This window comes from Micromonospora noduli (assembly GCF_003264365.1).
Classification (GTDB): Bacteria; Actinomycetota; Actinomycetes; order Mycobacteriales; family Micromonosporaceae; genus Micromonospora; species Micromonospora noduli.
Window position 1 is genome coordinate 1 of record NZ_PYAK01000049.1, and the last position, 45,306, is coordinate 45,306.

Annotated in this window: 45 protein-coding genes and 1 pseudogene; 18 read left to right on the forward strand and 28 right to left on the reverse strand. The window is 71.4% G+C overall.

Annotated elements, in window-relative coordinates; all coding sequences use genetic code 11:
• Positions 1–1,565 (forward strand): MinD/ParA family ATP-binding protein (locus tag GUI43_RS26175; protein WP_502322464.1); only part of this gene is annotated, 1,565 nt, incomplete at its 5' end.
• A gap of 45 nt (positions 1,566–1,610) precedes the next feature.
• Here the strand turns inward: GUI43_RS26175 and GUI43_RS26180 are convergent.
• Positions 1,611–2,039 (reverse strand): DUF3151 domain-containing protein, encoded by a 429-nt coding sequence (locus GUI43_RS26180; protein WP_091396135.1) that lies wholly within the window; start codon positions 2,037–2,039, stop codon positions 1,611–1,613.
• A 249-nt stretch (positions 2,040–2,288) separates the two neighbouring features.
• On the opposite strand from GUI43_RS26180, the gene GUI43_RS26185 reads away from it, so the two are divergent.
• A complete protein-coding gene (locus GUI43_RS26185) occupies positions 2,289–3,482 on the forward strand; it encodes an LOG family protein (RefSeq protein WP_112700006.1) in 1,194 nt (397 codons plus the stop codon).
• Between the two features lie 51 nt (positions 3,483–3,533).
• On the opposite strand, the gene fbaA is transcribed toward GUI43_RS26185, so the two are convergent.
• Together fbaA and GUI43_RS26195 are read right to left on the reverse strand one after the other, a co-directional pair.
• Positions 3,534–4,559, reverse strand: coding sequence for a class II fructose-bisphosphate aldolase (gene fbaA, locus GUI43_RS26190; RefSeq protein ID WP_088950924.1), 1,026 nt, complete (start codon positions 4,557–4,559; stop codon positions 3,534–3,536).
• A 136-nt stretch (positions 4,560–4,695) separates the two neighbouring features.
• Complete coding sequence (locus GUI43_RS26195; protein ID WP_030491363.1) at positions 4,696–5,079, reverse strand: phage holin family protein; 384 nt, start codon at positions 5,077–5,079, stop codon at positions 4,696–4,698.
• Positions 5,080–5,203: 124 nt separating this feature from the next.
• On the opposite strand from GUI43_RS26195, the gene GUI43_RS26200 reads away from it, so the two are divergent.
• Positions 5,204–5,416 carry a hypothetical protein gene (locus GUI43_RS26200; RefSeq protein WP_091397476.1) on the forward strand — a complete coding sequence of 71 codons (213 nt, stop codon included), beginning with the start codon at positions 5,204–5,206 and terminating at the stop codon, positions 5,414–5,416.
• Between the two features lie 146 nt (positions 5,417–5,562).
• Complete coding sequence (locus tag GUI43_RS26205) at positions 5,563–7,149, forward strand: LPXTG cell wall anchor domain-containing protein (RefSeq protein ID WP_112700007.1); 1,587 nt, start codon at positions 5,563–5,565, stop codon at positions 7,147–7,149.
• Between the two features lie 73 nt (positions 7,150–7,222).
• Here the strand turns inward: GUI43_RS26205 and GUI43_RS26210 are convergent, their stop codons facing one another.
• Both GUI43_RS26210 and GUI43_RS26215 read right to left on the reverse strand, forming a co-directional pair.
• The gene (locus GUI43_RS26210; RefSeq protein WP_112700008.1) at positions 7,223–8,284 is read right to left on the reverse strand and encodes an LCP family protein; all 1,062 of its coding nucleotides are present in this window, start codon (positions 8,282–8,284) and stop codon (positions 7,223–7,225) included.
• A 2-nt stretch (positions 8,285–8,286) separates the two neighbouring features.
• Complete coding sequence (locus GUI43_RS26215) at positions 8,287–8,766, reverse strand: SigE family RNA polymerase sigma factor (protein WP_112586142.1); 480 nt, start codon at positions 8,764–8,766, stop codon at positions 8,287–8,289.
• Positions 8,767–8,947: 181 nt separating this feature from the next.
• Here GUI43_RS26215 and GUI43_RS26220 point away from each other — a divergent pair, with 181 nt between their 5' ends.
• Both GUI43_RS26220 and GUI43_RS26225 read left to right on the forward strand, forming a co-directional pair.
• Entirely contained in the window at positions 8,948–10,525 is a 1,578-nt protein-coding gene (locus tag GUI43_RS26220; protein WP_112700009.1) for an LPXTG cell wall anchor domain-containing protein, read from the forward strand.
• Positions 10,526–10,653: 128 nt separating this feature from the next.
• Positions 10,654–11,475: a DedA family protein gene (locus GUI43_RS26225; RefSeq protein WP_112586138.1), complete on the forward strand. Its 822-nt coding sequence runs from the start codon at positions 10,654–10,656 to the stop codon at positions 11,473–11,475.
• A 166-nt stretch (positions 11,476–11,641) separates the two neighbouring features.
• Here GUI43_RS26225 and GUI43_RS26230 read toward each other — a convergent pair whose 3' ends face one another.
• The 15 genes from GUI43_RS26230 to GUI43_RS26300 all read right to left on the reverse strand — a co-directional run bounded on the left by GUI43_RS26230 (position 11,642) and on the right by GUI43_RS26300 (position 24,443).
• Entirely contained in the window at positions 11,642–12,019 is a 378-nt protein-coding gene (locus GUI43_RS26230; protein WP_030332125.1) for an ArsR/SmtB family transcription factor, read from the reverse strand.
• Between the two features lie 57 nt (positions 12,020–12,076).
• Positions 12,077–12,616, reverse strand: coding sequence for an orotate phosphoribosyltransferase (pyrE, locus tag GUI43_RS26235; protein WP_112586136.1), 540 nt, complete (start codon positions 12,614–12,616; stop codon positions 12,077–12,079).
• Positions 12,617–12,785: 169 nt separating this feature from the next.
• Entirely contained in the window at positions 12,786–13,595 is an 810-nt protein-coding gene (locus GUI43_RS26240; RefSeq protein ID WP_112700010.1) for an SDR family NAD(P)-dependent oxidoreductase, read from the reverse strand.
• A 10-nt stretch (positions 13,596–13,605) separates the two neighbouring features.
• On the reverse strand, positions 13,606–14,262 hold the full coding sequence (locus tag GUI43_RS26245) for a hypothetical protein (protein ID WP_112700011.1): 657 nt from the start codon (positions 14,260–14,262) through the stop codon (positions 13,606–13,608).
• A gap of 72 nt (positions 14,263–14,334) precedes the next feature.
• Positions 14,335–15,102 (reverse strand): hypothetical protein, encoded by a 768-nt coding sequence (locus GUI43_RS26250; RefSeq protein WP_112603357.1) that lies wholly within the window; start codon positions 15,100–15,102, stop codon positions 14,335–14,337.
• Positions 15,103–15,204: 102 nt separating this feature from the next.
• The gene (locus GUI43_RS26255; RefSeq protein ID WP_112586128.1) at positions 15,205–15,783 is read right to left on the reverse strand and encodes a DUF4178 domain-containing protein; all 579 of its coding nucleotides are present in this window, start codon (positions 15,781–15,783) and stop codon (positions 15,205–15,207) included.
• A gap of 82 nt (positions 15,784–15,865) precedes the next feature.
• Complete coding sequence (locus GUI43_RS26260) at positions 15,866–16,720, reverse strand: hypothetical protein (protein WP_112700012.1); 855 nt, start codon at positions 16,718–16,720, stop codon at positions 15,866–15,868.
• A gap of 69 nt (positions 16,721–16,789) precedes the next feature.
• Positions 16,790–17,161 carry a hypothetical protein gene (locus GUI43_RS26265; protein ID WP_249037852.1) on the reverse strand — a complete coding sequence of 124 codons (372 nt, stop codon included), beginning with the start codon at positions 17,159–17,161 and terminating at the stop codon, positions 16,790–16,792.
• 119 nt (positions 17,162–17,280) lie between these two features.
• Entirely contained in the window at positions 17,281–18,873 is a 1,593-nt protein-coding gene (locus GUI43_RS26270) for a polyamine aminopropyltransferase (RefSeq protein ID WP_112700014.1), read from the reverse strand.
• A gap of 52 nt (positions 18,874–18,925) precedes the next feature.
• A complete protein-coding gene (locus GUI43_RS26275) occupies positions 18,926–19,348 on the reverse strand; it encodes a DUF350 domain-containing protein (RefSeq protein ID WP_112700015.1) in 423 nt (140 codons plus the stop codon).
• 34 nt (positions 19,349–19,382) lie between these two features.
• Positions 19,383–19,808 (reverse strand): DUF4247 domain-containing protein, encoded by a 426-nt coding sequence (locus tag GUI43_RS26280; protein ID WP_112586117.1) that lies wholly within the window; start codon positions 19,806–19,808, stop codon positions 19,383–19,385.
• A complete protein-coding gene (locus GUI43_RS26285) occupies positions 19,805–20,317 on the reverse strand; it encodes a DUF2617 family protein (protein ID WP_112603345.1) in 513 nt (170 codons plus the stop codon). Before GUI43_RS26285 ends, GUI43_RS26280 begins: the two co-directional genes overlap by 4 nt.
• A gap of 1 nt (position 20,318) precedes the next feature.
• A complete protein-coding gene (locus tag GUI43_RS26290) occupies positions 20,319–20,945 on the reverse strand; it encodes a DUF4178 domain-containing protein (RefSeq protein WP_112603363.1) in 627 nt (208 codons plus the stop codon).
• Positions 20,946–21,121: 176 nt separating this feature from the next.
• Positions 21,122–23,713: an ATP-dependent chaperone ClpB gene (gene clpB, locus GUI43_RS26295; RefSeq protein WP_112700016.1), complete on the reverse strand. Its 2,592-nt coding sequence runs from the start codon at positions 23,711–23,713 to the stop codon at positions 21,122–21,124.
• A gap of 85 nt (positions 23,714–23,798) precedes the next feature.
• A complete protein-coding gene (locus GUI43_RS26300) occupies positions 23,799–24,443 on the reverse strand; it encodes a TetR/AcrR family transcriptional regulator (protein ID WP_112586113.1) in 645 nt (214 codons plus the stop codon).
• Positions 24,444–24,528: 85 nt separating this feature from the next.
• On the opposite strand from GUI43_RS26300, the gene GUI43_RS26305 reads away from it, so the two are divergent.
• The 3 genes from GUI43_RS26305 (at position 24,529) to GUI43_RS26315 (ending at position 27,544) form a co-directional block, all read left to right on the forward strand.
• Positions 24,529–25,665 carry an epoxide hydrolase family protein gene (locus GUI43_RS26305; RefSeq protein WP_112586111.1) on the forward strand — a complete coding sequence of 379 codons (1,137 nt, stop codon included), beginning with the start codon at positions 24,529–24,531 and terminating at the stop codon, positions 25,663–25,665.
• Between the two features lie 158 nt (positions 25,666–25,823).
• Positions 25,824–26,324: a cation:proton antiporter regulatory subunit gene (locus tag GUI43_RS26310; RefSeq protein WP_030332098.1), complete on the forward strand. Its 501-nt coding sequence runs from the start codon at positions 25,824–25,826 to the stop codon at positions 26,322–26,324.
• Between the two features lie 5 nt (positions 26,325–26,329).
• Positions 26,330–27,544: a cation:proton antiporter gene (locus tag GUI43_RS26315; RefSeq protein WP_112586108.1), complete on the forward strand. Its 1,215-nt coding sequence runs from the start codon at positions 26,330–26,332 to the stop codon at positions 27,542–27,544.
• Here the strand turns inward: GUI43_RS26315 and GUI43_RS26320 are convergent.
• Positions 27,533–27,991, reverse strand: coding sequence for a GNAT family N-acetyltransferase (locus GUI43_RS26320; RefSeq protein ID WP_112586106.1), 459 nt, complete (start codon positions 27,989–27,991; stop codon positions 27,533–27,535). The two genes, GUI43_RS26315 and GUI43_RS26320, sit on opposite strands and share 12 nt — an antisense overlap.
• 172 nt (positions 27,992–28,163) lie before the next feature.
• Between GUI43_RS26320 and GUI43_RS26325 the strand changes: the two genes are divergently transcribed.
• Positions 28,164–28,595 (forward strand): hypothetical protein, encoded by a 432-nt coding sequence (locus tag GUI43_RS26325; protein WP_112586103.1) that lies wholly within the window; start codon positions 28,164–28,166, stop codon positions 28,593–28,595.
• Positions 28,596–28,753: 158 nt separating this feature from the next.
• Here GUI43_RS26325 and GUI43_RS26330 read toward each other — a convergent pair whose 3' ends face one another.
• From GUI43_RS26330 to dnaK, 5 genes are all read right to left on the reverse strand, one after another.
• Positions 28,754–28,948 carry a hypothetical protein gene (locus GUI43_RS26330; protein ID WP_112586102.1) on the reverse strand — a complete coding sequence of 65 codons (195 nt, stop codon included), beginning with the start codon at positions 28,946–28,948 and terminating at the stop codon, positions 28,754–28,756.
• A gap of 137 nt (positions 28,949–29,085) precedes the next feature.
• Complete coding sequence (locus GUI43_RS26335) at positions 29,086–29,526, reverse strand: heat shock protein transcriptional repressor HspR (protein ID WP_030332087.1); 441 nt, start codon at positions 29,524–29,526, stop codon at positions 29,086–29,088.
• A 30-nt stretch (positions 29,527–29,556) separates the two neighbouring features.
• The gene (gene dnaJ / locus GUI43_RS26340) at positions 29,557–30,741 is read right to left on the reverse strand and encodes a molecular chaperone DnaJ (protein ID WP_112586100.1); all 1,185 of its coding nucleotides are present in this window, start codon (positions 30,739–30,741) and stop codon (positions 29,557–29,559) included.
• Between the two features lie 85 nt (positions 30,742–30,826).
• Positions 30,827–31,582: a nucleotide exchange factor GrpE gene (grpE, locus tag GUI43_RS26345; RefSeq protein ID WP_112603339.1), complete on the reverse strand. Its 756-nt coding sequence runs from the start codon at positions 31,580–31,582 to the stop codon at positions 30,827–30,829.
• Positions 31,583–31,630: 48 nt separating this feature from the next.
• Entirely contained in the window at positions 31,631–33,499 is a 1,869-nt protein-coding gene (gene dnaK / locus GUI43_RS26350) for a molecular chaperone DnaK (protein ID WP_112586096.1), read from the reverse strand.
• Positions 33,500–33,719: 220 nt separating this feature from the next.
• On the opposite strand from dnaK, the gene GUI43_RS26355 reads away from it, so the two are divergent.
• The 3 genes from GUI43_RS26355 to GUI43_RS26365 are packed head-to-tail and all read left to right on the forward strand — an operon-like array spanning position 33,720 to position 38,503.
• Positions 33,720–35,540 carry a GTPase domain-containing protein gene (locus GUI43_RS26355; RefSeq protein ID WP_112586094.1) on the forward strand — a complete coding sequence of 607 codons (1,821 nt, stop codon included), beginning with the start codon at positions 33,720–33,722 and terminating at the stop codon, positions 35,538–35,540.
• Entirely contained in the window at positions 35,537–37,222 is a 1,686-nt protein-coding gene (locus tag GUI43_RS26360) for a GTPase (protein WP_112700017.1), read from the forward strand. Before GUI43_RS26355 ends, GUI43_RS26360 begins: the two co-directional genes overlap by 4 nt.
• Positions 37,223–37,279: 57 nt before the next feature.
• Complete coding sequence (locus GUI43_RS26365; RefSeq protein ID WP_112601129.1) at positions 37,280–38,503, forward strand: hypothetical protein; 1,224 nt, start codon at positions 37,280–37,282, stop codon at positions 38,501–38,503.
• Positions 38,504–38,573: 70 nt separating this feature from the next.
• Here the strand turns inward: GUI43_RS26365 and GUI43_RS26370 are convergent, their stop codons facing one another.
• Together GUI43_RS26370 and GUI43_RS34000 are read right to left on the reverse strand one after the other, a co-directional pair.
• A complete protein-coding gene (locus tag GUI43_RS26370) occupies positions 38,574–39,197 on the reverse strand; it encodes a phosphatase PAP2 family protein (protein WP_112586088.1) in 624 nt (207 codons plus the stop codon).
• Between the two features lie 66 nt (positions 39,198–39,263).
• Entirely contained in the window at positions 39,264–40,172 is a 909-nt protein-coding gene (locus GUI43_RS34000; protein WP_170158789.1) for a hypothetical protein, read from the reverse strand.
• A 523-nt stretch (positions 40,173–40,695) separates the two neighbouring features.
• On the opposite strand from GUI43_RS34000, the gene pdhA reads away from it, so the two are divergent.
• The 5 genes and pseudogenes from pdhA to GUI43_RS26395 form a co-directional block, all read left to right on the forward strand.
• Positions 40,696–41,871 (forward strand): pyruvate dehydrogenase (acetyl-transferring) E1 component subunit alpha, encoded by a 1,176-nt coding sequence (gene pdhA, locus GUI43_RS26380; RefSeq protein WP_091396226.1) that lies wholly within the window; start codon positions 40,696–40,698, stop codon positions 41,869–41,871.
• Complete coding sequence (locus tag GUI43_RS26385; RefSeq protein WP_091396229.1) at positions 41,871–42,860, forward strand: alpha-ketoacid dehydrogenase subunit beta; 990 nt, start codon at positions 41,871–41,873, stop codon at positions 42,858–42,860. The genes pdhA and GUI43_RS26385 overlap by 1 nt, the downstream gene beginning before the upstream one ends.
• A gap of 5 nt (positions 42,861–42,865) precedes the next feature.
• A complete protein-coding gene (locus GUI43_RS26390; RefSeq protein ID WP_112586427.1) occupies positions 42,866–44,323 on the forward strand; it encodes a dihydrolipoamide acetyltransferase family protein in 1,458 nt (485 codons plus the stop codon).
• Positions 44,324–44,541: 218 nt separating this feature from the next.
• On the forward strand, positions 44,542–44,679 hold the full coding sequence (locus GUI43_RS34005) for a hypothetical protein (protein WP_165435866.1): 138 nt from the start codon (positions 44,542–44,544) through the stop codon (positions 44,677–44,679).
• A 343-nt stretch (positions 44,680–45,022) separates the two neighbouring features.
• Positions 45,023–45,306 (forward strand): annotated as a pseudogene (locus GUI43_RS26395) (LppU/SCO3897 family protein); the annotation flags it as partial.

The following is a 45,306-nucleotide window of genomic DNA, read 5'->3' on the forward strand; positions in this document are numbered from 1 at the left end:
CGGCACCGCAGCCGGGTGGACCCGTGCCCCAGGCTGGCGGGCCGACACCGCAGGCTGGCCGGCCGACACCGCAAGCTGGTGGGGGGACCGCTGGTGGGCCGGCACCACAGCCCGGCCAGCCGGTGCAGCAGGCTGGTGGGCCCGGTGCGGACGGGTCGGCAGACGGGCCGGCGCGGCCGATTGCCGAGTCGCCGTGGGCGTACCCGCCGCAACGCCCGGCCGGAACGGCCGCGCCCGCTCAGGACGAGGCAGGCGCGACGCCTCCGATTCCGCCTCCGCCGGTCGTCCCGCACGCCGGTCCCGCGCAGGCACACCCCGGGCAGCCGTTCACCCCGACCATCCCCGGCCAGGCCGGCCCGGCGCAGATTCCGCCGCCGCCGGACGTGACGCAGTTCAGCAACCCACCGCACGGCCTTGCCGCACCGCAGCACGCTCCCGGGCAGGCCGGGCCGGCGACCCCACCGCCCGGGCCGTTCCCGCCCTCGCCGGGTTGGTACCCACCACCCTGGCAGCAGGGCTCGCCCGGCGGCACGCCCGGGCAGTCGTACCAGGAGGCCGACGGGGTGACCCGGGTGCCGGCCCCCGCGTACCCGGACGCGTCCGCGTACCCGGACGCGAGCTGGACACCGGACACCACCGCCGCGCCGACCGCCGAGGACTTCGCCCGACGCCGCCAGGTTCGACCCGCCGACCCGGTGGCGACCATGGGTGTACGCGCGGTGGTCAACAAGATGGGCCTGCTCCGGCTCTCTCCGGGGCGGCACGAGCAGGAGCTCAAGCGGGACATCGAGATGGTGCGCCGCAACTTCGGCGGCCTGCGGCAGGTGACCGTGGTCAACCCGAAGGGCGGCGCCGGTAAGACGGTGGCCATTCTGCTGCTCGCGATGACGTTCGGTCAGAAGCGCGGCGGCTACGTGCTGGCCTGGGACAACAACGAGACCCAGGGCACCCTCGGGATGCGCGCCCAGCAGGACTTCCACTCCCGCACGGTGCGGGACATGCTGCGTGACCTCGGGCAGTTCCAGGGCGCGCACGGGCGGGTCGGCGACCTGTCGCAGTACGTCCGCTCGCAGGGCGAGGGGATGTTCGACGTCCTGGCCTCGGACGAGTCGGCCACCGGTGGCGAGATGTTGACGGCTGCCGCGTTCGCCGAGATCCGTGAGGTGGTCAGCCGGTTCTACAAGTTGATCTTCGTGGACACCGGGAACAACGTCCGGGCGCAGAACTGGCAGGCGTCGATGGACGCCACCGACCAGCTCGTGGTCACCATGTCGGCCCGTAACGACTCCGCCGAGACCGCCGCCCGAATGCTCGACCACCTGGAGCAGAGCGGCCGGCAACGGCTGGTCCGTCAGGCCGTGACGGTGGTGTCGATGCCACCGTCCCGCAAGGAGATCGACCTGCCGGCCATCCAGGAGCACTTCGCGGCCCGCACCCGGGCGGTGCTGCTGGCCCCGTACGAGCGGCTCATCGACAGCGGCGAGCCGATCCGGTACGGCGGGCTCTCCTCTGCCACCCGGGACGCCTGGCTGAAGATCGCCGCGGCGGTCGCCGAAGGGTTGTAACCCGCCGACGGCCGGCCCGATGTCGGGCCGGCCGTCGGGGCGGGGTCAGTTGCTCGCCAGCGCGTCCGCCGCTTCCGGGTCGCAGTCGCGCAGGAACTGGGCACAGCGGGCCGCCTCGTCGGCCTCGCCGATCTCGTCCGCGGCGCGGGACAGCACGTAGAGGCAGCGGAGGAAGCCCCGGTTGGGCTCGTGTGACCACGGCACCGGGCCGTGCCCCTTCCAACCACTGCGGCGCAGCTGGTCAAGGCCCCGGTGGTAGCCGGTGCGGGCGTACGCGTACGCCGTCACCACCTGGCCCTGCGCGAACGCCCGCGCCGCGAGCTCCGCCCAGGCCGCGCTGTAGGTCGGGAAGCCGGCCGCCACGTTGGCGTACGCCTCATCGGTGCCGGCCTCGTCGGCGGCAGCCAGGGCGGCGTCGGCCTCGTCGTTCACGGGCAGGCGGGTGGCCGGTGGCTCTGGCAAAAGGTTCTGCATCGCCCCATTCAACCCGCTGGACAGGGCGACACGCGAGCGGGTCGGCCGACGTGTCCCGCTGAACGGCTGAGGAGTTGGTCACGCCTGCGGCCTATGCCGTTGCCTGGTGTTTTCCACTACAACTAATGGTCCGGAGCCTCCCCAGGAACCGGTTATGCAGGAGCCCGGTGGCCACGACCACCGGGCTCCTGTCGGTTCCACCCCTGGCCCGAGGTTTGACCGGCCCCGGCGGAGGGGCAGGATGGCCGGGTGCCGACCCCACCTCCCGCAGACGTCATCGAGCCGCACCTGCACGCCGGTGAGATCCAGACCCGGCCCGAGTTCGACCAACAGCTGATCACCGGTCGGCTGACCGGGCTGACCGTGCAGGGCCTGCGGCTCGACCTCGCGCCGGTGCCCGACCTGACCAGCGTCGACGTCGCCGGCACCCTCTTCGTCGGTTGCCGGTTCGCGTCCCGGGACGTGGGCGCCGACCTGGTCCGGCGTGGCGCGAACGTGGTGCCGCCGTTCTCCGGGTTGCCGTACCCCACCCAGCCGACGCACCTCTACACCCCGGACGAACTGGCCGCCGGGTTCGCCGAGGGCGGGTTCACCGGGATGTACGACACCCGGGTGTACGACCACTACCGGGCGCACGGCGGCGCGTTGCCGGACGTCAAGGAGGCGCTGGGCCAGCGGCTGCACGACCACGGAGTGGACAACGCGCTGGCCGACGCCACCCGGGTCTGGCTGGCCGCACACGGGCCGCAGTCGGTGGTGGGCATCATGGGCGGGCACGCGGTGCGGCGCGGCAGTCCGGCGTACCGGATGGCGGCCGTGCTGGGTTGGGAGCTGGCGCGGGCCGACCGGCTGGTGGTGACCGGCGGCGGCCCGGGTGTGATGGAGGCCGCGAACCTCGGCGCCTACCTGGCGGACCGGCCGGCGACCGATGTGACGGCCGCGATCGACCTGCTGGCCACCGCCCCCGACTTCACCGACCACCACCGGTACACGGCCACGGCGCTGACGGTCCGGCAGCGGTACGCGGGGGTGCCCCGGCAACGTGGCGACGACCTGGGCTGGGCGCGTGCGGGTGGTCTGGCCATTCCGACCTGGCTGTACGGGCACGAGCCGGCGAACCTGTTCGCCGGGCGGATCGCGAAGTATTTCTCGAACGCGATCCGGGAGGACACCATCCTGCGCCTCGCCCGGGGCGGCATCGTCTTCGCGCCGGGGCGGGCGGGCACGGTGCAGGAGGTGTTCCAGGCGGCCACCAAGACCTACTACGGCACCGACGGCGCCAGCGGGGCGTACATCTTCCTGGACCGCGCCTACTGGACCGTCGAGCTGCCGGTGGAGGCGCTGTTGCGTCCGCTGCTGGCCGCGTCCCCGTTCGGTGATTTGTCGTCGACGATCCACCTCACCGACGACGTTCGCGAGGCGGTACGCCTGCTGACGACCTGACGACGACGGCCGACCCCCCGTGCGGGGAGCCGGCCGTCGGGTGGGACGTCCTTACTTGGTCATCGTGGTGCCGGTCGAGCGCAGGTGCTCGCACGCCTCGACGACCCGGGCGGCCAGACCGGCCTCGGCGGCCTTGCCCCAGGCGCGCGGGTCGTACTGCTTCTTGTTGCCGACCTCGCCGTCGATCTTCAGCACGCCGTCGTAGTTGCGGAGCATGTGGTCCACGACGGGGCGGGTGAAGGCGTACTGGGTGTCGGTGTCGATGTTCATCTTCACCACGCCGTAGTCCAGAGCCTCGCGGATCTCGCTCAGCAGGGAGCCCGAGCCGCCGTGGAAGACCAGGCTGAGCGGCTTGTCCTTGCCGTACTTGGCGCCGACGGCGTCCTGGATCTGCTTGAGGATCTCCGGACGCAGCTTGACGTTGCCCGGCTTGTAGACGCCGTGCACGTTGCCGAAGGTCAGCGCCGCCATGTAGCGGCCCTTCTCGCCGAGGCCGAGCGCCTCGACCATGGCCAGGCCGTCATCGGTGGTGGTGTAGAGCTTGTCGTTGATGGCGTTCTCGACGCCGTCCTCCTCGCCACCGACGACGCCGACCTCGATCTCAAGGACGATCTTGGCCTTGGCGGCCTCGTCGAGCAGCTGCGCGGCGATCTCAAGGTTCTCCGCTACCGGCACGGCCGAGCCGTCCCACATGTGCGACTGGTACAGCGGCTCCTCGCCGCGCTTCACGCGCTCCTGCGAGATGCCCATCAGCGGACGCACGAACCCGTCCAGCTTGTCCTTCGGGCAGTGGTCGGTGTGCAGGGCGATGTTCACCGAGTACTTCTTGGCGACCTCGTGCGCGTACGCGGCGAACGCCACCGCGCCGGTGACCATGTCCTTGATCGAGGGGCCGGAGAGGTATTCGGCGCCACCGGTGGAGACCTGGATGATGCCGTCGCTCTCCGCGTCGGCGAAGCCCTTGAGCGCCGCGTTCAGCGTCTGGGAGGAGGTCACGTTGATCGCGGGGTACGCGTACCGGCCAGCCTTGGCGCGGTCCAGCATCTCCGCGTAAGCCTCGGGGGAAGCGATGGGCATGTGATGCGCTCCTTACTTACCACTCTCGGCCGTGCTGGCCGCTGTTCTTCATTTGTGCGCCGGACCGCGCTGTCCTCCGCCCGGAAGTATCCCGTAGGTGAGGTGCGCCGGAACAACCGACCCGGGTGCTAGCCGTTCACCGGCGGTCCAGGTTGTCCGGCACGATGACGCTGATCAACCAGGTCACCACGGTCATCACGATGGCTCCCCAGAACGCCGGCCAGAATCCGTCCACCTGGAACGGCAGGTCGAGCCCGCGGGCGATCCGGTCGGTGAGCAGGAACAGCAACGCGTTGACCACCAGCGCGAACAGGCCCAGGGTCAGCAGGTAGAACACACAACCGACGACCCGGATCACCGGCTTGAGCACCGCGTTGATCACGCCGAAGATCAGGGCTACCACGATCAGGGTGAGGACGGTGTTGCCACCCGAGCGACCGTGCACGTCGACACCGGGGACGATCAGCGTGGTTATCCACAACGCGACCGCGGTGATCGCCAGTCTGATGAGGAAGCCCACGGCACCATCCTGGCACCGGGTCGCGTCGCCGAGGGCTGATTCCGCCTACTCCGCTTCCGGGCGGCGCGCCGGCCCAACCCGTACGGTGGGTGGAAACCGTGCCCCGAGACCCCCGGGAGGGATGATGGGTCAGCCCGACGAGGACTTCACCCCCGGCGACCACCTCGCGCCCGACGAACGCGACCCCGAGGCCGACCCGGCCGACGCGGTCGAGCAGGCCACTGTCGCCGGCCCGGCCGACGTCGACAGTGAGCCGCACCGCGGCCTGGAGGTCGACGACTGGGACGCGATGGAGCAGGCCCGGGTGGTCACCGGGGACGAGGACGACTACCGCTGATTCCGTCGCGGGGTCGGCTGCCCGTTGCGACAGGGGTGCTCAGCCGTTCGGGTCATTAGACAAATATCGATCCGAAGGGGGTTACCGGGGGAGTCTGGGCGTCCCTAGGTTGGACGAGCGCCACCTGTACCCCACGGGAGGACCCCATGCTCAAGCACTCGCTCCGCTGGCTGACCGGGCTCGGCGCCGCAGGCGCGTTGATCGCCGCCTCCGCCACCCCCGCCGTCGCCGCACCCACGATCGAGCCCTACTTCCAGGACGCCACCCTGGCCGTCGGCTCGGAGGCGACCATCCGCGGCCTGTTGCTGTACGCCGACGAGCCGACGGTCCTCAGCGACGTCTCAGTGCGGTACGACTACCGCTCCCTGGCCAACAAGGTCACTGTGACTCCTGCCGACGGCCAGGAGTGCACCGCGCCGGAGCCGGGCGTTCTCGTCTGCACGGAACCCTCCGATGTCGTCCTGTACGAGATGCCGCCGCTCGGCAGCGGGATCTACCGCAACGGTGCCAAGCGGGTGCACCTCGGCCTCACCGAAGACGCGCAGCTCGGCGACTCCGGCGACGTCGCGGTCAGCTTCCAGGCGGCCGGCGGGCGGCGCGGCAGCCACACCTCCCGGGTCCGGGTCGGCGAGGGGGTCGACCTGGCCGGCGGGCCGTTCACCAGCCTCTCCGCCAAGCCGGGTGGGAAGTTCACGGTGCCGCTGGTCGTGGCGAACGCCGGCGACAAGACCGTCACCGGATTCGTCGCGGTCTTCGACCTCCCCTACTCGATCCGAACCAAGGACCGGTTCAGCAACTGCCGCTACTCCGACGACCACCTCGTCTCCTGCCAGTTCGAGGAGGACATTCCGGTGGGCACCGGGCTGGCCACCACGCTGAACCTCGAACTCGCCAAGGACACCTACGCGCCGGCCAACCACTCCGGCTACGCCCAGTTCATGACCACTGCCGACTTCGAGGACCTGACCCGGGTGCGGGCGGCCGTCGGCGCACGGGCGGCCGCCCCCGGCAGCGGCCCGAAACTGGCGCTGGCCGAGGCGCCCGGCAGGGTGCGGCAGGCCGACCAGACCGACGTCGGCCCGGGTTACGACTACACCGGGTGGACCATCAAGGCCACCGGCAAGAACGGCACCGACCTCGCGGCGATCGGCGCCACGCTCAAGGGCACGGCCGGCACCGTCGTCACGGCGACCGTCGGCTTCCGGAACAACGGCCCGGCGACGCTCGACCGAACGAACGGAGACTTCGAGGCTGCCACCCACACCGACGTCGAGCTACCGCCGGGCACCACCGCCGTCGAGGTTCCCGACAACTGCTGGTTGCGGCAGGACACCACCCGCACGTACCTGTGCGCCTCGGAGATGCTCCTGGTGGCCGGGCAGACCTACACCACGAAGTTCCGGCTGCGAATCGACAAGGTCATCCCCAACGCCCGGGGCGCGGTGCGGGTCAACGCGCCGTGCGAGTGCCCCGCCGGCGGCGGCTTCCAGGACGACATCAAACCGGCCAACGACAGGGCCACCATCGTGGTCAACGCGGCCCAGGGCGGCGGTGGCCAGGGCGATGGTGATGGTGATGGTGATGGAGACGGTGGCGGTGGCGGTGGCGGCGGTTCGCTGCCCATCACCGGCGCCCCCACCAACCTGATCGCCGGCATCGGCGCCCTGCTACTCGTCACCGGTGTGGGCTGCTACCTGCTCGCCCGACGCCACGGCAGCCGCTTCACCGCCTGACCCACCCCGACCCGACCGACGCCCCGCCGGCCCGTACCGGGCCCGCGGGGCGTCGTCGTGAACTCCCCCTCCGTCAGCGGACGGAATTGACCTGCTCCGGGTGCTGCGCCACCCACTGCGCCAACCGATCCTCGCGCAGCGCGGCGAGGAACTCCGGGCCCTGCTTCGGGTCCAGCGGCAGCCGTGAAGCGTTGCCCACCGGGGTACCGACCGGCAGGCTGAGCCCCACCGGGTCGACGTTCTTCAGCTCGGGTAGTACCGCCATCAGCCTGGTCAGCGGCAGGCCGTCGTCATCGACCGCAAGACCCTTGCCGGCGGCCGACAGCAGCGCGGCGAGCCGTACCGGATTGGTCAGCACATCCTGCGCGGCCGCCCGCCGGACCAGCCCGGCGACGTAGCGCTGGGCGTTGCGGTCCCGGTCCAACGTGCCGTCGGGCAGATAGCGCCGTTGCCGCAGCAGGTCGACGGAGGCAGCCCCGTCGAGCCGCTGACAGCCTGCCGGGAAGGTCCGGCGGGTGTGCCAGGACCGAACCTCCTTGGGTAGGCACACCTCCACACCGTCGACCGCCTCGGTGATCCGGCGCAGTCCGGCGAAGGTCAGCACCGCGCCGGCGTCGACGCGTACCCCGGTCAGGTCGGCGACCACCCGTCGGGTCAGGTCGTAGCCGGCGTCCAGGTCGGGGCGGGGCTCGCCGGCACCGCTGTAGAACGCGCTGTTGAGCTTCTCGACCCCCCGGCCGGGGATCGAGACCTCCAGGTCGCGCGGCAACGAGATGAGGTACGGCTGGCTCCGGTCGGCCGGAATGTGCACCAGCAGGACGGAGTCCGCCAACCGGTAGGACGGTTGCTCGCCGAATCCGTCCACCCCGAGCAGCAGGACGTTCAACGCCCCGGACTGCCCCCCAGCCGGTTGACCGGACAACGACGGGCCCTCCGCCGGCCGATCGGGGCGCAGTTGCGGCACCCCGACTCCGAGCGCGCCGAGCAGGGCGAGCGTGACGCCAGCGGCCTGGAACCGCTGCCGGCGGCGACGGCGGACGGCGGCGAGCCGATCGATCGCGACCCGCAGCGGGCCGGTCGACGGGGTCAACGTCTCGCGCCGGGCGAACGCGGCACGCAGGTCATCCTCGATCATGTTCACGCCTCCACGTACTCGGCCCGGAGCGTGGCCAGGGCCCGGGAGATGGACGAACGGACGGTCCCGACGGCGCAGCCGAGAATGTCGGCGATCTCGACGTCGGGCAGGTCCTCGTAGTAGCGCAGCACCAGAGCGGCCCGCTGCCGACGCGGCAGCCGGGACAGCCAGGACCAGACCTGGTCCCGGTCCACGGCGGACTGGGCATGATCGGTGGGCACCGGCACCGACGCGTCGGGCTCCCCGCGCAGCAGCACCCGGCGCACCCACGAGCCGCGCCGCCAGTCGACGTACTGGTTGGTGAGCATCCGGCGTACGTATCGCTCGGGCGAGTCCGCGCGGGCGACCCGACGCCAGTTGAGCTGGACCCGGACCATGGTCTCCTGGACCAGATCCTGGGCCTGGTGTGGTTCGCCGGTCAGCATCACCGCGTACCGCAGTAGCGGGGCCAGCCGCGTGTCCGCGAACTCCTCGTACGTCACTGCACCTCCCGGGGGTTCCTGCCTCAGATGACGGAAGCGGACCGACCGAACATTGCGGTGACTCTGATCAACCTTTTGGTTCGTCTTGCCCAGCCGGCGGCTTTGGGGGCTGCCGTCAGCCTTAGCAATTCCTTAAGATCCGCAGGCTCCACCTGATCCCCCAACTGGAGGAATCCCCCTCATGCTCACCCACTCCACCCGGCGTTGGCTCGCCGGACTGGGCGTAGCAGGCGCGTTCGTCGCCGCCGCCGCCAGCCCGGCCGTCGCCGCCCCGGAGGCGCCCATCGAACTGGGCGTCTATTTCAGCGACACCACGATCGCCGCGGGGTCCGAAGGCAAGATCGACTCCCCCCTCCTGTTCGCCTCCGAGCCGGTGGTGGTCGAAGGCCTCACCGTCACCTACGACTACCGGGACCTGAACGGTGTCGTCCAGGTCAAGCCCGAATCGTCGAGCTTCGACTGCAAGTCGCCGGAGGCCGGCGTTCTGGTCTGCACCGACCCCTTCGAGATCGGTCTCGAGGAGTGGGCCTTCGGCGGCCTCTTCGAGGTGGCCCTGACGCCGGCCGCGAAGGCTGCCGACGGCGACACCGGCAACCTCAAGGTCACGGTCAGCGCCGAGGGTCTCGCTCCGGCCAGCCACACCGCCAAGCTGCGGATCGGCGAGGGCGTCGACCTGGCCGCCCCGGGCGAGGAGACCAACATCTCGTCCGCTCCTGGCGGCACGTTCAGCGCTCCGCTGACGCTCAGCAACGCTGGCAAGACCGCCGCCAAGGGAGCGGCCGTGGTCTTCGACCTGGACTACGCGATCCGCCCGGAGAAGCAGTACAGCAACTGCACCTACGAGGACGGTCACCTGCGGACCTGCGCCTTCGACGAGGTGACCGCCGCCGGAGCGGCCCGCTCGGTTTCGCTGTCCTACGTGCTCGGCAAGGACACCTACGCGCCGGGCAGCGAGTACGGCTACTACAACTGGATGACGATCGCCGAGTTCGAGGACTTCAACGCCTACCTCCAGGCCGGGGGCATCTCGGTTGGGAAGCCCGGCAACGGTCCGGTCCTGAGCCTTCCGGAGGTCCCGTCCAAGATGGGGGCGCGCGGCTTCCAGGCTGACACCGACCCCATGAACAACTGGTCCGGCATGACCGTCAAGGTCACCGGCAAGAACGGCACGGACCTGGTGGCGGTCGGCGGCCAGCTGACCGGCAAGGCCGGCGACGTGGTCACGGCCTCCGTCGGAGTCCGCAACGACGGACCGGCCGCGCTGGACTTCGGTCGCTCGGGCTCGCCAGTCACCAAGATCGACATCGCTGTTCCGGAGGGCACCACCGCGGTCGAGGTTCCCGAGTTCTGCGCGCCGCTCGACGGCGACCAGCAGGACTGGGAGAACGCCGGCAAGCCGGGCGCGAAGCTCTACCGCTGCTACCCGGACATCTTCATCGGTGTCGGCGAGAAGCAGCTGGTCGACATCGGCCTCCGGATCGACAAGGTGATCGAGAACGCGGCGGGCACCGTCACCATCAACGCCAAGTGCGAGTGCGAGGGCTTCACCGAGGACCTGAAGCCGGCCAACGACGTCGCCAAGATCCTGGTCAACGCGGCCGGCGGCACGGGCGGTGGCGACGGCGACGGTGACGGCGGCTCGCTGCCGATCACCGGTCAGTCCACCGGCTTGATCGCCGGCCTCGGCGCGCTGCTGCTCGCCGCGGGCGTCGGCGGCTACCTGGTGGCCAAGCGCCGCCGGACCCGCTTCGTCGCCTGACCCACCCGCACCACCGGTGCCCCGCCGACCACCACGGTCGGCGGGGCACCGTCGTTGGAGCCCACGGCGCGGGCGGGTGGTGACGGGCCGGTCCGGCGCGGCCGGGGCCTTGGGCTTCGGTACCCTTTGTGGCCGTGGACACAGCTGAGAAGACCCGCGCTCTCGTGGAGAGCGTCGCCCTGAACCCGCTCGATCCCAAGGATCTGTTGCAGACCTTCGGGCTGATCGGCGTGTGGGTGATCCTCTTCGCCGAGACCGGCCTGCTGGTGGGCTTCTTCTTCCCGGGTGACTCGCTGCTGTTCCTCGCCGGGGTCGCCTCGTCACCGGTGGCGGACGCGATCTTCGGCGACGGCACCCGCCTCTCCCTTGCCGGCCTGCTGATCGGTGGGCCGATCTGCGCGATCGTCGGCGCACAGCTGGGGCACTGGCTCGGCGCGCGGTACGGCCGGCCGATGTTCGAGCGGCCGAACTCCCGGCTCTTCAAGAAGGAGTACGTGGAGAAGGCCGAGTACTACTTCCAGAAGTTCGGCCCGGCGAAGGCCGTCGTGCTGGCGCGCTTCATTCCGATCGTCCGGACGTTCCTCAACCCGGTCGCGGGCGCGCTCGGCATGCCGGCCAAGAAGTTCCTGCTCTGGAACATCGTGGGCGCGGTGCTCTGGGTGGACGGCATCCTGCTGATCGGCTACCTGCTGGCCGAGCAGATCTACCAGGCCATCGGCGACAAGATCGACCACTACATCCTGCCGGTGGTGGCCCTGATCATTCTGATCTCGGTGCTGCCGATCTTCTTCGAGTTCCTGCGCGACAGGCGGGCTCGTAAGCGCGGCGAGGCGGTCGCTGTGGTCGCGGCGGCCAGTGCCGCCGGCGCCGTGGAGGCAGCCCGCGAGGCGTTCGACCACGACGGGCACCAGCACGGCCATCAGCGCCCGGAGCACGGTCAGGACCGTTGAGCGGTACGACGACGGCCGGCCCCCTGGTGAGGGGGTCGGCCGTCGGCATGTCGAACCCGGCCTCCGGTGGTGCGACCGGGGACGAGCAGGTGTCAACCACCGGTGGCGCCACCCCTGGCTCGCCACCGGACGCCGCCCCGGCTCGGGACGGCGTGTAGTGCCTACGTCAGCGGGCCTTCTTGGTGGCCCGCTTACGCGGCGGGGTCAGCAGGTCGGCGATCGTCGCGATCGCACTCGGGACCAGGCTGTAGTACGCCCAGACACCGCGCTTCTCCCGCTGCAACAAGCCAGCCTCGGTGAGGATACGCAGGTGATGACTGACCGTCGGCTGAGAGAGGCCGAGCGGCGCCGTCAGGTCACAGACGCACGCCTCGCCCTCGGGGGCCGACTGGATCAGGCTGAGCAGCCGCAACCGAGCAGGATCAGCAAGGGCCTTGAGGACCCCGGCGAGACGCTCGGCATCGGCACGTTCGATCGGCTCGCCGTTTAGCGGCGAGATCTGAGGCATAGTCATTTCGGCCAACGCAGTTCCCACGTATTCCATCCTTCCACCAGCAGCATCGATCCGCCTGCATATCAGCAGATCCGAATCGGCAGACTTTTACGCCACAAGGCCGAGGTCAGCCAACGTATAGGCCGCCCGGTACGGCAATCCGGCGGCTCGCACCGCGTCGCCGGCGCCTCGATCAACAATAACCACCACGCCCACGACTTCCGCCCCGGCCTCGCGAAGCGCCTCGACAGCGGTCAAAACACTTCCGCCCGTCGTGGATGTGTCCTCCACCGCCAACACTCGGCGGCCAGCCACCTCCGGTCCCTCGATCCGCCGCTGAAGACCGTGGGCCTTGCCCGCCTTGCGCACCACAAAGGCGTCCAGGGCCCGGCCGGTCGGAGCGGCGGCGTGCAGCATCGAGAGCGCGACAGGGTCCGCGCCCAGGGTGAGGCCCCCAACGGCGTCGAACTCCCAGTCGGCGGTGAGGTCGAGCAACACCCGGCCGACCAGAGGAGCGGCCCGGTGATGGAGCGTGACGCGCCGCAGATCCACGTACCAGTCTGCCTCGCGCCCCGACGAGAGCACGACCCGCCCGTGGACCACAGCCAGGTCGGTAATGAATTTACGCAGGTCGTCGTGGTCCCCCATGGCGATAGAGGTTACTGCGCAACTCTGAACGCCGCGTGCGGGGTCCACCCTGATCAGCCCCGGGGGGAACCGATGACTGGCGATGTTCGACTACGCTCAGCAACTGGCCCGACAGCGGCGCGCCAACGCCGTCCCATCACTCGCCGGGGGTCGACGGGCCGGTCGAAGCTCAGCGCTCGTCGCGACCGATCCGGCCGCGGGTGTCCCGCGCGACCGCCTGGAGCAGCCGCCGCGGCGCGTGTCGCATGCCGGCGACGACCACCTTGTACTTCCACGCCGGGATGCTGACCATCTTGCCTTTGCGCAGGTCACGCAGGGCTTCGTCCACGACATCCTCGGCTCGCAGCCACAGCCACTCGGGCGTCTTGGACATGTTGATGCCGGCCCGCTGATGGAATTCGGTGCGGGTGTAGCCGGGGCAGAGGGCCATCACCCGAACGCCGAACGGCCGCGCCGACTGCCCGACGGACTCACTGAAGTTGGTGACCCACGCCTTGCTGGCGGAGTACGTCGATCCGGGCATCGCCGTACCGAAACCGGCGACCGAAGAGACATTTATCACTGCCCCATTTCGCCGTTCAGTCATCGGTCGGAGCGCCGCCAGGGTCAACCGCATGACCGCATGCACGTTGAGTCGCAACAGTCGCGCCTCGTCCTCCGCAGTCGAGCGCAGGAACGGTTTGTTCAGGCTGATCCCCGCATTGTTGACCAGCAGGTGCACCGGGCTGCCGTCGGCGAGCCGCTGCTCCACGATGGCGCAGCCGTCGTCGGTGGACAGATCCGCCGGGATCGTCTCCACCTCGCGTCCGAACGTGGAACCCAGCTCGGTGGCCAACTCGGTCAGCCGCGCCGCGTCGCGGGCAACGAGCACCAGGTGCCAGCCGTCGGCGGCCAGTCGTCGCGTGAACGCCGCGCCGATGCCGGCGGTGGCCCCGGTGATCAGGGCTCGGCGCTCGGCAGTCGTGGGGTCGAGCGTCACGGAGTGGTCCTCACCTGGGCGGGTACGGGGGCGTATGCGGCGCCGACTGGGGCTGGTGCGTGGCTGGCGTGAACACGGGCGGTGCGGTTGGCGCGGTCGAGCGGTGGCGGCCGAACCAGCTGTTCGCCGTCGGCAGCGCCAGCAGCGTAGCTACTACAAGGTAACCGAGCGCCTGTGCGACGGAAAGCCCGGCGTTGAGTGGGATCCACCAGGACGGGTAGGCGCCGCCGATCAGACCCAGCAACTCGGCGAGAGCCTGCTCGCCGGAGCCCAGTTGCAGTGGCGCGGACCGTTCGCCGACGACCACCGCCACGCTGCAGCAGCCGGCGAGCAGGCCGAGCCCGCTGACCACCCAGGTCGCCACCCGGACGCCGTTACGACCGGTCAACAGCCCCAGGGCCAGGCCGGCGAGCAACGGCGCGGAGAGCACCGCCACCACCGCCGACAGCACCGCAGAAGCGCGGAGCAGAGTCACCACGTCGTCGATCTGCTCCGGGCTCGCCGAGGTGTCGCGGGCGGCGGAGCGGAACGCGTCGACCGTCCCGCCCAGCACCACCAGGTCGACCACGGCGTACGCGAGCGCCGCGACCGCCATCACCAACAGCACGGCAGTGGCCGACAGGACGGCGGCGGGCCGACGGGCCGGTGCCGATTCCGGGTACGACACGACGAATCCCTCCGGTAGGCGTCGGGTTGCAACCTACTCGGAGGGATCGTCGGCGTCGTGCTTATCGAGCCGTCAGCTGGTCGGCGGCGGGGTTGACCCGGGCCGATCCGTGGGCGGCGTGTCGTCCGGCCGGTTCGCGGCCGGTGGCGGCGGGTAGCTCGGCTCCCCACTCGACGGATAACCCGGCTCACCCGATGCCTGCGGGTAGCCCGGCTGGCCGGGCGCCTGCGGGTTACCCGGGTAGCTGGCGCCCGGGGTCGGCGGCTCCCAGCCGGCGGTCTGCTTGCGGAAGAACGGGTTGGCCTTCGGCAGAGCCAGCAGGACGAGCGCCGCGATCAGCGCGATCAGGCTGAGCACGCCGAGCAGGAGGCTGACCGGGGTGACCCAGGAGGGCAGGGCCTCCTCCAGGCGACGCTGGATCTCCTCGGGGCTCGGCCCGCCGTCGGGCGTCCCGCCACCGGTGTTGAAGCCGCCGGCCGCGTTGCTGAGCAGGCCACCGCCCACGCAGCAGACCATGATGCCGCCGACGATCCAGGTGGTGATCCGGGCGCCGTTGCGGCCCTGGTTGTTGAACAGGGCCAGCACGCCCAGCACGACCGCGAGCAGCAGCAGGACGATGCTCCCGCCGATGCCAATGACGGCGAAGACGTCGGCCACCTGCTCACCGTCGGTGGCGCTGCCCTCGTACGCCGCACGGAGCGCGTCCCGCGTCTTGCCGAAGGTGCTGAGCGTGATGATCAGACTGATCACCTGAAGTGCCAGGAACAGGAAGAGCAGGTAACTGGAAATCGACACAATGGATGGCCGCTGACGGGCCGGCGTGCTCTGGGAATCGACCACGATTCTCCTTCCCTAAGATCGCGCCCACACCGTATCGACAACCGGCCAGTTCGGCATGCCGTGACGAGCCCGGCGCGTCCGTCCGGTCCGGCTCAGCGAGCCTCAGGCACGGGGCGGGCGGATCGTCAGGTCGGCGGGGTCGAGCAGGTCACCGCGGGCGACCCGCCAACCCTCTTCGCCGTACGCCTCGAAGGAGAGCCGCGCGGCGCCACCGGACTGGTAGTCGTGGTAGCGCATCGTCCCGGCCGACGGCAACTCGGTCTCGCCGGTGGCGGTGTAACGCGCCTGCCCGGTCTCGGCCCAGGTGTAGCGCCGCCCGCCGAGTTCGATGGTCGGGGCGCCCGGGGTGACGGTGGCGCCCGGTTCGGCGGTCCAGAACACCAGCTCGAGCTCGGGGCCGTCCTCCACGGAGAGCCGGTGACGGGTGCCGGAGTCGTCGTCGAGGAGGTGCTGAACCCAACTCCAGTCGCCCTCGACCAGGCGGATCGTGGCACTCACCGCGTACTCCCGCTCGCGGATCCGCACGCGGTCGCCAGGAGTCAGGCGGAGCGGGCCGCCGCGCGGTGGCTCCGCCGGCTGGCCGTCGGGCCGGCCCGTCGGCCGTCGGCGTGCCCGCACTACGACCACTACCACCGCGAGTACGGCAACAGCCGCCACCAGGCACGTCACCAGCGCGTCCACCCGACCACCTCCCCAGGTACGTCGGCGCAGACGGTAACAACCCTCGGCACCAGGAAGGCCCGCGCTGTGGCCGACAGCTCAGCTAGCGAAGGTGGTCGGGTGGGTCCTTCGGAGGCGCCGGCGGCGGTTCGGTCGGCCCTGGTGAGGTGCCCGACGCGCCCGGCGTCAGGTGCGCGGCCGGGTCGGGGCAGATCAGGTAGCCGGGTGGAAGTGGCTGGTTCGGCGGCAGGAAGCCCGGCACGAGCGGAGCTGTCGGATATCCGTAACCGGTCGGGGTGTAGGCAGGAACGGGCATCGCCCAGGCCGGGCCGGGCAAGGCGTCGTTCGCGGTACGCGGCACGAACCAGCGGTTCGCCGGCGGCAGCGCGAGCAGCAGGACCACGGCTGCGGAGAGGGCCAGAACGGTGAGCACACCCAGCCCTGCCGCGGGGAAGAACAGGTCGTCCCAGGGATCGGTGCCGGCGTAGAGCGTGTCGAAGAACGTCGAGGTCTCCCACTCGTCGTCCCAATCCGGTGGCGGCTCCGCCGCGATCTCCGGCATGGCCAGCAGCGGCACGAGAAACCCTCCGGAACAGCACTGCGCGAAACAGACCAGCAGCTGTGCGCCACTGGCCACGAAGACCAGGATCCGCGCGACGTTGCCGCCCCGCCGGACCGGGACGACCGTGGCGGCCAGCCAGACCGCGAGCAGCACCGCCGGCACGCCGAAGATCAGCGCCGTCGCGACGTTGCCCTGCCGCTCGCCTGTCACCTCGTCCGGGTCGGCGTCCGGCACCAGTCGTACCGCGCGGTCGATCTGGCCGTCGAAGTGCACCGCCTGGGCCACCGTCAGCGCGGCCAGGCCGAGCAGCACCAGCACCACGGCCAGTTGCAACCAGAAGGCGATGGTCACGGTGGCCGGGCGGGGCGGACGCGGCGCGGTGGCGGGCGGGCTCATGGCTCGCAACGTACGGCGCGGCGTCGGCGACCGGCAGAACCAATCGGGCAGCACCGACCGGCGAATGGATCATGCTGCGGCGAGCCGCCGACTGGCGTACGTGCCGAGGGTTTCGCGGTCCATCACGCAGCCGACGAAGGTGGTGAACTCGCTCGGGTCATCCCGCAGCGACGTCCAGGCCGCTCGGGCCGCCTCCGGGTCGACCCGCTCCAACAACGTGGCCGCGTACGCCCGGCCGGCGGGTGTGCCGTCGGCCAGCACCCGGTCGAGCTGGCGGCGTACCTCCTCAGAGTGGTCGCTGAGGGCGGCCTCGACCCGGTGGTACGCCTCCGTCACCGGCAACAGCGTGCCCGCGATCCCCACCCCACCAAAGGCGAGCGTGTCAGCCGCCACCAACTCGTCGACGGCGGCGCTCAATTCGCGCTCCCAAGCCTTCCGCATCCCAAACATGCCTCCACCCTTTCCCCGTCCACCCCCACTCCATCCCGTTAATCAAGAGGTTTGCGCCATGAGCGGACTCTTCTGACACAGCCGCCGTGTTCAGGCGTCAACTGGTGGGGTCAGTAGCCGCGCCACTCCGTGCGGGCGTAGTCGAGAACCCTCGGTTGGAGGAGGGTGCTGGGGGGCACGTTCAGGCGGGCGCGGTCGGGCGGAAAGGCCGCCGCCGCCCGCAGCACGTCCGGGTCGAGGAAACGCAGCCTGGGCGCGTCGGCCGGCAGTTCCAGCACCGGCGGGACGGTTCCCGCCGTGGCCAGCAGGAAACCCCAGTCGCCGAAGGACGGCACGTCGACGTGGTACGGCACTGTGGCGAAGCCGGCTTCCCGCACCGACGCATCGATCGACCAGTATGAGCGGGGCGCGAAGTACGGCGAGCCGGACTGCACCACCAGCCGTCCCTGCTCGGCGAGCACCGACCTGATCAGCGCGTAGAACTCGACGGTGTAGAGCTTGGCGGTGGCCGTCTCGTCCGGGTCGGGCAAATCGGCGACCACCACGTCGAAGCGCTCGGCGGCGGTACGCAGCCAGCCGAACGCGTCAGTGTTCAGCACCCGTACGCGGGGGTCGTCGAGCGAGCCGCCGTTGAGCGCCCGCAGTTGCGGCACGGTGCTGGCCAGCGCCACCACCGCCGGGTCGAGGTCGACAACTGTCACCCGGCGGACGTCCGGGTACCGCAGGATCTCCCGGACGGCGAGGCCGTCGCCGGCACCGAGAACCAGGACGTCGCCGCGCGGGCCGCGCATCGCCGGATGCACCAGCGCCTCGTGGTAGCGGTACTCGTCGACCGAACTGAACTGGAGATCACCGTTGAGGAACAACCGCAGGTCGGTGTCGGCGTGGCCGACCTCCCGCACCGACCGGGTCAGCACGATCTCCTGGTAACGGGAGCGTTCGGCGTACACCACGGGGTCCCGGTAGAGCTGCTGCCGGGCGGTCACCTCGAAGTCGGCGGCGGTCACCCAGGCGTACCCCAGGCAGAGCGCGACCACGACAGAGCCGGCGCCGAGGACGAGCCGGGCCCGGCGGCTCAGCTCCCTCCGGAACACCGTGCAGACCAGGGCGAGACCGGCCACCGCGTTCACCGCGCCGACCACAAGGGCACCCTTGAGCTGGCCGAAGACGGGGATCAACAGGAACGGAAAGGCGAGCCCGCCGAGCAGCGCGCCGACGTAGTCGGCGGCGAACAGGTCGGCCACCGCACTGCCGGCGGCCTGCTCCCGGATGCGCTGCAGCATCACCATCAGCAGCGGAATCTCCGCGCCGATCAGCAGGCCCAGCACGAAGGCGGTGCCGACCAGCGCCGGGCCGTACAGGTCGAGCCAGGCGAAGGCGGCGTAGAGGCCGAGCACGGACAGACCACCGAGCAGGGCCAGGGTCAGTTCGATCACCGCGAACGCAGCGGCGGCCCGGGACTGCAACGGCTTCGCGACCAGCGCGCCGACCCCCATCGCGAAGACCATCACGCCGAGCACGATCGACGCCTGCCCGACGGTGTCGCCGATCAGGTAGCTGCCGAGCGCCACCAGGGCCAGCTCGTAGACCAGCCCGCAGGCGGCGCAGACGAAGACCGCGACCAGCACCGCCGCGCGGGCCAGCCGCCAGTGCGGCCGGGCCTCGGTGCCGCCGTCGACCACCGGCGGCGCCCCGGTGCTCATGACCGCCCCGGGTACGGCCGGCCGGCACCGCCCGGTCGCGGTCCCCCGGTCATCAGAGGATCGCGGCGGCGATGATCGCGCCGGTGGCCACGTGCACCACGGCCGACACCCACACTGCGGGGTGCGGCTCCGGGTCGACCAGCAGCTTGCCGAGCCGGCCCGGGGTCACCGCGTCGAGCAGCAGGAACGCGGCGGCCATGATGACCAGGCCGACGATCCCGTACGCCGCCGCGCCGACCAGCCCCAGGGCGAAGTCGTCGTCGCTGGCGACGATCGCCGCGACCACGATGGTGCCGACGCCGAGCAGGTTGGACGCGAGCAGCAGCGCCGCGTTGCGGTTGCGCTCGGTCCAGATCAGTTCGTGAAGCTTGCCAGGAGTGGTCAGGTCGACCAGCGCGTAGCCGACGCCCATGAGGACGACGCCGACCGCGCCGAAGGCGAGGGTGGCCAGCAGATCGGTGACGAGGTTCTGCACGGAAGGGCTCCAGGTGAAGGGGTCGGGCGTCGGGCTACTTGCCGGCGCCGGGGCCGCCGCCCCGAACGCTGCTGCCGCGTCCCCAGCCCCAGTACGACCCGACGGTCGAGTGGTAGCGGGGGTGAGCGGTGTCCATGTCCTCAAGCAGGATCACCGAGCCGGTGGCGATCGGCAGGATCACCACCGAGTCGTCGTCGTAGCGCAGGTAGACGCCGCTGCTGTCGGCGTACCGGTCGGACGGCTTCCACGCGTCGGTCAGTTCCTTGGCGACACTGGTCGGTGACTTGGACGAGGTGTACGCGGTCGCTTCCCGGCCGACGTCCCGGCTGGCCGCTCGCGAGTACCTGTCCTGCACGTAGGCGCGCGGGGAGAAGGTGCCGTTGACGAGCGCGAAGGCCGCGACCAGCACGCCGACCACGGCCGTCGCCGCGCCCACCACGAACCAGCGTCGGTATGTCATGGCAGTGCCACCACCGTCTCGGTCAGGACCAGCTCATTGGTCTGGGGGTACGCGTGCCAGGTACGCCAGCCGACCGACCGGTACGGCAGGTCGGTGCGCACTGCCAGCGCGGTGACCGCGTCCGGGTCACCGGGAAAGACTCCGACCAGGGCGTACGGGTCGTCGGCCAGGTCGGCGCGGAGCCCGGCGATCCGGGTGTGCAACTCACCGTCGGCGGGGCGCAGCACGCTGGCGGTGAAGCGGTAGCCGCCCGCCTCGTCGTGCAGGGCGCCGGGCAGGTGCGGCGGCCGACCAGGCAGGCAGGCGACCGTCTCGGTGAGTGCGGCCGCACCGCCGGGTTCGGCCAGCACGACCTGGTGGGACGCGCCGAGCAGGCGCAGCCGCAGCCGGACGTCCCCGGGCAGCGTGAGGTCGCGGACGTGCAACGCGGGCCGCTCCGGGCCGCCGAGTGCCAGGCTCAGGTCGGCGGCGCAGGTGTCGACGTACGGGGCGTGGAGGCTCACCAACACGTCAGCTGGCCTCCGGCCCGGCCTGCGGGTACACCATCACGTCGGCGCGGTGCAACTGCTCGCCCCGGGCGACCTCCCAGCCGGCCTGGCCGTACGCCTCGAAGGAGAGCCGTTCGCCGCCCTGGGCCCGGTAGTCGTGGTACCGGAGGGTGCCACTGGGGTCGAGGCCGGTGCTGCCGGTGGCCGTGAAGCGGGCCTGACCGGACTCCTCCGAGGCGTAGCGGCGGCCGGCGAAGTCGAGGGTGGACGCACCCGGGGTGATCGTGGCGGCCGGCTCGGCGGTCCACAGCACCAGCTCCAGGTCCGGGTCCTCCTCCACGGAGAGCCAGCGCTTGTCGCCCTCGACGGTGTCCAGCAGGTGCTCGGCCCAGCTCCAGCCGCCCTCATTCAGATGCACCGAGCCCCGGACCGCGTACGACACCCGGCGGATCTCGACGATGTCGCCGGGCTTGAGCCTGCGCGGGTCGCCGCGGAGCGCGTCACTGTCGGTGTCCCTGAACGGGTCCACGGGTGCCGCCGGTCGGGCGGCCTTGCGGCCCTTGCGCACCGCCACCACCGCCACCACGACCCCGGCGACTCCGATCAGACACCCCAGCGTCGTCACCAGGTAAGCCACGGGACCGTTCATGCCGACCACCTCCCCAAGTGCGTCGGCCGGAACGGTAACAACCCCGCGCACCTGGAGAAACACATCATTGTCTGGTGATACGGCAGCTACGGAGCGTCCCGGCGGGGCGCCGGTGGGGCGCAGAACGGGTCGGGCCGACCCCGCCTGCGAGGCGGGATCGGCCCGGGTGCGACGGATCAGGCGGCGGTGACGGAGAGGGTGTTGGTATCGGTGGCGCGGTCCACCTTCACCGTTTCGCCGTCGCGGATCTGGCCGGACAGGAGGGCCTTCGCCAGTTGATCTCCGATTGCGGTCTGGACCAGCCGGCGGAGCGGGCGGGCGCCGTAGATCGGGTCGTAGCCGTGCTCGGCCAGCCACTGACCGGCGGACTCGGTGACGTCCAGTGCCAATCGGCGGTCCGCAAGACGGTTTCGCATCCGGTTCAACTGGATGTCGACGATGGAGCGCAGGTCGTCCCCGCGCAGCGAGGCGAAGACCACTATGTCGTCCAGCCGGTTGAGGAACTCCGGCTTGAAGTGCGACCGGACCACTGCCAGCACGCCCTCCCGGCGCTGCTCGTCGGCGAGCGTCAGGTCGCTGATCACCGACGACCCGAGGTTGGACGTGAGGATCAGGATCGCGTTGCGGAAGTCCACAGTGCGGCCCTGGCCGTCGGTGAGCCGGCCGTCGTCGAGCACCTGGAGCAGCACGTCGAAGACGTCCGGGTGGGCCTTCTCCACCTCGTCCAGCAGCACCACCGAGTACGGCCGTCGGCGCACCGCCTCGGTGAGCTGACCACCCTCGTTGTAACCGACGTAGCCGGGCGGGGCACCGACCAGGCGAGCGACCGAGTGCTTCTCGCCGTACTCGCTCATGTCGATGCGGACCATGGCCCGCTCGTCGTCGAAGAGGAACTCGGCGAGCGCCTTGGCCAGCTCGGTCTTGCCGACACCGGTGGGGCCGAGGAAGAGGAAGCTGCCGGTCGGGCGATCCGGGTCGGCGATACCGGCCCGGGCACGGCGTACCGCGTCGGAGACCGCGCCGACCGCCTCGGTCTGGCCGACCACCCGGCCGCCCAGCGACTCCTCCATCCGCAGCAGCTTGGCCGTCTCACCCTCCAGCAGGCGGCCGGCGGGGATGCCGGTCCAGGAGGCGACCACCGCGGCGATGTCGTCCGCGCCGACCTCCTCCTTGAGCATCGCGCCGTCGGCCTGGAGCTGGGCCAGCTCCTCTGCGGCCTGCTTCAGCTCGACCTTCAGGGCGGGGATCCGGCCGTAGCGCAGCTCGGCGGCGCGTTCCAGCTCGCCGTCCCGCTCGGCCCGCTCGGCCTCACCGCCGAGGCGTTCCAACTCCTCCTTGGCGGTGGAGAGCTTGGTGATGTGGCTCTTCTCCGTCTGCCAGCGCTCGGAGAGCACTGTGAGCTGCTCGCGCTTGTCGGCCAACTCCTTGCGGAGCCGCTCCAACCGCTCGGCCGAGGCGGCGTCCGGCTCCTTGGCCAGGGCCATCTCCTCGATCTCCAACCGGCGGACCGCCCGCTCGATCTCGTCCACCTCGACCGGACGCGAGTCGATCTCCATTCGGAGCCGGGACGCGGACTCGTCGACCAGGTCGATCGCCTTGTCCGGCAGGAACCGGTCGGTGATGTAACGGTCGGACAGCGTCGCGGCGGCCACCAGCGCGGCGTCGGTGATCCGTACGCCGTGGTGCACCTCGTAGCGCTCCTTGAGCCCGCGCAGGATGCCGATGGTGTCCTCGATGGTCGGCTCACCGACCAGCACCGGCTGGAAACGGCGCTCCAGCGCCGGGTCCTTCTCGATGTGCTCGCGGTACTCGTCCAGCGTGGTGGCGCCCACCATCCGCAGCTCACCACGGGCCAGCATCGGCTTGAGCATGTTGCCGGCATCCATCGAGCCCTCGCCCTTGCCGGCGCCGACGACGGTGTGCAGCTCGTCGAGGAAGGTGATGACCTGCCCGTTGGAGTTCTTGATTTCCTCCAGGACGGACTTCAGCCGCTCCTCGAACTGACCCCGGTACTGCGCGCCGGCGACCATCGCGCCGAGGTCCAGCGAGATCAGCTTCTTGTCGCGCAGGGACTCGGGCACGTCGCCCGTGACGATCCGCTGGGCCAGGCCCTCAACGATTGCGGTCTTGCCGACGCCGGGCTCACCGATCAACACCGGGTTGTTCTTGGTACGCCGGGAGAGCACCTGGATGACCCGACGGATCTCGGAGTCCCGGCCGATGACCGGGTCGATCTTGCCGTCCCGGGCGCTGGCGGTGAGGTCGACGCCGTACTTGGTCAGGGCCTGGTAGGTCTGCTCGGGGTCGGCTGTGGTGACCCGACGGTCCCCACCGCGGACGGTCGGGAAGGCGGCGACCAGGGCCTCCTCGGTGGCACCGGCGGTCTTCAGAGCGCCGGACACCGCTCCGCCCACCCGGGCCAGGCCGGCGAGCAGGTGCTCGGTGGAGGTGTACTCGTCGCCCAGCGGCCGGGCGATCTGCTCGGCGGCGCCGATGGCGTTGACGAACTCCCGAGCCAACGTCGGCTCGGCGATGCTGGAGCCGCGCGCCGCCGGCAGGTTGTCGACAGCGCGCTGGGCGGCCTGGCGCAGCTCGGCCGGGTCGGCCCCGACGGCGCGCAGCAGACCGGTGGCGGTCGAGCCGTCGGTGTCCAGGAGTGACAGGAGCAGGTGCCAGGGCTCCACTGTGGCGTGGCCACGCTGGTTGGCCAGCGCGACAGCGCCCGTGATGGTTTCGCGGCTCTTGGTGGTGAGTCTTTCGGTGTTCATGGGCTCCCCCGGATCGGCGTTGTCCATTGGGTTGGACACAACCAGAGTTGAGCGTATTCCGCTCAACCTTAGCGCGTGACGCCCATCACTCCCGGCGCCGCCACCGCCAGTCGAACTCGCCGGCCGCCGGGGGCGGGCCGGGCAGCGGGTCCGCGTCCGGCACCGACGACAGGCCGGCCAGCAGGACCGCGAGCTGCCGGCGGCGCAGTTGGCGGGTCCGCTCCGGATCGGGTACGCGGACCGCGGCGCACGCCTCCAACAACAACCCCAGATCGTGTACGACGGCGTCGGGGCGCAGCCGCCCGCTGGCGTGGGCCCGGTCGACCAGGGCTGTGGCCAACTCGCCGGCGCGCATCGCGTCCCTGCCCATCTCCTCGGTCGGGGTGAAGGTGCCGGCCAGGTGGACGGTGAGCGAGTGCACGTCGGCGTCGACCACCCGGGCCAGGAAGCCGGTGAACGCGGCCCAGTCGTCCGGCTCGTCGAGGGCGGTCTCGGCCTCCGCGACGTAGCGGCGCAGCCCGTCGTGGCAGAGCTGACGCAGCAGGTCCTCCTTGCCCGCGTAGCGCCGATAGAGGGCGCTGATGCCGACGCCCGCGCGCTCCGCGACGGCGGCGATCGGGGCCTTCGGGTCGTCGAGGAAGACGGCGCGGGCGGCTTCGAGGATGACCTCGTCGTTGCGGGCGGCCTGGGCGCGGCGACCGCCCAGCGTCTTGCCGGAAGTCGTTGACATGCGCCCAGCCTAACAGTGGAACGGATTGTTCCGCTCTGCTATGGTGATTGCAGAACGAAACATTCCGTTCCGAAGGAGTTCCAGCATGAGCGACATCGCGATCCGCCCGTTCCGCGCCGAGATCCCGCAGACCGCCCTCGACGACCTGGCCGCCCGGCTGGACCGCACCCTCTGGCCCGCCGACCTGCCCGGCGCCGGCGACTCGTACGGGATGAGCAACGACCGGGTGCGCGACCTCGTCGACCGGTGGCGAGGCGGGTTCGACTGGCGTGCCGTCGAGGCCCGCCTGAACGCTCACCCGCAGTTCGTTACCGAGATCGACGGCGAGCAGATCCACTTCCTGCATGTCCGGTCGTCCCGGCCGGACGCCACGGCGCTGGTGCTCACCCACGGCTGGCCCGGTTCGGTGCTGGAGTACCTCGATGTGATCGCCCCGCTCACCGAGCCGACCGACCCGGACGCGCCGGCCTTCCACGTGGTCGTCCCGTCACTGCCGGGCTTCGGCTTCTCCGGCCCGACCCGCAGCGCCGGCTGGAACCGGTACCGCATCGCCCGCGCCTGGGCCGAGCTGATGGACCGACTGGGGTACGACAGCTACGGCGCGGTCGGCAACGACGCCGGCTCGATGATCGCGCCGGAGCTGGGCCGGGTCGATCCGGAGCGGGTGCTCGGCGTTCACGTCACCCAACTCTTCTCGTTCCCCTCGGGCGACCCGGCCGAGTTCGCCGGCCTCTCCGAGGCCGACCAGGCGGCGCTCGGGCACCTCCAGTGGTTCTACGAGAACAAGTTCTCCTTCAACCAGGTGCACAGTCAGCAGCCGCAGACCCTGGCGTTCGCGCTGGCCGACTCGCCGGTGGGGCTGCTCGCCTGGAACGCCCAACTCTTCGACGAGAGCCTGGACGCCGACTTCATCCTGGCCAACGTGGCGCTCTACTGGTTCACCGGCACGGCCGCCTCGGCGATCCGGCTCTACTGGGAGGACGCACACGCCGGCGAGCCGCCGACCGATCCGACCACCGCCCCGACCGCGCTGGCCATGTTCCCCGGCGACTTCCAGTCCATCCGCCGCTTCGCCGATCGGGACCACGCGAACATCGTCCGGTGGACGGCGTACGAGACCGATGTCGACGGCCGGGGCGACGTCGGCGGCCACTACGCGGCCCACCAGGCCACCGAGGTGCTGGTCGCCGACATCCGCGAGTTCTTCGCCAGCCTCCGCTGACCCGAAATTGATCGGTGCCCGCTCCGCTCGACCGGGGCGGGCGCCAGCCGCTTGATCCACTCGGCTTTCAGAAAGTCGCGGTATCCGGACCGGGCAGGCCAGGGGAGGGCTGTTCCTCCAAGATCTGCGCTCTGTTCACGAAGCGGTAGCCTTGGAGGGTGCGAGTACGTGTCGAGCAGACCGCCTTACCCGGGATCGGGGTACGTCACGATCTGGTGACGGAGTCCGGACGTCGCCTGGGCGTCGTTTCCCACCGCAATGGCCGCCGTGATCTCGTTCTCTACGATCCCGATGACCCCGACGCCTGCCAGTCGGACATTCCGCTGACCGATGACGAGGCCGAGGCTCTGGCCGACATCCTCGGCGCGTCGCTGATGCTCGGCCAGCTCTCCGGGCTCCGCGAGCAGGCCGCCGGTCTGCTCACCGAGCAGATCGCCATCACGGCCGGGTCCCCGTACGTCAACCGGAAGCTCGGGGACACCAAGGCGCGTACCCGCACCAGCGCCTCCATCGTGGCTGTACTGCGTGAAGGCGAAGTGATCGTCTCGCCACTCCCCTCCTTCCGCTTCGCGGCCGGCGATGTGGTGGTCGTTGTCGGGACCCGTAGAGGTCTCGACGGCGTGTCCGCCATCCTCGCCGACAGTGACCCGGACGGCTGAGGCGGATGCACGATTCCACCACTCTGCTCGTCGAAGTCGGCGCGCTGCTGTTGCTGCTTGGCGTCCTCGGTCGGCTGAGCCGCCGGGTAGGCCTGTCACCCATCCCCCTCTACCTGCTCGCCGGGCTGGCCTTCGGGCACGGTGGGCTACTTCCGCTCGCCGCCAGCGAGGAGTTCTTCGCGGTGGGCGCCGAGATCGGCGTCATCCTGCTGCTGGTGATGCTCGGCCTGGAGTACTCGGCCAACGAACTGGTCGGCAACCTCCGGTCGGCGGCCCCGGCCGGGCTGATCGACGGCGTGTTCAACGCGCTGCCCGGCGCGGCCTTCGCCCTGCTGCTCGGCTGGGACTGGGTCGCCGCCCTGGTGCTCGGCGGCATCACCTGGGTCTCCTCCTCCGGCGTGATCGCCAAGGTCCTCGCCGACCTGGGACGACTCGGTAACCGGGAAACCCCGGTGATCCTGTCGGTCCTCGTGATCGAGGACCTGGCGATGGCGCTCTACCTGCCGCTGGTCACTGCCGTGCTGGCCGGCACCGGCCTGCTCGGTGGCGGCATCGCACTCGCCGTCGCGGTGGGCACTGTGCTGCTCGTGCTGGTCGTCGCCATCCGGTACGGCCACCTCATCTCCTCCGCCCTGTCGGCGAAGGACCCGGAGGCGCTGCTGCTCGGCGTACTCGGTCTGACTCTGCTGATCGCCGGGCTCGCGGCGAAGCTCCAGGTGTCGGCGGCGGTCGGCGCGTTCCTGGTCGGCATCGCGCTCTCCGGCCCGGTGGCTCACCACGCGACCGAGTTGCTCTCGCCGCTGCGGGACCTGTTCGCGGCGGTGTTCTTCGTCTTCTTCGGCCTGGTCACCGATCCACGGGACATCCCGCCGGTGCTGCTGCCGGCGCTCGGGTTGGCCGTGGTCACCATGGCGACGAAGACGCTCACCGGCTACCTTGCCGCCCGCCGGGTCGGCATCGCGGAACCCGGTCGTTGGCGTGCCGGCCTGGCACTCGTACCCCGAGGTGAGTTCTCCATCGTCATCGCCGGTCTCGCGGTGGCTGCCGGGAGCGTCGAGCCGCGGTTGGCAGCGCTGGCCGCGACGTACGTCCTGATCACCGTGGTGACCGGGCCGATCCTGGCTCGGCTGCCCGATTTCCCGTGGTTCAAGCGGTGGCTGCGCAACCGCGCGGCGGCCCAACGGCGGGAGCCGATCCCGGTCGTCGACTCACCGCACTGAGCTCCACCTGAATGCCGCGGCGGCGTGGGTCGCACCCTCGCGGAGGTAGAAGCGGTGCGCCTCGGCCCGGGCGAGGCCGGACTCCAGGAAGACGTAGTCGGCACCCTGCTCGCGCGCCCACGCCCTGACCGCTGCCAGGAGGCTGGAGCCGACACCCCGGGAGCGCCACTCGGGGTGCACGGCGAGATCCTCGATCGAAGCCCGACGGCCGAAGCGCACCGAGAGGATGTCCACGTAGACGCTGGCCACACCGACCAACTGATCTTTATCGGATCGCGCGGCGAAGAGTGCGACGTCCTCGTGGGCGAGCAATTGGGCGGTCCGCTCGACGGCGCGGTCGCGGTCCCAATCTTCGGGACGGCTGCCGGGAGGGGCGAAAAGCCACTCCAGTCCCGAGACGAACTGGGCCTCGGCGCCCCGCCGGAACCGTCGAACATGGATCGTCATAGGGGCATCATCGGCTGCCCCGTCGATGCGGTGGAACCGCCCATGCCAACGGTTGCGGAATTGCTCCCGACGGGGACTACCGCAGCACCCGGCGGCGGGTTACCGTTTCGCCCCAGCAGCCACGATCCGCAGGCAGCGTTGCCAGACGCGGGCGAGAGCGGAAGGTTGGCCGGTGAGCGTGCAGGAGTCGACGTTCCACGGCTTCGCCAACCCCGTCGATCCGACTCCGGCGGAGTTGCGAGCTTGGGCGTACAAGCCCGATTCGGTGCCGTTGGCCTCGATGCCACCCGACTGGGACCTGCTGGTCTCCGGCGACCGGCTGGTGTTGACACTCTTCGACTTAGCGATGGATCCAACCTGCCCGGCCCGACGTTTCGCGCTGCACTGCCTCTACATCTACGCGGCCGACGGCATCCGGACCAACTTCCGCGCCCACCCCAAGCGGCGCTTCCGCAAGCTCGTCGAACAGGCCGAGCGTGACGGCGACGAGCTGATGAGGGTCTGGGCGCACAACGGCCGGGTGCTGTTGGCCCGACCGGAGCTCTTCGTCTACCGGGACTGGTGCGAGGGCGGCCTGGTCCGCGAAAACCGCCGCCTCGGCTGAGACGGCTCAGGGTGGCCGGCTTCCTTGCCCGCGGCGGCGGGGTGTTGTTGCTGTGTGCGGCCCTTTGGAGCTGATGTCGCAAACGATTCACGCCCGCACTTCCGACGGCGAACGGGCCGGGACCCCCCGTGGGTCCCGGCCCGCACGTCGGTCACCGGTCAGTCCTGCTTGCGTTCCGTCTCGGCTCGGCCCCGTTCGCCGGTATGGTCGCCGTCTTCGGCGAACCGGCCCGCGATGATCCGGTCCCGGTAGGTCCCGTCGGTCACCTTGTCGAACTTCTTGCGGACGGTCTCGGCCAGGTTCTCCAACCGGTCCTCGGTCTGCTGGGCCACCTTCTTCGCCGGTTCCGCCATCGCTCCCCCATCGCCATGCCGGTAGGTCCGAATTGAGCCGATTGGACCCTTGTCGACAGGCTAACCGAAGCGGCCCGGACCGCGCCGGGAATCCGGCACGGTCCGGGCCGAGAAGACGGATCCGGGTGAGCGGCAGGTCAGCGATCGGGCGTCCGGCGGGGGCGCCACACCACCAGGGCGGTGGACGTGCGGTTGGTCGGCACCAGATCCCGGCCTGGGAAGCGGGCCAGCGACTCCAGCTCCGCCACCCGGCGGTACGCGGCGTCCAGCTCCGCCTCCAGCCGGGCCACCCGCTGCTGCGCCTGCTCCAGCAGCCGCTCCAGCCCGATGATCCGCTTGACGCCGGCCAGGTTGATCCCGTCGTCCTGGCTGAGCCGCTGCACCTCGCGCAGCAGCACCACGTCCCGGACGCTGTAGCGACGCCCGCCACCAGCGGCCCGGCCGGGCTGCACCAGCCCCAGTCGGTCGTACTGGCGCAGGGTCTGCGGGTGCATCCCCGCCATCCGTGCCGCTACCGAGATCATCAGCACCTTGGCCTCGTAGGCAGGGTCGCCCGAACCGAGGAACTCGCCCGACATCCCGCTCACCTCCGCGTCCATTCCACCGGACTAACTGACTCGACGCACCCGTGCGTCGAGATGTTCCCGGGCCGCCGGCGGGGTCTGCTCGGCGAACGACTCCAGCGCCGTGCGCGCCTCGTCCGACAACCGGGCCGGCACCACCACGTCCAGCGTGACCAGCAGGTCACCGGCCTGCCCGTCGCGGCGGACCACACCCTTGCCCCGGGCCCGCAGCACCCGCCCGCTCGGCGTCCCCGGCGGCACCCGCAGGGTCACCGCGCCGTCGAGCGTGGGCACCCGCAGGTCCGTGCCGAGCACAGCCTCCGCGAAGGTGACCGGCACGGTCAGCGTCAGGTCGTCTCCAGTACGCCCGAACAGCTCGTCCGGCCGAACCTTGACGTGCACGAAGAGGTCGCCGGCTGGGCCACCGCGCTCGCCCGGCTCGCCACGCCCGGCCAGCCGGATGCGTTGACCGTCGGCCACACCGGCTGGGAAGCGCACGTTCATGGTGCGGGTCTTGGTGACACCGCCGCTGCCGTGGCACTCCGGGCACTTCTCCTCGACCACGGTGCCGACGCCCTGGCAGTTGCGGCACGGCTCGGAGAAGCTGAACGACCCCTGGTTGCGGGTCGTGACGCCGGCACCATGACAGACCGGGCAGGTACGCGGCTGGGTGCCGGGCTTGGCCCCGTTGCCGTGGCAGGTGTCACAGACTCCCGGCGCGCGCAGCGTCAGGGGCAGCGTCACTCCACGCACCGCGTCGCCGAAGTCCAGCGCCACCTCGGTCTCCACGTCCCGACCACGGGCCGGACCGTGTGGTGCGGCCTGCCCACCGGCCTGACCGCCACTGAAGATCGAGCTGAAGAGGTCCTGGAAGCCGGCGCCGCCGAAGCGACGATCGCCGCCACCGCCTCCGCCGCCGAACATGTCGGAGACGTCGAACGGCATGCCGCCCGGCTGACCCCCACCCCGGGCGTTGCGCCGGAACGCGCCCGAGCCGAACAGCGAACGCATCTCGTCGTACTCGCGACGGCGGCCGCTGTCCGACAGCACGTTGTACGCCTCGGACGCGGCCTTGAACCGCTCCTCGGCCTTCGGGTCGCCCGGGTTGTGGTCCGGGTGCGACTCCCGGGCCACCTTGCGGTACGCCTTCTTGATGTCATCCGCGGAGGCGGCCTTGTCCACGCCGAGCACGGCGTAGAAGTCCTTCTCGATCCAGTCCTTCGAACTCACCGGTCCACCTCCTTCCGACCCTGGTGGCCCGGCCGTCCCGCCCACCGCTGAGCGGTGGGCGGGACGGCCCGGTCACTGTCTGGCACTATTCCGGATCCGCGACCGCGACCAGCGCGGGGCGCAGCAGCCGCTCACCGAGCTGGTAGCCGCGTCGCATGACCTGTATGCAGGTCGGCTCGCTGACGTCGGCCGAGGTCTGGTGCGCGACCGCCTCGTGCCGGGTCGGGTCGAACGGGTCGCCCTGCTCGCCGAAGGCGTTCAGGCCGAACTTGCCCAGCGCGGTGGTGAGTTGTTCCGCCACCGTGCCGAACGGCCCGACCAGGTCGCCGTGTTCCCGGGCCCGGTCCAGGTCGTCCAGGATCGGCAGCAGCGCGGCCAGCACCGAGCCGGTCGCCTGCTCCTGTACGAGGCTGCGGTCGCGGTCGACCCGCTTGCGGTAGTTGGCGTACTCGGCCGACACCCGCTGCAGATCCCGGGTCCGCTCGTCGAGGTCGGCCCGGAGCGCCTCCAGCTCGGCGCCGAGCGAGGTGCCCGTGCCGCCGCCGTCCACCGGCTGCGCCGGGGCGTCCACCACCGGCGGACCGGACGGCTCCGGCCCGTCGGTGGAGTTGACCTCGACCTCGATCTCGTCGACCACGACCTCGGCGTCCTCGACCAGACCCTCGGCCGGCACACCGGTCTCCGCGTCGGCGGCGGTCCCCTCCGGCTCGGCGGTGTCGACGAGCTTGCGGTTGTTGCGGATGACGACCCGCTCCCCGTCGCCGGTCGGCTCCGTGGTCGCGGAGCCACCCGGCGTCGACCCGGTGTCGCCCGGGTCGGCGGCTCGTGGCTTCTGCGTCATGCGGCTACCTCATCCCCTTCGCGGTGGAAACGTGGCGGAGGCCGACGGTCACTTCTTGCCGTCCTCGTCCACGATTTCCGCGTCGACCACGTCGTCGGCGCCGCCGGCCTGCGCGCCGGTCGCACCGGTCGCGCCGGTCGCACCCGGGCCGGGCTCGCCACCCGGCTGCTGACCCTGCTCGGCCTGCTGCGAGTAGAGCAGCGAACCGGCCTGCTGGGAGACCTGAGCCAGCTTCTCGTGCGCCGACTTGATCTTTTCGATGTCCTGACCGCCGAGGGCGCCACGCAGCTCGCCGAGCGCCTCGTTGAGCTGCTCGCGGTTCTCACCGGGCAGCTTGTCGCCGCTCTCGGCGAGGAACTTCTCGGTCTGCCACTGGAGCGCCTCGGCCACGTTGCGGGTCTCGGCGTCGTCGCGGCGGCGCTTGTCCTCCTCCGCGTGCTCCTCGGCGTCCCGGCGCATCCGCTCGATGTCGTCCTTCGGCAGCGAGGAGCCACCGGTGATCGTCATCTTCTGTTCCTTGCCGGTGCCCAGGTCCTTGGCGTGCACGTTGACGATGCCGTTGGCGTCGATGTCGAAGGCGACCTCGATCTGCGGCACGCCGCGCGGCGCCGGCGGGAGGCCGGTCAGCTCGAAGGTGCCGAGCTTCTTGTTGTACGCCGCGATCTCCCGCTCACCCTGGAACACCTGGATCAGCACCGACGGCTGGTTGTCGTCCGCCGTGGTGAAGACCTCGGAACGCTTGGTCGGGATGGTGGTGTTGCGCTCGATCAGCTTGGTGAAGATGCCGCCCTTGGTCTCGATGCCCAGGCTCAGCGGGGTCACGTCGAGCAGCAGGACGTCCTTGACCTCACCCTTGAGCACACCGGCCTGGAGGGCGGCGCCGACGGCGACCACCTCGTCCGGGTTGACGCCCTTGTTGGGGTCGCGACCGGTGAGCTGCTTGACCAGGTCGGTCACGGCGGGCATCCGGGTCGAGCCGCCGACCAGGATGACGTGCTCGACGTCGGAGATCTTGATCCCGGCGTCCTTCACGGCCTGCTCGAACGGGCCCTTGCACCGGTCCAGCAGGTCCTGCGTCATCCGCTGGAACTCGGCGCGGCTGAGCGTCACGTCGAGGTGCAGCGGGCCGGCCGCGCCGGCGGTGATGTACGGCAGGTTGATGTTGGTGGTGGTGGCGGCGGACAGCTCGATCTTGGCCTTCTCGGCTGCCTCGCGGAGCCGCTGGAGGGCCATCTTGTCCTGAGCCAGGTCGATGCCGTGCTCACCGCGGAACGTCTTGACCAGGTGGTCGATGATCCGCTGGTCCCAGTCGTCGCCACCGAGCTGGTTGTCACCGCTTGTCGACTTGACCTCGACGACGCCCTCGGCCAGCTCCAGCAGCGACACGTCGAAGGTGCCGCCGCCGAGGTCGAAGACCAGGACGGTCTGCTCCTTGGAGCCCTTGTCCAGCCCGTACGCCAGGGCGGCCGCGGTCGGCTCGTTGACGATCCGCAGCACGTTGAAGCCGGCGATCTCACCGGCCTCCTTGGTGGCCTGGCGCTGGCTGTCGTTGAAGTAGGCCGGAACGGTGATCACCGCGTCGGTGATCTGCTCACCCAGGTACGCCTCGGCGTCCCGCTTGAGCTTCATCAGCGTCCGGGCCGAGATCTCCTGCGGGGTGTACTTCTTGCCGTCGATGTCGACGGACCAGTTCGTGCCGACCTCGCGCTTGACCGACCGGATCGTCCGGTCCGGGTTGGTCACCGCTTGGCGCTTGGCGACCTCACCGACGAGCACCTCGCCGTTGCGGGCGAACGCGACGATCGAAGGAGTCGTCCGCGACCCCTCAGCGTTGGCGATGACGGTGGGCTCACCGCCCTCGAGAACGCTGACGCAGGAGTTCGTCGTGCCGAGGTCGATACCGACCGCACGTGCCATCTTCGCTTCCTCGCTTCGTAAGGTTGTGCAGGTGACGGGCATCGCCCGTGGGCTGCTGGCGAGCACCGCCCGCAGCGGGCCCCACCACAAGTTGAGTGAACTTGACTCAATAGTGCCACGCGTTGGCCAATCGTCAAGTTGACTTGAGTCAACCCGACGCAACCCAGCCGTTATTACCGTCCGGTTGTCTTCCCTTGCATCGGTCGGGCACGCTTTAGCGGTGACGACGCACGGCGATCCCGCCACCCGTTCCGGTGCGCCCGCCGTCGCAGCCCGCACCGACCCGCCGGACGCCGCGGAGGAGCCGCCCGCCACCACCGGGGACGACAGCCTCCCCGGCGCACTGTCGGGCCTCCGGGAGGCGATCGGCGCGACCCGGTATCCCCTCGCGCTGCCCTCCGCCAACTCTGCCCGGCACAGCGCCACAGCACTCACCGACCAACTCGACGACTACCTGCTGCCCCGGCTCGCCCGGTTGGACGCCCCACTGCTCGTGGTGGTCGGCGGCTCCACCGGCGCGGGTAAGTCGACCCTGGTCAACAGCCTGGTCAAGGCCCGGGTCAGCGCCGCCGGCGTGCTCCGGCCGACCACCCGCTCACCGGTGCTGGTCTGCAACCCCTCCGACGCGGCGTGGTTCCGGCAGGGTGACCTCCTGCCCGGGCTGACCCGCACCACCGAGCCGAGCGACGATCCGCGCGCCCTGCACCTCGTCACCGCCCCGGCCCTGCCCGCCGGGCTGGCCTTCCTCGACGCGCCCGACATCGACTCGGTCGTCGACGCCAACCGGGCGCTCGCCACCCAGCTGCTGGCCGCCGCCGATCTGTGGCTCTTCGTCACCACCGCCGCCCGGTACGCCGACGCGGTGCCCTGGGAGCTGCTGCGCAGTGCCCGGACGCGCGGCGCGGTGATCGCCATGGTGCTGGACCGGGTGCCCGCCGAGGCCACCGACGAGATCGCCGCGCATCTGACCGAGATGCTCGCCGAGCAGGACCTCGGGCGTGCGCCGCTGTTCGTGTTGCCCGAGACCTGGGTCGACGGTCAGGGGCTGCTGCCCGAGGGAGTCACCGCCCCACTGGCCGACTGGTTCGCCCGATTGGCCGCCGACGTGGACGCGCGGGCGGCGGTGGTCCGCCAGACCCTCGACGGGGCGCTGGCGGCACTCCACCCCGCCGTGGAGGATCTGGCCGACGCCGCCGACGAGCAGCTCGCCGCCGCCGACGGGCTGGACGAACGGGTCCGGGCCGCGTACCGGGGTGCCGAGCGCACCGTCGAGCAGGGGCTCCAGGACGGCCGGCTGCTCCGGGGTGAGGTGCTCGCCCGCTGGCAGGAGTTCGTCGGCACCGGCGAGCTGTTCCGCACGCTGGAGGCACGGATCGGCCGCCTCCGGGACCGGGTCGTGGCCGCCGTCACCGGTCGGCCGGCGCCCGCCGCCGAGCTGCGCAACGCCATCGAGTCCCAACTGGTGACGCTGCTGCGCGGAGTGGCCTCGGAGGCCGCCGAGTCCGCGTACACCGGGTGGAAGGCACACCCGGCCGGCGCCGGGCTGCTCGACCCGGCGCTCGCCCACCCGAGCGACGACCTGCCCGAGCGCGCCGAGCGCATGGTCCGCGACTGGCAGCGCGGAGTGCTGGAACTGGTCCGGGTCGAGGGCGGTGACAAGCGGTTCGTGGCCCGCACCGCCGCGTACGCGGTGAACGCCACCGGGCTGGCCGTGATGATCGCCGTCTTCGCCTCCACCGCGTTCATCCCGACCGGGCTGGAGCTGGCCACCGGGGCCGGTACCACTGTCGCCGCGCAGGCCGTCCTCCAGGCGATCTTCGGCGACCAGGCGGTGCGTACCCTCGCCGCCAAGGCCCGCACCGACCTGCTGGACCGGGTGCGGACGCTGCTCGACGCGGAGGCCGACCGCTTTTTGAGCCGCACCGCCGACGCCCGCCCCGCCGAGGACGCCGGGGACGGGCTGCGCCGGGCCGCCGGCCGGGTCGAGCTGGCCCGGCACCGCAGCGGCCTGTCCGCCGCCGACGAGGAGGGTTCCCGGTGAGCAATATCGCCGGCCGGGTACGCGAGGTGTTCCGCGGGGACCAGCGGGTCGACGCCGACGCGCTGATCGCCCGCCTGGACGCGGTACGCCGGTTCCTGACCGCCGTGGACGGTCTGCTGCCGGACGCCGACCTGGTGCCCGCGCACACAGTGGTCGAACGGGCCGGCACCCGGCTCGCGCTGTCCCGGGACCACACAGTGGTCGCCCTGGCCGGTGCCACGGGCAGCGGCAAGTCCAGCCTCTTCAACGCGTTGGCCCAACTGGAACTCTCGCCGGTCGGGGTCCGCCGGCCGACCACCGGCGTCACCCACGCCTGCGTGTGGGGGCCGCTGGAGGGCGCCAACCATCTGCTCGACTGGATCGGCGTACTGCCCCGACACCGCTTCGTCCGGGAGAGCGCCCTGGACGCGGACGACGAGACGGCCCTGCACGGGCTGATCCTGCTCGACCTGCCCGACTTCGACTCGGTGCAGCGATCGCACCGGCTCGAGGTGGACCGACTCCTGGGCCTGGTCGACCAGGTGGTCTGGGTGGTCGACCCGCAGAAGTACGCCGACCGGGTCATCCACGACAGCTACCTGCGCGAGTTCCACCGGCACCGCGAGGTCACAGTGGTCGTGCTCAACCAGGCCGACCGGCTGCCCCCGGCCGAGGTGCCCCGGGTCCTGGACGACCTGCGTCGGCTGCTCGACACCGACGGGCTGACCGGGGTGCCCCTGCTGGCCACCACCGCCATCGATCCGGCCGGGATGGTCGGGCTGCGCAACGCGCTGGAGCGCACGGTCGCCGAGCGGCAGGCCGCGTTGCGTCGGCTCGCGGGTGACGTCGACACGGTCGTCGCCGGCCTGGACGAGCTGGTCGGTTCGGCCCGGCCGGCGGGCGGGCCGGACGACACCGCCGTCAACGGGCTGAACCGGGCGCTGGCCGGGGCGGCCGGGGTGCCGGCGGTGACCGAGGCCGTGGAGCGGGCGTACCGGCACCGGGCCGGCGCAGCCACCGGCTGGCCCGTGGTGCGGGGCTGGCGGCGGTTGCGGCCCGACCCGCTGCGTCGGCTGCACCTGCCCGGCCCGACCGGCGACCAGGCCGACCCGGCGGAGAGCCTGGTGGCGGCCACCTCGGTACCGGACCCGACGGCCGCCCAGCGCTCGGCGCTCGGTCTCGCCATCCGCGCGGTGGCCGACCGGGCCGCCGCCGACCTGCCCGCCGCCTGGCCCGGCGCGGTGACCTCCGCCGCCCGGTCCCGCCTCGGCGACCTACCGGACGCCCTGGATCGCACGATCGCCGGCACCGACCTCGGCCTCGACCGTCGCCCGCTGTGGTGGCGGGTCGTCGGCGGTGTGCAGTGGTTGGTCACCCTCGCCGCCGTGGTCGGGCTGGGCTGGCTGGTGCTCGGCTACGCGCTGCGGGCGCTCGGCCTGCCCGCGCTGGACAACCCGATGGTCGGCCAGGTGCCGCTGCCGACCGTGCTGCTGCTCGGCGGCCTGCTGGCCGGGCTGCTGGTGGCGGCGTTGACCCGGCCGGTGGTGCGCTGGGCCGCCCTGCGCGCCCGGGCCCGGGCCGACCAGCGGCTGACGGCGCGGGTCGCGCAGGTGGGCGACGAGTACGTGCTGACACCGGTACGGATCGTGCTCGGCTCGTACGCGCAGGCACGCGACGCGCTGCGGGACGCCGCACGCCGCTGACGCTCCGCGCGGCTCGCTACCGCTCTGCGTACGCCTCAGGCGGCGTAGGGTCGGAGCATGGCCACGCCTCAGACCCCCTACGACGCGGTGCTGCACGCCGCACGCGACGTGACCAAGCTGGAGTCCGCTCTCGACGCCGAGATGCTCGGCAGCGCCCTGCTGGGCAGTGTCTACGCGATCGCGGAGACCGACCGCGACGCCGCCGTACGGGAGTTCGTCACCGGCTTCCTCGCCGCCACCGCCCGCCGCAGGGTCGCAGCGGCGACCACCATCCGGCAGGTCTTCGCCACGCTCGTCCCGACTGCCGAGGGCACCGATCGGGTGCGCCCGGGCAGCCAGGCGCCCACCTGGACGGCCCAGCTCGGCCGGGTGCACCTCACCGGCACCTGGGCGTACGGAGACGTGTACGGCGACCAGACCTCCTACCTCGCGACCTTCGCCTACGACGACGAGTCGGGCGGCTCGGAGCACGCGCTGGTGGCCCTGGTGGACCACAACATTGGGATCACCAAGGACATCTTCGTGGGCGGGCCGGCCGAACGGATCCTGGACCAGGTCCGGCAGATGTGCGCCGACGACGAGCTGACCTGGTTCCGTACCGAAGATCCAGCCCGGTTCCGGGGCGAGGTGGCTCGCCATCTGGCGGTCACCGACGACCTGGGCGAGTTGCCCGGCGAGGGGTCACTCGCCACCGACCGAGCGTTGGTCGGGGCCCGGTTGGCGATGCTGCCCACCGCGGCCGAGCCGACCGGTCCGGCGGAGGTCGAGCCGCTCTCCGCGGCCGAGCGCACCGACCTGGTCCGGCGGTTCCTTGCCGCGCCGGAGGCTGCCCGCTTCGGGCTGGACGCCGTCGACGGCCCGGAGTTGGCCTCCCTGCACTTCTGCCTGAGCCTGCTGCTGGACCACTCGGCGAGCTTCCCGGATGCCGATCCGATGCGCTGGAGTCCCGCGGTGTCCGGGCTCTTCCTGCTCGACTGGGTGCACCGCCGGGCTGTGCTGGACATGGACGACGCGGCGATGCTCCCCCGGGTGCTGCGGGCGTGGGCGCGGTACGCGTCGCGCCAGCGCGGGCTGCCCGAGGCGGCGGCGACGCGCACCGACGAGGCGATCGAGGAGATGGTGCCGGAGTTCGCCCGCCTCTACTCGACCGGTGAGCGGCGCAGCGCGGCCACCGCCGCGGTGGCGCAGCTGATGGCCGACGGGGTTGACCCGGACGACCCGGCCGCGCTGGACGCGTGGATCGAGGCGAACCGCCACCGCCTCGCCGACGACGGCGCCTGACGGCGTCGGAGGGTGGGCGGCTATGCGCCGCCCGCCCGGGGCGGGTCAGCACGGCGGACCCTGGATCGGGCTAGCGCAGCAGGCCGAAGATCACCGCGGCGATCAGGGCGCCGAGCGCACCTCCGGTCAGCACCTGCGCCACCGTGTGGTCCCGCAGCCGTACCCGGGACCAGCCGACCACCGCCAGCAGCGGTACGGCGACGACCAGCCGCGTCCCGAAGGTCAGCATCAGGATGACCAGCGTGCCGGCGGCCACCGCCGAGTGGATCGACATCTTCCACCAGTGGCTGACCGACACGGCGACGACGAGGCCGACGAGGCCGGACACCGCCAGTGCCAGCACCGGGCGGGGCGCGCCGAGCACGGCGAGCAGGGCGAGCCCCGCCGCGACCGAACCGAGGCCGACCAGCAGCGGCGCCCGGCGCTGCTCCCGGCGGCCGACGTGGTGGTCGGTGAGCCGGCCACGGCGTACCCCGCCGACGATGTAGGCGAACGGAATGCCGGTGACGAAGAGAGTGGCGAGCAGACCCCAGACGAGGCCCTGACCGGGGCGGCTGGCGCTGTGCCAGCTCACCGTGATGATCAGCAGCGACACGAGCACCGCCGGGGCGGTCACCTCGGTGACCAGCCGGGCGATCCGCAACCCCGGGCCGGGCCTGGTGGTGACCGGGCGGGGTTCCGCACCGCCGCCCACGCCACCCCCTCCGGTACGCGCCTTACCGCCGGACGCCGCCGTCGCCGGACGGGCCGCGCCTGATCGTCACCGTACCGTCGGCGACACCGCCGGGTACGTCGGTCCGGCCAGTGGCACCGGGCTGACGCGGGGCTTCGAGGCGACGGCCGACGGCGACGGGATCGCCGGGCTGGGTCGGCGGGTCGGTATCGCGGGCGGCGTGGGTGTGGGGGCCGGGACGGACCGGGTGCTGGTCGGCACGGCGGTCGCGGTCGCGTCGTCGGTCGGCGTGGGTGTCGGCCCCAGCGTCGGGTCCAGTGTGGGCGTCGGGTCCACCGTCAGGGTCGGGGTCGGATCGGGATCGGCCGGGTCGGTGGGGTCCGGGTCGGTGGGGTCCGGGCCCGGCGAGTAGGTCGGGTCGGGGTCGGTCGGGTCCGGGTCCGGCGGATCGGTCGGGTCCGGGTCGGTCGGGTCCGGGCCCGGCGGATCGGTCGGGTCGGGGTCGACCGGCGGTGGCGGAGCGACGGGCGGGGGTACCGGTGGCGAGGTGCTCCGTGTCGGTCCAGGTGCGACCGGCGGGGCGGTCGTCCACCGGACGGGCCCGGGATCGGCGGCGGCGGGCCCTTCCCGTGGACGCGACGGAGCGGCCGGCAGCCAGCCGCTGGTCGGGCCGACGCTGGGTGTGCCGAGCGGGGGAAGCGGTGGTTGGCTGGTCACCGGCATTGGGATCACCACCGGCCCGACGGACGGGGTGGGCATGAACGGGGTGCTGCTGTCCGGTAGGGCGGTGCTGCCCGGGGTGGCCGAGCCCGCGCTGATCGCGGCGAGGATGGGCATCGACGCCGTGCCGGCCAGCAGCGCGACAGTGAGCAGGTAACCGCGGGAGGGGCCACCGGCGCCGGCGGCCCGGTGGACACCGACCATCCGGCGATAGCCGCCAGCCGACCGGTGCCGACCAAGCGCTGGTGTGCCGGGACCGTCACCTGGCTCGTACACCGCACACTCCTAGTCGTCGGCCGTCGGAGGACATGAATGGACGCCGCCGGGGCAAAAACCCGACAAATAACCCGATAGGCGCGATCCTGCGGGAATCAGCCTTGCGCAGTCACAGTGGGTCAGCCAACCTCCACCGCGTGTCGACACGCGGTGCTGCCCGAACGGTGACGAATCGTGCCGCAACGCATGGGAAACGCGGGCCGGCATGATGGCGACAAACGGCGTCAAAGCATGGGCGGTGGGATTGCGGAGGCAGGCGTACTGTGGGCGCGCTCACCTGCTCTGCGAATATGGAGCACGACGGCAACGCAGCCGTGACCTCCGCGCACCCTCGCGGCAGGCGCGGTTGAGCGCCGGCGCTCCCGATCCGGGTTCGGCCAGAACCCGGATCACGCCGTGCGGCAACCCCCACCGGGGCTAGGCGCGGCCGCCAGGAACCGGTCCGGCAGCAGCCGGGCAGGCGCACGAGTTGCGCGGCCGGGTGACCCCCCGGTGCCGACGCAGACACGACAGGGAGAGACCGATGGCAAAGGGCGACCCCGGGGGCACCACCCGCAGCAGGCGGGCTGCATCCCGCTCCAGGAAGGGCGCGGCCGGCGACCCCGCGCTGGTGCAGCTACTCACCCCCGAAGGCGAGCGGATCGACAGCGCCACCGGGCCGGACGGCACCGAGTACCGCGTCGACTTCACCGACGAGGAATACCGCGGTCTCTACCGCGACCTGGTGCTGGTCCGGAAGCTGGACGCCGAGGCGACCGCTCTCCAGCGTCAGGGCGAGCTGGGCCTCTGGGCCAGCCTGCTGGGCCAGGAGGCCGCCCAGGTCGGCTCCGGGCGGGCGCTGCGTACCCAGGACATGGCCTTCCCGACCTACCGTGAGCACGGCGTCCTCTACTGCCGGGGCATCGACCCGATCATGCCGCTCGGCCTGTTCCGCGGCGTCGACCAGGGCGGCTGGGACCCGAACGAGTTCAAGTTCAACATGTACACCATCGTCATCGGCGCGCAGACCCTGCACGCGACCGGCTACGCGATGGGAATCACCATCGACGGCAAGACCGGCACCGACGACGGCGAGGCGGCGATCGCCTACTTCGGCGACGGCGCCACCAGCCAGGGCGACGTGAACGAGGCGTTCGTCTGGGCCAGCGTCTTCAACGCGCCGCTGGTCTTCTTCTGCCAGAACAACCAGTACGCGATCTCCGAGCCGCTGGAGCGCCAGACCCGTGTCCCGCTCTACCAGCGGGCCGCCGGCTTCGGCTTCCCCGGCGTACGGGTGGACGGCAACGACGTGCTCGCCACGTACGCGGTCACCCGCACCGCGCTGGACAACGCCCGCCTCGGGCAGGGCCCGAGCCTGATCGAGGCGTACACCTACCGGATGGGCGCGCACACCACCTCCGACGACCCGACCCGCTACCGCATCGCCAGCGAGGTCGAGGCGTGGCAGGCCAAGGACCCGATCGCCCGGGTCAAGGCCTTCCTGGAGAAGCAGCAGATCGCCGACGCGGACTTCTTCGCCGAGGTCGACGAGCAGGCCCGCCGCGAGTCGGTGCACCTGCGCGAGCGGGTGCTCGAGATGCCCAACCCGGAGCCGGTGACGATGTTCGACCACGTCTACCCCAACGGGTCTCCGCTGCTCGACGAGCAGCGCGCGAAGTTCAGCCGCTACATGGAGTCGTTCGAGGGGAGCGCCCACTGATGGCCACGGAGACGCTCACCATCGGCAAGGCCCTCAACACCGGTCTGCGCCGCGCCCTGGAGAACGACCCCAAGGTCGTCATCATGGGCGAGGACGTCGGCAAGCTCGGCGGCGTCTTCCGGATCACCGATGGTCTCCAGAAGGACTTCGGCGACCAGCGGGTGATCGACACCCCGTTGGCCGAGTCCGGCATCATCGGCACCGCGGTCGGTCTGGCCATCCGTGGCTACCGGCCGGTCTGCGAGATCCAGTTCGACGGCTTCGTCTACCCCGCGTACGACCAGATCGTGTCGCAGGTGGCGAAGATGCACTACCGCTCGGGCGGCAGGCTCAGCATCCCCATGGTGATCCGGATCCCGTTCGGCGGCGGCATCGGCGCGGTCGAGCACCACTCCGAGTCGCCGGAGGCGTACTTCGCGCACACCGCCGGCCTGAAGGTGGTGACCTGCTCCAACCCGCAGGACGCGTACGTGATGATCCAGCAGGCCATCGCCTCGGACGACCCGATCGTCTTCCTGGAGCCCAAGCGGCGCTACTGGGAAAAGGGCCAGGTCGACCTGGATGCACCGCTGTCCGACGCGTACCCCCTGCACTCGGCCCGGGTCGTGCGGCCCGGCACCGACGTCACCGTGCTGGCCTACGGCCCGATGGTGCGGACCTGTCTGGATGCGGCGACCGCCGCCGCCGAGGACGGCCGGGAGCTGGAGGTCATCGACCTGCGCTCGCTCTCGCCGCTGGACCTGACCGCGGCGTACGAGTCGGTGAAGCGCACCGGCCGTGTGGTCGTGGTGCACGAGGCGCCGTCCAACATCGGCCTCGGCGCCGAGTTGGCCGCCCGGATCACCGAGGAGTGCTTCTACTCCCTGGAGTCGCCAGTGCTGCGGGTGACCGGCTTCGACACCCCCTACCCGGCCGCCCGGGTGGAGGAGGAGTACCTGCCCGACCTCGACCGGGTGCTCGACGCTGTCGACCGCACCTTCGGCTGGTGAGCGACATGTCCCGGATCAAGACGTTCAACCTGCCCGACCTGGGCGAGGGGCTGACCGAGGGCGAGATCCTGGCCTGGCTGGTCAAGGTCGGCGACACCATCGAGCTGAACCAGCCGATCGTCGAGGTGGAGACGGCGAAGGCGGCAGTGGAGATCCCGGCGAAGTGGGCCGGGCAGGTGCAGGCGATCCACCACCCGGAGGGCACCACGGTCGAGGTCGGTACGCCGATCATCGCGATCGACACCGACCCGGGTGCCGGGCCGCTGGAGGCGCCGTCGACCACGGCCACGCCCAGCGGTGACCTGCCCACCCCGTCGGCGGCCTCGCTGGCGGCGGTGGAGGTGGCACCGGCCGAGGGCATGATCGAGCCCGGCCTGATCGGCGGTGCGGCCCCTGGCGGGCGGACGGCGGTGCTGGTCGGCTACGGCCCACGGACGACAGCCGCGAAGCGTCGCCCCCGCAAGGGCGCGGTCCCGGCACAGGCCGTGGCGGCTCCCGCACCGACCGCGCCGACTCCACCACCGGTGGTCACGCCGGTAGCGGCGCCGGCTCAGAACGGGCGGGCCGCGACGGCCACTGGCGGCGTGCTGGCCAAGCCGCCGGTGCGCAAGCTCGCCAAGGATCTCGGGGTCGACCTTGGCACGTTGACCGGGTCCGGGCCGCTTGGCTCGATCACCCGGGAGGACGTGCAGCAGGCGGCGAGCGGTGCGAGCGTGGTGGTTGCCGAGCCGATCGCGGCGACGACCGCGCCCAGCTTCGGCGCGGACCGGGAGCAGCGCATCCCGGTCAAGGGCGTCCGCAAGCTGACCGCCGAGAACATGTCCCGCTCGGCGTTCACCGCCCCGCACGTGACGGAGTTCCTGACCGTCGACGTGACCCGGGCGATGAAGGCCCTGGACCGGCTGCGCGGTCGACGGGAGTGGCGCGACGTACGGGTCTCGCCGCTGCTGCTGGTGGCGAAGGCGGTGCTGCTGGCGGTACAACGGCACCCGATGGTCAACTCGACCTGGGCGGGCGACGAGATCGTGGTCAAGGAGTACGTCAACCTCGGCATCGCGGCGGCCACCGAGCGCGGTCTGATCGTGCCCAACGTCAAGGACGCCGGCCGACTCTCGCTGCGGGAGTTGGCGGACGCGCTGACCGACCTGGTGCAGACGGCGAAGTCCGGCCGCACCTCGCCGGCGGCCATGTCCGGCGGCACCCTGACCATCACCAACGTCGGCGTGTTCGGGGTGGACACCGGCACACCGATCCTGCCGCCGGGTGAGTCCGCGATCCTGGCCTTCGGCGCGGTGCGGGAGATGCCCTGGGTGCACAAGGGCAAGGTCAAGGTTCGCCAGGTCACCACGCTGGGGCTGAGCTTCGACCACCGGATCATCGACGGTGAGCTGGGCTCGAAGTTCCTGCGGGACGTCGGCGACTTCCTCACGGATCCGGAGGCGGCGCTGCTCGCCTGGACCTGATCGTTTCGAACGCCAGCCACGGCCGGTGTGCCACGGGTTAACGCCCGGCACACCGGCCGTGTCCGTTGGGCGACGAAACCATCGGCCAGATGGCCTGTTGACCTTTGATTGTTAGGCAGGTGTCTCAGCTCACCTAATAATCGATGGAAATTCGGCGGCTCCTGCTGTTGAATAGAGGCATCAGGGGCTGACAACCGAATAGCTAGGGGGACCCACCAATGAGCATGATCGAGCGAATCCGCAACCACCGCGACGCGACCCGCCGCGCCCGTGCCATCGAGCACGCGCTGCGCTCGGCGAACTCGCCGGCGGTTCGCGAGGAGATCCTCGTCATCGCCCAGCGTCACATGAGCTGACGCTCCACGACATTCCTCACCTCCTCCAGATCGATGGCCCACCCGGCCCACCGGGTGGGCCATCGGCGTTTCCCAACCACCACCACCGGGATTCCGCCCTGCCGCAGCGCCCGGTACGGTGGGCTTCGGTCGCCGCCCGCCGACCCGGCAGAGGCCGAGCCGACAAAAACTGCTCGACATCAACCGGCCACGGTGAGTGACGACCAGTGCTCCTTGGACGTGTCGTGCCACCACCCGATACCGTGCGGGGAGCCGGCACAGCGGTACGCCGGTGACGCCGGCAGCCACGCCGAGGAGACCGATCGGCACCGGCGAGCCGACATGTGATGGAGGAGGCGCACCCATGACGTCCGAGGGCCCGCACCGACCCGGCCAAGAGCCGGACGAGGTGTCACCGGGCGCCGGCGGACCGGCGCCGTACGGCGACCGCCCGGCGCAGCCGGACAACGGCCAGAACGCCGCCGGCCCCGACCTGGGCTGGGCACCCCCGCCCCCGACACGGCCCAGCCCGTCGGCGCCGGCATGGGCGACCCAGTCCGAGCAGCCGCCGGCCCCCGCCTGGGGTGCCGCCGCCGCTGCGCAGCCCAACGACCCGGCGCAGCCCGCCTGGGCCGCCGGCGGTGGCGC

Excerpts from the sequence above, each read along its gene's own strand:
- GUI43_RS26180 (WP_091396135.1), bottom strand. The coding sequence starts at position 2,039 with ATGCAGAACCTTTTGCCAGAGCCACCGGCCACCCGCCTGCCCGTGAAC.
- GUI43_RS26205 (WP_112700007.1), top strand. The coding sequence starts at position 5,563 with ATGCTCAAGCACTCGCTCCGCTGGCTGACCGGGCTCGGCGCCGCAGGC.
- GUI43_RS26200 (WP_091397476.1), top strand. The coding sequence starts at position 5,204 with ATGGGTCAGCCCGACGAGGACTTCACCCCCGGCGACCACCTCGCGCCC.
- GUI43_RS26315 (WP_112586108.1), top strand. The coding sequence starts at position 26,330 with ATGCACGATTCCACCACTCTGCTCGTCGAAGTCGGCGCGCTGCTGTTG.
- GUI43_RS26385 (WP_091396229.1), top strand. The coding sequence starts at position 41,871 with ATGGCCACGGAGACGCTCACCATCGGCAAGGCCCTCAACACCGGTCTG.
- pyrE (WP_112586136.1), bottom strand. The coding sequence starts at position 12,616 with ATGGGGGACCACGACGACCTGCGTAAATTCATTACCGACCTGGCTGTG.
- GUI43_RS26220 (WP_112700009.1), top strand. The coding sequence starts at position 8,948 with ATGCTCACCCACTCCACCCGGCGTTGGCTCGCCGGACTGGGCGTAGCA.
- GUI43_RS26265 (WP_249037852.1), bottom strand. The coding sequence starts at position 17,161 with ATGCGGAAGGCTTGGGAGCGCGAATTGAGCGCCGCCGTCGACGAGTTG.
- GUI43_RS26305 (WP_112586111.1), top strand. The coding sequence starts at position 24,529 with ATGAGCGACATCGCGATCCGCCCGTTCCGCGCCGAGATCCCGCAGACC.
- fbaA (WP_088950924.1), bottom strand. The coding sequence starts at position 4,559 with ATGCCCATCGCTTCCCCCGAGGCTTACGCGGAGATGCTGGACCGCGCC.
- GUI43_RS26335 (WP_030332087.1), bottom strand. The coding sequence starts at position 29,526 with ATGTCGGGCGAGTTCCTCGGTTCGGGCGACCCTGCCTACGAGGCCAAG.
- GUI43_RS34005 (WP_165435866.1), top strand. The coding sequence starts at position 44,542 with ATGAGCATGATCGAGCGAATCCGCAACCACCGCGACGCGACCCGCCGC.
- GUI43_RS26300 (WP_112586113.1), bottom strand. The coding sequence starts at position 24,443 with ATGTCAACGACTTCCGGCAAGACGCTGGGCGGTCGCCGCGCCCAGGCC.
- GUI43_RS26290 (WP_112603363.1), bottom strand. The coding sequence starts at position 20,945 with ATGAACGGTCCCGTGGCTTACCTGGTGACGACGCTGGGGTGTCTGATC.
- GUI43_RS26365 (WP_112601129.1), top strand. The coding sequence starts at position 37,280 with ATGGCCACGCCTCAGACCCCCTACGACGCGGTGCTGCACGCCGCACGC.
- GUI43_RS26270 (WP_112700014.1), bottom strand. The coding sequence starts at position 18,873 with ATGAGCACCGGGGCGCCGCCGGTGGTCGACGGCGGCACCGAGGCCCGG.
- clpB (WP_112700016.1), bottom strand. The coding sequence starts at position 23,713 with ATGAACACCGAAAGACTCACCACCAAGAGCCGCGAAACCATCACGGGC.
- pdhA (WP_091396226.1), top strand. The coding sequence starts at position 40,696 with ATGGCAAAGGGCGACCCCGGGGGCACCACCCGCAGCAGGCGGGCTGCA.
- GUI43_RS26230 (WP_030332125.1), bottom strand. The coding sequence starts at position 12,019 with ATGGAATACGTGGGAACTGCGTTGGCCGAAATGACTATGCCTCAGATC.
- GUI43_RS26390 (WP_112586427.1), top strand. The coding sequence starts at position 42,866 with ATGTCCCGGATCAAGACGTTCAACCTGCCCGACCTGGGCGAGGGGCTG.
- GUI43_RS26210 (WP_112700008.1), bottom strand. The coding sequence starts at position 8,284 with ATGATCGAGGATGACCTGCGTGCCGCGTTCGCCCGGCGCGAGACGTTG.
- GUI43_RS26260 (WP_112700012.1), bottom strand. The coding sequence starts at position 16,720 with ATGAGCCCGCCCGCCACCGCGCCGCGTCCGCCCCGCCCGGCCACCGTG.
- dnaK (WP_112586096.1), bottom strand. The coding sequence starts at position 33,499 with ATGGCACGTGCGGTCGGTATCGACCTCGGCACGACGAACTCCTGCGTC.
- GUI43_RS26330 (WP_112586102.1), bottom strand. The coding sequence starts at position 28,948 with ATGGCGGAACCGGCGAAGAAGGTGGCCCAGCAGACCGAGGACCGGTTG.
- GUI43_RS26280 (WP_112586117.1), bottom strand. The coding sequence starts at position 19,808 with ATGACATACCGACGCTGGTTCGTGGTGGGCGCGGCGACGGCCGTGGTC.
- GUI43_RS26320 (WP_112586106.1), bottom strand. The coding sequence starts at position 27,991 with ATGACGATCCATGTTCGACGGTTCCGGCGGGGCGCCGAGGCCCAGTTC.
- grpE (WP_112603339.1), bottom strand. The coding sequence starts at position 31,582 with ATGACGCAGAAGCCACGAGCCGCCGACCCGGGCGACACCGGGTCGACG.